Raw genomic sequence first — 55607 nt, forward strand, 5'->3', positions numbered from 1 at the left:
CCCGCGCGGGGCCCTGCGCCCCCCCCCGCCCCCCCCCCGCGCTGTTCCGCGGGGGGGGCCCGTGGAACACCCACCAGCCTTTCCCGGTGGGCGCGGCCCCCCCGGGGGGGGCCCCGGCCCGGTTCTCCTGGGGGTGGCTCGATGCCGAACGCTGAGCTGCTCACCCCGGTCGAGGTGGACTTCCTGTGGGAGTCCGCCGGGCTGGGCGAGCTGCCGTACCCGTTCAAGATCCGGTCGCACGGCGCGACCGTCGACGAGCGGTCGCTGCTGCGCCGCCGCACGCTGGAGGGGCTCACCGCGCGCGGCCTCGCCGACGGCCGCGGCCGGCCCGAACCGCACCTCGAGGACTGGTTCGGCGTGCTGGCGACCCCCGAACTGAGCCTGGACGCCGTCCAGCTGATCGCCCCGGACGCCGAGCCGCTGCTCTCGGTCGCCGGCGTGCTGGGTGGCCAGGGCCTGCTGGCCGTCCAGGACACCCGCGGCCTGCACCTGCAGCCGTGCCCGGCCGACGGCCTCGCGAGCGCGATCGTCTCGCTGCTGCCGGGTGCCCCGCGCGGGAGCGAGAAGTCGATCACGGTGCCGCTGGAGCAGCTGACCGGCGGCGACTTCCTGCAGCGCCGCGGCAACGGCGACGAGCGCGCTTCGGCCGACGAGGACCGCAAGGCGCTGGTCCGGCTGCACGCCCAGCCCCGGCTGCGCGGCGGCCAGATCGGCGCCAACGCCCGGACCCGGATGGGCGGGCGCAGCCGGACGCCGGTGCTGAGCTGGTTCGACACCGAGACCGGCCGCTACTTCACCCAGGCCACCCGCGGCCGCGACGGCCGGGACTGGATCACGATCGCCCCGGCCGACGCCGCGACGCTGCGCCACCGCCTCGGTGAGATGCTCGCGGGAGCCGCGACGACCAGCTCGGTCTGAGTCCCCCGGATTCTCCGGACGTGCCCAGCTCGGCACCGGAACGGCCCGGTTCTGTCGGGGGTGCGGGCTACGCTGAGCAAGAGTCCGATCCGGGAGAGTCATGATGCAAGAGTTCTTCTCGCCACTGGCGTTCGACTTCCTCTGGGAGTCGGCGCAGGTCGGGGAGCTGCCGTACCCGCTCGTCGTCCGGTCGCACGGCGCAACCGAGGACGAGCGCGTCTCGCTGCGCCACCGAGCCGACGTCGAGCTGAAGGCGCGGGGCGTCCGGGACCCGCGCGGCCGGCTCGCCCCGCCGATCGAAGACGCCCTGCACCTGCTGGCCTTCGCCCCGCTGACCATCGACGCGCTGCACATCCCGCAGTTCGAGGCCCCGACCGTCGGCGTGCTCGCGGCGGCCGACGACACCAAGGGCGTGCTCGCGATCCAGGACGCCGACGGCATCTGGCTGCGGGACGTCCCGCCGGACGGCCTGGTCTCGGCCGTCGTCGGGATGCTGCCCGCCGGGCCGCGCGGCAGCGAGGCGTCGGTCACCCTCCCGCTGGACGAGGCCCTGCACACCACGCCGATCCGGGTGCCGGTGTCCCTGCCGTCCGGGGCGGAGGACGAGGGCAAACGGCGTGGCCGGGCCCGGCGGACGCCGCTCAGCGAACGCCTGGCCGTCGATCCGCGCGAGGCGTACGGCCGCATTTCGGGGCAGCCGCGGCAGCGGGGCGGTCAGCTGGCAGCGAACAGCCGGTCGGCGGTCGGGGCGCGGCAGCGGTCCCGGGTGCTGGGCTGGTTCGACACCGCGACCGGCCGTTACCTGAGCCTTTCGCGCGCCGGCACGGACGGGCGCGAGTGGGTCACGGTGGCGCCGGCGGACCCGAAGACGCTGCGTACCCGGCTCGGCGAGATGGTGAGCAGTGTGTCGGACGGCACGCGCTAGCGTGGACCGGGAACCCGGGCGCGGTATCGCCCGTTGACCTGCGAGAGGCTCACAGGGGATGAACGCGGCAGCGGGCGGTACCCTGATGGGCAGGTGTCCAGGCACCACGGGTTGTCAAGATCGTGATGGCGGGTATCACAGGAGCCGCCCAACCAGGGAGGGTCGAGGCCACCAGGGCCGAGTCGTATGAACCGGAAGAGCGTGCTCAGGAACCCACTGCTGTGGATCGTCGCGGGGTTGCTGGCGTTGTTCGCGTACAACACGATCTTCGACAGTGATCGTGGGTACACCCAGGCACCCATCTCGGTGGCGAACTCCCAGATCACCTCGAACAACGTCAAGGAAGCCAGCCTCGAGGACAAGGAGCAGCAGCTCAAGCTGCTGCTGAACAAGTCCATCGACGTGGACGGCCAGCAGGTCACCCAGATCATTTCGCAGTACCCGGCGGACGCCACCCGCCCGATCTACGACTCGTTGATCGCGGCGAAGAACGGCGGCCAGCCGATCAAGTTCACCACCAAGGTGACCCAGCAGGGCGTGCTGACGCAGATCCTCATCTTCGCCATCCCGCTCGCCCTCGTGCTGGGCCTGCTGATGTGGATGATGAACAACGCCCAGGGCGGCGGCAACCGCGTCCTCAACTTCGGCAAGTCCAAGGCCAAGCAGCTGAACAAGGACATGCCGAAGACGACGTTCGGTGACGTCGCGGGTGCGGACGAGGCCGTCGAAGAGCTGTACGAGATCAAGGACTTCCTGCAGAACCCGGCGCGCTACCAGGCGCTGGGGGCGAAGATCCCGAAGGGCGTGCTGCTCTACGGGCCGCCCGGTACCGGCAAGACGCTGCTCGCGCGAGCCGTCGCCGGCGAGGCGGGCGTGCCGTTCTACACGATCTCCGGCTCGGACTTCGTCGAGATGTTCGTCGGTGTCGGTGCCTCGCGCGTCCGTGACCTGTTCGAACAGGCCAAGCAGAACGCGCCGTGCATCATCTTCGTGGACGAGATCGACGCGGTCGGCCGCCAGCGCGGCGCCGGCCTCGGCGGCGGGCACGACGAGCGCGAGCAGACGCTGAACCAGCTGCTCGTCGAGATGGACGGCTTCGACGCCCGCGGCGGCATCATCCTGATCGCGGCCACGAACCGGCCCGACATCCTCGACCCGGCGCTGCTGCGCCCCGGCCGGTTCGACCGGCAGATCCCGGTGTCCGCGCCCGACCTGCGCGGCCGCAAGGCGATCCTCGAGGTGCACGCCAAGGGCAAGCCGATCGCCCAGGGCACGGACCTGACCAGCCTGGCCAAGCGGACCGTCGGCATGTCCGGTGCCGACCTGGCGAACGTCCTCAACGAGGCCGCGCTGCTCACCGCCCGCCAGAACGGGCACGTGATCACCGACGTCGCGCTGGAGGAGTCGGTCGACCGCGTCGTCGGCGGCCCCGCCCGCAAGAGCCGGATCATCTCCGAGAAGGAGAAGAAGATCACGGCCTACCACGAGGGCGGGCACGCGCTCGCCGCGTGGGCGATGCCGGACATCGAACCGGTCTACAAGCTGACCATCCTGCCGCGCGGCCGCACGGGCGGGCACGCGCTGCTCGTCCCGGAGGACGACAAGGACCTGATGACCCGTTCCGAGATGATCGGGCGGCTGGTCTTCGCGATGGGTGGCCGCACGGCGGAGGAGCTCGTCTTCCACGAGCCGACCACCGGCGCGTCCTCGGACATCGAGCAGGCGACGAAGATCGCCCGCGCGATGGTCACCGAGTACGGCATGAGCGCCCGGCTCGGCGCGGTCAAGTACGGCCAGGAGCAGGGTGACCCGTTCCTCGGCCGGTCGGCCGGCCGGCAGGCGGACTACTCGCTCGAGGTGGCGCACGAGATCGACGAGGAGGTGCGCAAGCTCATCGAGACCGCGCACACCGAGGCGTGGCACGTGCTCAACACCTACCGCGACGTGCTCGACGAGCTGGTCATCGAACTCCTGGAGAAGGAGACGCTGACCCGCAAGGACCTGGAGCGGATCTTCGCGACGGTCGAGAAGCGCCCGCACATCACCGTGTTCAACGAGTTCGGTGAGCGGACGCCGTCGGACAAGCCGCCGATCAAGACCCCGGGCGAGCTGGCGATGGAGCGCGGCGAGCCGTGGCCGCCGCCGGAGAAGGAGAAGCCGGTCCTGAAGCCGGAGCCGACCCCGGTCGGCACCGCCCAGGGCGCGGGTGACCTGCCCGGTGGCCCGCCGTACCCGTCCCCGGTCGACCCGAACGCGAACCCGTACGCCCCGCCGGGCGCCTACCCGAACGGCGGCCGTCCCTACGGCGGCCCGAACGGCGGTCCCAACGGAACGGCGCACTGGCCGCAGACGTACGGCGGTGGCCAGCAGCCGGGCGGCAACTACCCCGGCAGCGCGGCCGGCCAGAGTGGCCCGCCGAACTACGGTGCCCCTCCGGGCTGGACGCCCGCGACCTCGCCGGGCGGTCAGCCGGGCCAGTCGTGGCGGCCCGGTGGTGAAGAACGCCCTCGTGAGCACGGCTGGTTCGCCGACCAAGCCGGCAACCAGCAGAGCGAGGGGGAGCAGCGTCGTGACGTGGATGGACCCGAAAAGTCCCAGTGACGCCGACCGCCCGGTCTTCGACCACGACCGGGCGGAAAAGGCGATCCGCGAGCTCCTCCTGGCGTGCGGTGAAGACCCGGAGCGGGACGGTCTGAAGGACACCCCCGCCCGGGTCGCCCGTGCGTACCGCGAGATGTTCGCGGGCCTGTACACCGAGCCGGACTCGGTGCTGGACAAGACGTTCGACGAGTCCCACGAAGAGCTGGTGCTGGTCACGGACATCCCGATGTTCAGCCAGTGCGAACACCACCTGGTGCCCTTCCATGGCGTCGCGCACGTCGGGTACATCCCGAACGCCGCCGGGAAGGTCACCGGGCTGTCCAAACTGGCCCGGCTCGTCGACCTCTACGCCAAGCGCCCGCAGGTCCAGGAGCGCCTGACCTCGCAGGTCGCCGACGCGCTGGTGCGGAAGCTCGAACCGCGGGGCGTGATCGTCGTGATCGAGGCCGAGCACCTGTGCATGGCCATGCGCGGGATCCGCAAGCCCGGCGCCCGCACCACCACCTCCGCCGTGCGGGGGCAGCTGAAGAACTCGCCGTCGTCGCGGGCGGAGGCGCTCGACCTCATCAAGGCGCGCCGGTGAGCGTGGGGCTCCCCGCTCCCGGCCGGTGCGTCGTGATGGGCGTGCTGAACGTGACGCCGGATTCCTTTTCGGACGGTGGCCGGTACCTCGGGCTCGACCAGGCGCTGGCGCACGCCCGCGAAATGTGGGCGCGCGGGGCCGACCTGATCGACGTCGGCGGCGAGTCGACGCGGCCGGGGGCGGCCCGGGTGGACGCCGAAACCGAGCTGGACCGCATCCTGCCGGTGATCCGGACGCTCGCCGGGGAAGGCGTGGCGCTGTCGGTCGACACCACGCGCGCGGCCGTCGCCGCCGCCGCGATCGACGCCGGCGCGCACGTGATCAACGACGTCTCCGGCGGGCTGGCCGACCCCGATATGGCGCGCGTCGCGGCCGAGACCGGCGTGCCGTGGGTACTGATGCACTGGCGCGGGCACAGCAAGGACATGCAGGCGCTCGCGAAGTACGAAGACGTGGTGGCGGACGTCCGCGCCGAGCTGTTGTCCAGAGTGGACGAAGCGTTGGCGGCGGGGGTCGCCGAGAGCGCGATCGTGCTCGACCCCGGGCTCGGCTTCGCGAAGAACGCCGAGCACGACTGGGCGTTGCTGCGCGGCCTCGATTCGCTGCTTTCGCTCGGTTTCCCGGTGCTCGTCGGGGCCTCCCGAAAACGGTTCCTCGGCCGCCTGCTGTCCGAAAAGGACGGTACACCGCGCCCGCCGGACGGCCGCGAGGACGCCACGGCCGCGATCTCCGCGCTCGCCGCGGCGGCCGGCGCCTGGGGCGTCCGGGTGCACGAGGTCGGGGCGTCGCTCGACGCGGTCACGGTGGCCGCCGCCTGGTGGAAGGGTTCGCCGGATGTCTGACCGGATCACGCTGACCGGCCTGCGCGTGTTCGGGCGCCACGGGGTGTTCGAGCACGAGAAGCGCGACGGCCAGGAGTTCGTCGTCGACATCACGGTGTGGCTCGACCTCGGCCCGGCCGCGGCCTCGGACGACCTGACGAAGACGCTGCACTACGGCGAGCTGGCCGAGCTGGCGGCGGGCGTCGTCGCGGGCGAGCCGTACGACCTCATCGAGAGCGTCGCGGGCAGGATCGCCGACGAGGTCATGCGCGACGAGCGCCTGGGCGGGGTGGAGGTGACGGTCCACAAGCCGTCGGCCCCGATCCCGCTGACGTTCGACGACGTGGCCGTCACGGTCCGGCGCGACCGGTGAGCCGGGCGGTCCTCTCGCTCGGGTCGAACCTCGGTGACCGCCTGGGCCACCTGAAGCTCGCCCTGGACGCGGTGCGGCCGGCGCTGGTCGCGGTGTCGGCCGTCTACGAGACGAAGGCGTGGGGCGTCGAGGACCAGCCGGACTTCCTCAACGCGGTGTGCGTCGTCGAAGACCCGGCGCGCGACCACTGGGCCTGGCTGCGCACGGGCCAGGCGGCCGAGCAGGCGGCGGGCCGCGTCCGCGAGCTGCGCTGGGGCCCCCGCACCCTGGACGTCGACGTGGTGACGGTGGACGGCGTGACGTCCGACGACCCCGAGCTGCTGCTCCCGCACCCGGGCACGCCGGACCGCGCGAGCGTGCTGGTGCCGTGGGCGGAGATCGAACCGGACGCGATCCTGCCGGGCCACGGCCCGATCGCCGACCTGCTGAAGGCGCGTCCGGCGGATGAGGTGGCGACGGTCCGCCGGACGGAGCTCACGCTGCGTTGAGGCGGAAAGGTGACTCATCGGTGAACCGGGGGTGACCGTTACCGATCACCCCCGGTCCGTCGCCGAGCTGTCGGCTCCGTGCGCTCAGCCGCGCAAGGCGTCGATCATGAACCGGACCGCCGGTTGCGCCGTCGGCACCGGGGGCCAGTCGTTGATCGTCGCCAGCAGCTGCCAGTAGCGCTCGGCCCGCGGGTCGCCGCTCATCTCGAACCGGTCGGCCAGCTCCGTGCGGAACTCCGGCGCGGCCGGATCCTGGTCGTCTCGGGCGCAGGCAGCCGCCAGGTCGTTCGCAAGCGTTTGCCCCCGCTCCGACGTCGGAGATTCGCCCGCCGCCACCGCCGCTTCCGCGCGGGACACCCAGGCCGGCCAGTTCTGCTGCCAGGCCTCCGCCGGCGGGTGGAACTCGCCGGCGTCGATCTGCTGGGCCTGCGTCTCGCTCATGCGGCGGATCAGGGCCCGGAACTCCGGATCCTGGACGAGCTCGGCGAACTCGATCCAGGCCTCGAGCTGCTCGGGCGACGGGTCGTCCGGCAGCTCCGGCTTGCCCGAGCGCATCCGGCGGTAGAACTCCTGGTCGATGTCGAGCCCGGCGACCATCTCGTCCCAGAACTCGTCGACTAGCCGCTTGCGCTCCTCGTCGGACATCGACGCCAGTCGGTTCATCAGGTTCACTTCCTCCAGCTCCGAGTTGCGTTTGGCCACCGCACGCAGCACCGCCCGGCGCAGCCGCAGCCGCCGGATCTGCTCGTCGAGGGCTTCGACGTGCCGGGTCGCCAGCTCGCCGACCGTCGCCGACCGGGTCAGGGCGGCAGAGACGTCGGCGAGGCCGAGGCCCAGCTCGCGCAGGGTGCGGACCAGTTCCAGGCGGGCCATCGCCGCCGCGTCGTAGAGCCGGTAGCCGGCGTCCGTCCGGTCGGTCGGGGGCAGCAGGCCCTCGTCCGAGTAGAACCGGATGGTCTTGACCGGCAGGCCGGTCCGGCGGGCCAGCTCGCCGATGGTGAAGGTTGCGGTGGTGCCCACAAGACGCATGGTGAACTCTCCAGTCGGGGGAGAGTCAACTCTTCCACGGTACGGTTGCGGTATGCACTTCACCCGGCCCCGTGACCTGGTGGTGGCCGGTCTGCTCGGCCTGGGCCTCGGCTACCTGCTCTTCCAGGTCGCCTACGGCTCGCTGCCGCAGCTGCCGCTGCTCGCCGGCATCACCTTCGCCGTGCTGGCCGTGATCGAGCTCGTGCTGGCGTTCTCGATCCGGTCGCGGATCAAGAGCGGCCGGGTCGTTGCCGCCATCGGGGTCGCCCGATCGGTGGCGCTCGCCAAGGCTTCGTCACTCGCCGGAGCGTTCATGACGGGCGCCTGGCTGGCCGCGCTCGCCTATCTTTTTCCGCGACGTGACGAACTCGTCGCGGCGGTGCTCGACACCCGCGCCGCGGTGGTCGGCGTCGGGTCCGCCGCAGCCCTGGTAGCAGCGGCTTTGTGGCTCGAACACTGCTGCCGGACCCCGCGCGACCACGATCGTGAGCCCTCCCGCGGGACGACCGGTTAGCGCTGGAATCGCACCGCTCGCTGGACCGAGTAGGTCTCGTTCGGATTACGAGCAGGTACGGTGTCAGTCATGACCGGCGTGGGTGACGACTCGCGCGGCCGCCTCTTGGGCAGGCCGTGGCTTGTTGTCGGCTTTGTCCTCGCCATCGGAGCCACCCTCGCACTGGTGCTCAGCGACGACCTCCGCTATCTCCGGCTGGGGATCGTCGCGGCCCTCTGGGCCGCCCTGATCGGCGCTTTCCTCGCCGTGAAGTACCGCAAGAGCGCGGCACAGAGCGAGGACGCGGTCGCCGAGGCGCAGGCTGTGTACGAACTGGAGCTGGAACGCGAGATCGCGGCCCGGCGCGAATTCGAGCTGGAGGTGGAGGCCGAGAAGAGCTCGGTCGCCGACTCCAAGGGCCGCGAGGAGCTGGAGGCGCTGCGCGCCGAGGTGTCCGCGCTGCGCGACAGCCTTCAGTCGCTGTTCGGCGGCGAGGTGCTGCTCGAACGCGTCGCGCTGACCGCGCAGGCGACCCGGATGCGCAAGCTGTCCGACGAGAACCGCATGATCCCCGACAGCGCGCCGAAGAAGAAGCCGGCCCAGCTGATGGCCGGCAAGAAGCCGATGGCCGAGGGCGGCGAGCGGCCGACCGAGCTGATCGACCGCGTCCTCGACGAGCGCCGTCGCAAGGCGTCGGGTGCGAAGCCCGCGAACGGCAAGGGCCTCGGCAAGGGCAAGGGCTTCGGCGGCAAGCCGGTCCCGAAGACGCCGGCGAACGTGTCCGTGCAGAGCACCCAGCAGATGGCCCGGCCGAAGCCGCTGAGCGAGCGCCGTCCGCCGGTGCCGGCGGTCGACCCGGCGCTGAACGCCGCCCAGCGCGAGCTGAAGGCCGCGGAGCTGCGCGCCGAGGCGGCGCGCCGCCAGGCCGAGTCGCAGCCGATGCGGCTGCCGAAGCCGGACGAAGTGGCGAAGCAGCCTGAGCGCCGTCCGGAGGCCCCGGCCGATCCGATGCGCCGGGACGTGCCGCGGCCCGCCGAGCCCAAGACCGAGATCCGGCGCCCGCCGGAGCCGAAGACGGAAATCCGGCGCCCGCCGGAGCCGAAGACCGAGATCCGCCGTCCCGAGCCGCCGCCCGCGCGCCGGGCGGAGATGTCGCGGTCGGACCTCCGGCCCGCCGAGGTGTCGCGGCCGGACATTCCGCGGGTGGAGATGTCGCGCCCGGACATCCCCCGGGTCGAGATGTCGCGCCCGGACCTTCCGCGCGTCGAGGCGCCGCGGCCGAACGTTCCGCGCGGTGAAGCGTCGCGTTCGGACATTCCGCGGGTGGAGATGTCCCGTCCGGACATTCCCCGGGTGGAGATGTCGCGGCCGGACATTCCGCGGGTCGAGATGTCCCGGCCGGACCTGCCGCGCGTCGGCGGGCAGCCGAACGGCGTGCGTCCGGAGCCGCGCAAGGCGCCCGAGCCGCCGCGGGCTCCGGGGCGTCCGGGGGCGACCGTGCCGCCGCCGAAGCCGTCCGAGATGTCGCGGTCGGACATCCGGCCGGTCAAGGACCTGAGCGCGGCGTTCCAGAACCGCGACGACTTCGCCGAGCGTCAGCGCCCGAACCGGCCCAAGCCGCCCGAGCCGAAGCCGCCGATGCCGCGGGACGCCGCGGCGTCCCGCACGGACCTGCCGCCGGTCGTCCCGCCGACGACGCCGGTGCCGAGCAACAGCCCGGCGCCGCGGCAGCCGTCGCGCACGGACCTGCCCCCGGTGGTGCCCCCGACGACGCCGGTCCCGGCTTCGGACGGCCGCCGCCCGTCGCGGCTGGAGCAGTTCTCGCGGGCGGACATGTCGCCCATCCTGGACGAGCCGCCGTCCCGGCACGGTGGTTCCCACCGCGCGCCCGGGGAGGCCGCCGCCCAGGCCGAGGCGCCGATGGCGAACCCGACGCTGCCGGAGTCGGTCCGCAACTTCCAGGGCCGCTCGGGCGGCCGCCGCCGCAAGCCGGAGGACTCGCAGCAGCTGCCGGCGGTCCCGGCAACGCCGGAGCCACCGGCGGGCGGCCGCCGCCGTCGCCCGGACGGCGAGCCACCGGCCTGGGAGGGCATGGTCGCCGAGCGCGCTTCGATGTCCCGCCGCGGAATGACCCCGGTCGACCCGGCCGACGTGGAGCAGAACGGCCACAACGGCGCCCGCAACGGCCGCCGGGCTGCCCCGGAGCCACCCCCGGGCAGCGGATCGCATGCGGCGGGCCGGTCGGTGAGCGAACTGCTGGCCGCAAACGGCGGCACGGGTTCGACACCACGCCGCCGCCGGCGCGCGGAGGACTGAGCCTGGCCGGAACCGCCTGACGGCGGCCTTCGGCTCGGCCTGCTGCGCGGGCCCCTACGCGGGACCGCCGACCACCGGGGTTGTGGACAACTCGCCTCCGCAGCCCCGGAATTGTCGGTGCCCGCCGATAGAATGGATACCGGGGGCCGAGGGCCGCCTACCTCCCCGTGCGCCACCCGCCGAGCGGATCCCGGCGCGCCCGCCGAGCGACGTGCACCTGCCGCGCGTGGCCAGGCGCCGCCAAGCGCGAGTCCGCCGAGCGCCCGCGAGGCTCCCGCGAATCCCCGCCAGCCATCCGCACCCTGCCGCGCGGCCGCACACCGTGCGCAACCGGGCACGCCCTCCTACAGCCCTCGGAGCCTCCCCGTCCGCAACCCTCAAGACCCGCAAGACCGAGGTGGCGTTTCTCTTCCTCTCCGCTCTGCGTAGGGTGACCGGCTGTGAGCGGAACCCTCTCGCCCGCGACGGGACTTGATCGCGGACGGCGGCCTCGCCGGGTCACCGTGCTGCTGCCGGTGCTCGGGCTGATCGTGGTGGCCCTGTGCGGCCTGTTCCTGTTCGGGCTCGCCACCGCGCGGGTCGGGCCCCTCGCCGTCACCATCGGTGTTCTCGCCGCGCTCGTGCCCGTTGCCGGCGTTGTCGCCGGGTTCCTGTGGGTCGATCGGTGGGAACCCGAGCCCGCCAAGTTCCTGCTGCTCGCCTTCGCCTGGGGCGCCTGCATCGCGACCATCACCGCGCTGCTCATCAACACCACCGCCGAGGCCGTCGGGGACGAGCTGCTCGGCCAGGGCAGCGGCAACACCGTGGCCGCGCTCGTGTCCGCTCCCGTGGTCGAGGAGGCCGCGAAAGCCCTCTTCGTCGTGCTCATCCTCTGGCGGCGGTCCAGCGAGTTCGACGGCGTCGTGGACGGGGTCGTCTACGCCGGGTTCAGCGCCGCCGGGTTCGCCTTCACCGAGAACATCTACTACTTCGGGCGGGCCTTCTACGACTACGGCTTCGGGGACGGGCACAGCCAGGGCGTCATCACCGCCTTCTTCCTGCGTGGCGTGCTCGCGCCCTTCACGCACCCGCTGTTCGCCGTGCTCACCGGCATCGGGATCGGGATCGCCGCGCGGACCACCACCAAGGCGCTGAAGATCGTCGCGCCGATCGCCGGGTACCTGGCCGCCGTCTGTCTGCACGCCCTTTGGAACAGCGCCGCGTTGCTCGGCGGGTCGAAGTTCCTCACCGTCTACTTCCTGATCATGCTGCCGCTGTTCCTCGGCGTGGTCTACCTGGTCGTCCTGCAGCGACGGCGGGAGCAGCGGATCATCGCCGCTGCCCTGCCGCACATGGCCGCCGCGCGGTGGATCGCGCCGTCCGAGGTCGAGCTGCTGGCCAGCCTGCCCGGCCGGCGGGCCTGGCGCCGGCAGGCGAAACGGCAGTCGGGCAAGCAGGCCGCGAAGGCCGTCGCCGTGTACCAGGCCAGCGTGACCGAGCTCGCGTTCCTCGACCGCCACCAGCTCACCAGCGACGCCGACCGGCAGCGCCAGCAGGAGCTCCTGCACACCCTGAAGGCCGCCCGGGCCGAGGCGACGCGCCTCGCCGACGAGGCCGCCCGCGGGTGACCCGGTCCGGGTGAAGCTGGTCACCCGGGCTCAACGGCGCGCGCTCGCCCGAGTTAGTCTCGCGCCGTCGTCCGGTACCCGCGAAGGGACTGGAACGGGAGCAGAGGGAGTCTGCCAGCCATGAGCGTCCACAGGCGCACGCCATGATGCGGCCCGCCCGCCTCGCGGTCGGCGTCGTTTCCGCCGGCCGGGTGGGCAGCGTGCTCGGTGCCGCGCTGGCCCGGGCGGGGCACACCGTGGTCGCCGCGTCCGGTTTGTCCGCTTCGTCGCTGGCGCGTGCCGAACGCCTCCTCCCCGACGTGCCGCTCCTGCCGCCCGACGAGACCGTCCGCCGGGCGGACCTGGTGCTGCTCGCCCTCCCCGACGACGCGCTGGCCGGGATGGTCCGCGGGCTCGTCGCCACCGAGTCGCTGCGGCCCGGGCAGATCGTCGTGCACACCTCCGGGGCGCACGGAATCGACGTCTTGGCGCCCGCGGCCGAGGCCGGCGCCCTGCCGCTCGCGCTGCACCCGGTGATGACGTTCACCGGCCGCGAGGAGGACCTCGAGCGGCTGGCCGCGTGCAGCATCGGCGTCACGGCGGCCGAGGACGACGAAGCGGCGTGGAACGTCGGCGAAGCGCTGGCCGTCGAGATGGGCGCCGAACCGGTGCGCATCCCCGACTCCGCGCGAGCGCTTTACCACGCTGCGTTGGCGCACGGCGCGAACCACCTGATGACGCTGGTGGCCGACTGCGCGGACCTGTTGCGCCAGGCCGGAATCGGGCAGTCCGAGCGCCTGGTCGCACCACTGCTTTCGGCGGCGTTGGATAATGTGCTGCGACACGGCGACCGCGCCCTCACCGGCCCGGTCGCGCGTGGCGACGCCGGCACCGTCCGCAAGCACCTCGCGGTGCTGGCGGACCGGGCGCCGGACGTGGCGCCGGCCTACCGCGCGCTGGCCAAGCGCACGGTGGCGCGTTCGACGGCTGCCGGGCTGCTGGACACCGCGGCCGCCAAAGACCTCACCGAACTCCTCGACGATCCCGCCGAAGGGCCCCCAGACCAGTGACCACACCGAAATTCAGCCGCGGCACCCTGAACACGTTCGCGTCGCCCGAGCACGTGAGCCAGGTCAGCCGGGCACTGCACGGCGTCGGCCGCAAGCTGGCGCTCGTGCCGACCATGGGCGCGCTGCACGCCGGGCACCGCGAGCTGATCCGCCGCGCTAAGCGGCTGCCGAACACCGTCGTGGCCACCTCGATCTTCGTCAACCCGCTGCAGTTCGGCGCGGGCGAGGACTTCGAGGCGTACCCGCGGCCGCTGGAGGCCGACCTCGCGATCCTGGGCGAGGACGGCATCGAAATCGCGTTCACGCCCAGCGCGGACGCGCTCTACGCCGAAGGTGCCGTGGTGACCGTCCACCCGGGACCGCTCGGCGAAGAACTCGAAGGGGCCGTCCGGCCCGGCCACTTCGCCGGCGTGCTCACCGTCGTGGCGAAGCTGTTCAACCTGCTCCGTCCGGACTACGCCTTCTTCGGCGAAAAGGACTACCAGCAGCTGGTGCTGATCAAGCGGATGGTGCGCGACCTGAACATCGGCACGCGCGTCATCGGCGTGCCGACCGTGCGCGAGCGGGACGGGCTCGCGTTGTCCTCGCGCAACGTCTACCTGACGCCTGAGCAGCGCGAAGACGCCATCGTCCTGTCGGCCGCCCTCACCGCGGGGGCGTTCGTCGGCCGGGACGGGGCCGGCGCGGTCCTCGAGACCGCGTGGAAGACCCTCGCCGCGCGGCCCGCGGTCGAGGTGGATTACCTGGAACTGCGGGGAACCGATCTGGGCCCCGCGCCCGTCGATGGGGAAGCACGACTGTTGATCGCGGCCCGGGTGGGGAGTACCCGGCTGATCGACAACGTTCCGGTGTTGCTCGGCGCGTCGGTGGACCACCCGGCGCACCCGGAGCGGGACGCAGGGGAATAGGAGTCCACGATGTACCGCACGATGCTCAAGTCGAAGATCCACCGGGTCACCGTGACCCAGGCCGACCTGCACTACGTCGGTTCGGTGACGGTCGACGAGGACCTGATGGAGGCCGCGGACCTGCTGCCGGGCGAGCAGGTGTCCATTGTGGACGTCACCAACGGGGCGCGGCTGGAGACCTACGTCATCAGGGGGGAACGCGGCAGCGGGGTGCTCGGCATCAACGGTGCCGCGGCGCACCTGGTGCACCCGGGCGACCTGGTCATCCTCATCTCGTACGGCCAGATGGACGACGCCGAGGCGGCGGCGTACCAGCCGCGCGTGGTGTTCGTCGACGAGGACAACCGGATCGTCCACCGGCACAGCGACCCGGGGCACGCGCCGGAGGGATCGGGCCTGCTGTCCGGCACGGTGACGCTGCCGCCGGACGAGGAGACGGCGATCTTCCCGGTGGCCGAGACGGCGGACGCCCGCCGCCTCGACGCGCTGCTGCACGCGGAAAGCTGACCCGCTTGCTGCTCACCGTCGACGTCGGCAACACGAACATCGTCCTGGGGCTGTGGTCCGGCGACGTGCTGGCCGGCGACTGGCGGATGCGCACGGACGCGCGCATCACGGCCGACGAGCTGGCGTTGACGGTCCGCGGCCTGCTCGGCCCGCACGCGGACGCGGTGACCGGGATCAGCGCGTTGTCGACGGTGCCGGCGGTGCTGCGCGAACTGCGCGTGATGCTGGCCCGGTACTACGCGGACGTGCCGAAGATCGTGGTGGAGCCGGGCGTGCGCACGGGGGTGGCGCTGCTGGTGGACAACCCGCGGGAGGTGGGCGCGGACCGGCTGGTGAACACGCTGGCCGCGCACCACCTCCACAGCACGGCGTGCGTGGTGGTCGACTTCGGCACGTCGACGAACGTGGACGCGATCTCCGCCCGCGGCGAGTTCCTGGGCGGCGCGTTCGCCCCGGGCATCGAGATTTCGGTGGACGCGCTGGCGTTGCGCGCGGCGGCGCTGCGGAAGGTCGAGCTGGTCCCGCCGCGGTCGGTGATCGGCAAGAACACGGTGGAGTGCCTGCAGTCCGGGATTCTGTACGGTTTCGCGGGCCAGGTGGACGGGCTGGTCCGCCGGATCGTCCGCGAGCTGGCGCCGGGCGGGACGGAACCGGTGGCGGTGCTGGCCACCGGCGGCCTGGCCCCGCTGGTGATCAGCGAGTCGGAGACGATCACCGACCACGTGCCGGAGCTGACGTTGCTCGGGCTGCGGCTGGTGTACGAGCGCAACATCCGGTCCTGAGGGGAACGCTCAGCGGCGCCGCGCGCGCAACGCCGTCGTCACCAGCGGCAGGTCGAACTCGCCGTTCGCCGTCGCCGGATTCGCGGCCAGGAACCGCCGGAGCCGGGCCAGCAGCGCCGCCGACTCCGCCGGCGCCGAGACGATCACCACCGAATACGTCGCGATCGTTTCCAGCAGGCTCTCCGCCGTGCGCCGTTGCGTGTGGCGAAACCGTTCGGATTCGAAAGACTCGAACGCCGGGTGCGTCACGTGGCGCAAATCTTCGACGCTCGCCGGGCGGCGGGCGCCGTCGCGGCCGAGTTCGGTGAACTCGGCGACCCACGGCACCGATTCGTCCTCGTAGTTCCACACCGGCACGCACACGCCGCCCGGGCGCAGCACGCGGGCGATCTCCGTCAGCGCTTCCGGCACGTCGAACCAGTGGAACGCCTGGCCGATGAACACCGCGTCGAGGCCGCCGTCCGGCAGCGGGATCCGTTCCGCCCGGCCCGCCAGCGACGTCGCCGACGGCACCGCCCGCTCCAGTTCCGCGCGCATTTCCGGGTCCGGTTCGACCGCGGTGACGTCGAGGCCCAGTTCGGCGAGGCCGAGGGTCAGTTTGCCGGTTCCGGCGCCGAGGTCGAGCACCCGGCGCGCGGTGCCTGCCACCCCGGAAAGGCCCCACTCGATCGCTTCGCGGGGGTAGCCGGGCCGGTGCTGCGCGTATTCGGCCGCGCGGGCGCCGAACGAGGCGGCCCGCCGGGCACGGTGCTCGGGTGTGGGATCACTCACGAACCCCAGGTTAATCGACGGAAAGGAAAGGTAATCCGGTTGGCGTAGCGCGCGCCCGGGTTCGTACCCTATGGGCCATGACCGAAAACCCCGCTTCCACCAGCGAGCCCGCCGAAGACGAACTGCCCGAGCAGATGCGGGTGCGCCGGGAGAAGCGCGACCGGATCCTCGCCGAGGGGATCGATCCCTACCCGGTCGAGGTACCCCGTACGCACACGCTCGCCGAGGTGCGCGCGGCGCACGCCGGGCTGCCCACCGACACCGCCACCGGCGAGGTCGTCGGCGTCACCGGCCGGGTCATGTTCCTGCGCAACACGGGCAAGCTGTGCTTCGCGAGCCTCCGCGAGGGCGACGGCACGGAGCTGCAGGCGATGATCAGCCTGGCGAAGGTCGGCGAAGACGCGCTGGCGGCCTGGAAGTCCGACGTCGACCTCGGCGACCACGTGTTCGTGCAGGGCGAGGTCATCACGTCCAAGCGCGGCGAGCTTTCGGTCATGGCCGACGCCTGGCGCATCACGTCGAAGGCGCTGCGCCCGCTGCCGACCGCGCACAAGGAGCTGGCCGAGGAAACGCGGATCCGCCAGCGCTACGTCGACCTCATCATGCGCCCGCGCGCGCGGGACGTCGTGCGCACGCGCGCCGGCGTGGTGCGGTCGCTGCGGGAGTCGTTCCACCGCCGCGGGTTCACCGAGGTCGAGACGCCGATGCTGCAGACGCTGCACGGCGGCGCCGCGGCCCGCCCGTTCGTCACGCATTCCAACGCGTTCGACCTGGAGCTGTTCCTGCGGATCGCGCCGGAGCTCTACCTCAAGCGCTGCGTCGTCGGCGGCATCGAGAAGGTCTTCGAGATCAACCGCAACTTCCGCAACGAGGGCAGCGACTCGTCGCATTCGCCCGAGTTCGCGATGCTCGAGTACTACGAGGCCTACGCGACCTACGACACGAACGCGGTGATGACGCGGGAGCTGATCCAGGAGGCCGCGCAGGCGGTGCTGGACACCCAGGTCGTCACCCTGCCCGACGGTTCGGAGTACGACCTCTCCGGCGAATGGACCACACTCGGAATGTACGAGTCGTTGTCCGATTCCCTCGGCGAAGAGGTGACGCCGGAGACGCCGGCCGCCAAACTGCTCGGATTCGCGCAGGCCAGGGGCCTGGAAGTGGATCCGAAGCTGGGCCACGGCAAGCTCGTCGAGGAACTGTGGGAACACCTCGTCGGAGATCACCTGCACGCCCCGACGTTTGTCCGTGATTTTCCGCTGGAGACGTCCCCATTGACCCGGCAGCACCGCTCCCGGGCCGGCGTGGCGGAGAAGTGGGACCTCTACGTGCGCGGTTTCGAACTCGCCACCGGATACTCGGAGCTGGTCGATCCGGTCGTCGAACGGGAACGCCTCACCGAACAGTCCCGGCTGGCCGCGGCCGGCGATAGCGAAGCCATGCGGCTCGACGAGGATTTCCTCCGCGCCCTCGAGTACGGAATGCCGCCGAGCGGTGGTGTCGGAATGGGTATCGACCGGCTGCTCATGGCGCTGACCGGTCTCGGTATCCGGGAGACGATCCTCTTCCCGCTGGTGCGTCCCGAATAACCCGGCCGTGTGCATAGCGGCCGGGTTATGGATATGAGATTTGCGCTGCACTGCGGAAGCGGGTACTAATGTTCTGGACAAAGTCTTCTGTCCCGGGGCTTGCCCCGTAACCCAGATCATTGAGTAAGCCCCGCAGGAGGAAACGGATGGCACAGAAGGTGCTCGTCTCGCTGGTCGACGACCTCGACGGCAGTGAGGCGGAAGAGACCGTCGAGTTCGGTTTGGACGGCGTCAGCTACCAGATCGATCTCTCCTCGGAAAACGCCGAGGAGCTGCGGGACGCCCTCGCCCAGTATGTCGAGCACGCGCGTCGCGCGGGTGGTCGCAAGCGTGCTTCGGTGCGCCCGGTCGCGGGTAAGGGTTCGGCCCGTCCCGCGGCGGTCGACCGCGAGCAGAACCAGGCCATCCGCTCGTGGGCGCGCAAGAACGGATACGCGGTTTCCGATCGCGGCCGCATCCCCTCCGAGGTCGTCGAGGCTTACCACCAGAAGAACTGAAGACCGGGCACGCCGCTCCGCACGGGTTGACGGCAGGTCGCTGACCAGCCGTTTCCCGCGCCCGGGCGTGGTGAATTCTGGGGACGCGGGGGTTTCCAGTGGTGGCCGCCGGGTGAATTCGCACCCGGCGGCTTTGTCATGTCCGATCGCTGTCCGGTTCCCGGCCGGTGTCCTCGCGGGCCGTTCGGACGTACTCGGCCGGCGACTGCCCGGTCACGGTCCGGAAATCGCGGATGAAGTGTGATTGGTCGCTATAGCCCAGTCGAACCGCCAGACCGGCGTAATCGGGTTGTCCTTCCGTGACGATCCGCTGCGCTGCGTCATTGAGGCGGTATATCCGGATCGCCCACTTGGGCGGGCAGCCGACGTGTTCGGCGAACATACGCTGGACAGCGCGGGTGGTTAGTCCAGTATCCGCGCAGAGTTGCGCCACCCGGGTAATTCCCGGATCGCGCGCGATTTGTTCCACCGCCTCCGCCGCCTCCCGCGCGGCGGGGGAGAGCCGCACGGGATTTGCGATCAGCAAGTTGTCGACCGCAGTGGTCATTTCCACGTCGTCGCGCGCCGACCGCACCGATTCCGCGGCCCGTACCGCCGCCGGTCCGAAAACATCGGCGAGCGGGACAGCGCGGTCGGCGATGTCACGCACCGGGCCGCCGAGGAACGCGCGGAAGCAACCCGGGCGGAATCGCACACCCAGGCCCTGGACGCGGCCGGCCAGCCGGTGCGAAAAGACGTCACGGGCGGGGCCGTGGACGCCGGAGGCGCCGGGGAAGAACGTCGCGTGGACCGCGAGGTTCGGCAGCACGCGTTGTTCGTACGGCGGTTTGCCGGTGCGGTCCCAGCGCAGGATCCAGTGGTAGTCGACGAATTCGGCCAGTTCGGGCGCGGGCGGGTGCCGGGTCAGGGTGAACATCGTGCGCGCGGTGGCCTCGGCCACGATGCCGCGCGGGATCCGGTGTCCGCCCACGCGCCCACGGTAGCTGTCGCGTTCCTTCAAGACGCCCGCGGCGCCCGGGGGTTGGATCACCGGCATGACTGCTTCGCTGGTGCGCCCGGCCGCGGCCGGATTCCTCCGGATCGCGTGCGCGGTGCCCGACCTGACCGCCCCGACGCCGTGCGCCGGCTACGACGTGCGCGGGCTGCTCAACCACCTCTTGTACTGGGGCCCGTGGCTCGTCGCGGCGGGACGGCGCGAGGACCCGCCGTCGCCGGCCGCCGGCGAGGCCGAGGCGGCCCTGGTGACCGGCGACTGGCGCGCGGCCCTGGAGAAGCAGACGGAGACGCTGGTGGACGTCTTCGGGACGCCGTCGGCCTGGACGGGCACCACCGCGCTGGGCACGGCGCCGCTGCCGGCGGCGGTGGTGGGCGCCATGGTCCTGGGCGAGTTCGTCCTGCACGGCTGGGACCTGGCCCGCGCGAGCGGCCGGGAGTTCGAATGCGACCCGGCGGCGGCGACGGCGGTGTACGAGTCGGCGGTGGCGATGGGCGAGCAGGCCCGGTCGATGGGGGTGTACGGGCCGGCGGTGGCGGTGGCGGGGGATGCGCCGCCGCTGGCGCGGGCGCTGGGTGCCGCTGGGCGGGATCCGGGGTGGACGCCCTAAGCGCGCGGGCAGGTGCGCGGGCAGCCGTCGCACTCGTCGGACGACGGCAGCAGGTACGAAAAGCAGCAGCTCTCGCGCCGTCTCGTCCACGTCCGGTGCCCGTCCGGTCCTTCCGCCAGCCGCAGCGTCGACGCCGACGTCAGCGGTGGGTAGCGCTCGTCCAGCACCAGGGCCGCGTCCGCCACGCCTGCGCCCTCCGCCTCGGCCGTGCCGCCCTGCAGGCCGGCCCACCACAGCGAGTTCTCCAGTGCGTCCGTCGCCGCCGCCCACAGCGTCCGGCGGCCGAGTCTGCTCAGGGGTGCGTACGCCCGTACGAACTGCGCCGCGTGCGCCAGGTAGCGGGCTCGGAGCACCGCCGCCAGCGCTCGTTCGTCGCGGACCACCGTGGCCTCCGGGCGGGCCGAGCCCGGGTCCGTCGGGAGACAGTGGAACGCGTCACCCAGTACCGCCATGCCGTCCGGGTGGGGGCGGTCGTCCGCGAGGCGGAACGCCAGCTCCGAGGGCTTGAGCGACGGCACCCGGCGCTCGTGGTGCAGCAGCAGCGCGCCGACGTACGCCGGTACGTGCAGGTACCACGTCATCACCCAGCTGGCCGTCGTGCGGTCCGGTGCCGACGAGTGCTCGCGCAGGAGCCAGTCGCCCAGCAGGCCGCGCCACTCGTCGAAGTACGACGGCGTCTCCAGCAGCTCCGAACAGCGGATCCAGCCCGCCGGGACGTCGCGGCGCAGCTCACTGCGGCCCTGACGGCCCGAAACCCGCCGCAACGACGACGCGAGGCCGTCGCCGACCTCGCGTGCGTCACGGAAGGACCGCTGCTGGTTCAACCGCGGCCCTCCTCGTAAGCGCCGTAGTGGATTAGGCGTGCCTAACCTTACAGGCTTCGAGGAGCTGCGCCAATCGGGTGGGGCACTCCCAGCTTGCGGACTGTTCGCGGTGAGCGGACACCGCGCGGATGGCGGAATCCGGATGGCGCTCCGCACGTTGGGCTTGACGTAAAGGTGCAGGGCAACCTGATGATGGAACAACCCGGGAGATGCCACGTCCGGGTGCGGAAACGACCGCCGGGAGCCGTAGTGGTACGCCAGCGCGACGACTTGGCTACTAGAGTGGTCTCACGGTGCTGAATCCATCGCGGTGAAAGCACGATGGAAACGGGCCGCCGGCGCAGCAGTCGAGGGAGTGCACATGTTTGAGAGGTTCACCGACCGCGCGAGGCGGGTGGTCGTCCTGGCTCAAGAAGAGGCCAGGATGCTCAACCACAACTACATCGGCACCGAGCACATCCTCCTGGGTCTGATCCACGAGGGTGAGGGTGTCGCCGCCAAGGCGCTGGAGTCGCTGGGCATCGCCCTGGAGGGCGTGCGCCAGCAGGTCGAAGAGATCATCGGCCAGGGCCAGCAGGCGCCGAGCGGGCACATCCCGTTCACGCCGCGCGCCAAGAAGGTGCTGGAGCTGTCGCTGCGCGAAGCGCTGCAGCTCGGCCACAACTACATCGGCACCGAGCACATCCTGCTCGGCCTGATCCGCGAGGGCGAGGGCGTCGCCGCGCAGGTCCTGGTCAAGCTGGGAGCGGACCTCAACCGGGTCCGCCAGCAGGTGCTGCAGCTGCTCTCGGGCTACCAGGGCGGCAAGGAGTCCACCGAAACCGGTTCCGGCCGCGGTGAGGGCACCCCGTCGTCGTCCCTGGTCCTGGACCAGTTCGGCCGCAACATGACCGTGCTCGCCCGCGAGGGCAAGCTCGACCCGGTCATCGGGCGCGGCAAGGAGATCGAGCGGGTCATGCAGGTGCTGTCCCGCCGGACCAAGAACAACCCGGTGCTCATCGGCGAGCCCGGCGTCGGCAAGACCGCCGTCGTCGAGGGCCTTGCGCAGAGCATCGTCAAGGGCGAGGTGCCCGAGACGCTCAAGGACAAGCAGCTCTACACGCTGGACCTGGGCTCCCTGGTCGCCGGCTCCCGCTACCGCGGTGACTTCGAAGAGCGCCTGAAGAAGGTGCTCAAGGAGATCAAGACCCGCGGCGACATCATCCTGTTCATCGACGAGCTGCACACGCTGGTCGGGGCGGGTGCCGCCGAGGGTGCGATCGACGCGGCTTCGATCCTGAAGCCGATGCTCGCCCGCGGTGAGCTGCAGACGATCGGCGCGACCACCCTCGAGGAGTACCGCAAGTACATCGAGAAGGACGCCGCCCTCGAGCGCCGGTTCCAGCCGATCCAGGTCGGCGAGCCGTCGCTGGAGCACACCATCGAGATCCTCAAGGGCCTGCGCGACCGGTACGAGGCGCACCACCGCGTCTCGATCACCGACTCGGCGCTGGTCGCCGCCGCGACCCTGGCGGACCGGTACATCAACGACCGGTTCCTCCCGGACAAGGCGATCGACCTGATCGACGAGGCCGGCGCCCGGATGCGCATCCGCCGGATGACCGCCCCGCCGGACCTGCGCGAGTTCGACGAGAAGATCGCGAACGTCCGCCGCGACAAGGAGTCCGCGATCGACGCGCAGGACTTCGAGCGGGCCGCCCGCCTGCGTGACGAGGAGAAGACCCTCCTCGGCCAGAAGGGCGAGCGGGAGAAGCAGTGGAAGGACGGCGACCTCGACGTCGTCGCCGAGGTCGACGACGAGCAGATCGCGGAGGTGCTGGCCAACTGGACCGGCATCCCGGTGTTCAAGCTGACCGAGGAGGAGACCACCCGGCTGCTGCGCATGGAGGAAGAGCTCCACAAGCGCATCATCGGCCAGGAGGACGCGGTCAAGGCCGTCTCGCAGGCGATCCGCCGTACGCGTGCCGGTCTGAAGGACCCGAAGCGCCCGTCGGGCTCGTTCATCTTCGCCGGCCCGTCCGGTGTGGGTAAGACGGAGCTGTCGAAGGCACTGGCGGCGTTCCTGTTCGGCGAGGACGACGCGCTCATCCAGATCGACATGGGCGAGTTCCACGACCGCTACACCGCTTCGCGGCTCTTCGGTGCCCCTCCGGGCTACGTGGGCTACGAAGAGGGCGGCCAGCTGACGGAGAAGGTGCGTCGCAAGCCGTTCTCGGTGGTCCTGTTCGACGAGATCGAGAAGGCGCACCAGGAGATCTACAACACGCTCCTGCAGGTGCTGGAGGACGGCCGCCTGACCGACGGTCAGGGTCGCACGGTCGACTTCAAGAACACGGTCCTCATCTTCACGTCCAACCTGGGCACGTCGGACATCTCGAAGTCCGTCTCGCTCGGGTTCGCCGGGTCCAACGACACCGGCACCCGGTACGAGAAGATGAAGCAGAAGGTCAACGAGGAAATGAAGAAGCATTTCCGCCCGGAGTTCCTGAACCGGATCGATGACATCATCGTGTTCCACCAGCTGACGCAGGAACAGATCATCATGATGGTCGACCTGATGATCGGCCGGGTCGAGACCCAGCTCAAGGCCAAGGACATGGAGCTGGAGCTCACGGCGAAGGCGAAGTCGCTGCTGGCCAAGCGCGGCTTCGACCCGGTGCTGGGCGCGCGGCCGCTGCGCCGCACGATCCAGCGCGAGATCGAGGACCAGCTGTCGGAGAAGATCCTGTTCGGCGAGGTCGAGCCGGGCCAGATCATCCTGGTCGACGTCGAAGGCTGGAGCGGCAACCCGGAGGACAAGGACGACCAGGCGCGGTTCACGTTCCGCGGCGAGCGCCGTCCGTCGTCCATCCCGGACGCCCCGCCGGTCAGCATCGGCGCGGGTCACGAGGAGCAGGGCGAAGCCGAAGGCGAGTGATCGTCACGTAGGTGCGGCAGGAGGGCGGTTCCCCGGGTGGGGAGCCGCCCTTCGGCTTTCCGGGCGCATGAGACGATGCCCGCGGACCTTGGGAGGGGAATCCGCGTGGACGTGCTGGCGATCGACTTCGGGACTTCCGGCACGGTCGGCGTCCTCGCCGCCGCCGGGCGCGGGCCGCGGGCCGTCGAGGTGGACGGGTCCGCCACCATGCCCTCCGCCGTGTTCGCCGACGACGACGGCCTGCTCGTCGCCGGGCAGGACGCCGAACGGCGGGCGCGGCTCGATCCCAGCCGGTTCGAACCCAACCCCAAGCGGCGCATCGACGAGGGCACCCTCGACCTCGGCGGCACGAAGGTCGGGATCGCCGACGCCTTCGCCGCCGTGCTGCGCCGGATCGGGGAGGAGGCCGGACGGCAGCTCGGTCACCCGCCCGCGCAGACCCGGATCTCGCACCCCGCCGGCTGGGGGGCCGACCGGCAGGACGTCCTCCGGGACGCCGCCGCGAAGGCCGGGCTGGCCGACGTCCGGCTGATCCCCGAGCCGGTGGCCGCCGCCGCGCACTACGCCAGCCTCGGGAGCCGGACCGGGGGCCCCATCGGCGTCTACGACCTCGGGGCCGGCACCTTCGACTGCGCCGTCGTCGGCGTCACGCAGCAGGGTTTCACCGTGCTCGCCGAGGACGGGCTGCCGGACCTCGGCAGCCTCGACATCGACCAGGCGCTGCTCGTCCACATCGGCCGGTCGGTGTCGCACGCCGATCCGGCGCAGTGGCAACGCCTGCTGCGGCCGCAGACCACCGCCGACCGGCGGACGCGCCGGGCGTTGCTGCAGGACGTCCGCGACGCCAAGGAAAGCCTCTCCCGGCACGCGCAGACCCACGTGCCGATGCCCGAGCCGTTCGGGGACGTCCTCGTCACCCGGGACGAGCTCGAAGCGCTCGTGCGGCCCAGCCTGCTGCGCAGCGCCGAACTGCTCGCCGCGACGATCCGCCGCGCCGGCCGCACGCCCGCGCAGCTCGGCGGCGTCTACCTTGTCGGCGGGCCGAGCCGGATGCCGTTGCTGGCCACCCTGCTCGAACGGCAGCTCGGCGTCACGCCGACCACGCAGGACCAGCCCGAGACGGCCGTCGCGTTCGGCCTCCACCACGTGCCGCTGGGCGACACCGACCTCACCGTGCCCGCCTTCGCGCCGGTCCGCCCGCCCGCCGTGCCGCCGCGGCCGCAGCCGTGGCAGCAGGTCCCGCCGCACCAGCAGCCGGCGCCCGTCCGCCGCTCGCGCAAGCCGTGGCTCATCGGCTTGGCGGTGCTCGTGGTCGTCGCGGTCGCGCTGACGGTCGTCCTCGTGGCGACCGGGAGCGACTCCGCGCAGTCCACAGTGGACTGCACGACGACGGGGCAGCGCGACCAGGCCGGGTTCACGCCCTGCCTGCGCGCTCTGGCCGGCGCCGTCCCGGACCGGGGGACCTGCCACGCCACCGACGCCATCGGCAAGCTGATGGACGCCCAGGTGGCGGTCACGTGCTCGGTCACCGGCGGTGCGGTCAGCTACTACCAGGGCGTGACCACCGACGAAATAGAGGCGAAGGTGAAGCTGCAGGCGGACACCAAGGGCCTCGCGCGCGGCAGCTGGGACGGGGGCGGGCTGCACGGCCGGTACCTGGCCGGGATGGGCACGGTCGCCGGGATCGTGCTGTTCGGCGCGGACGACCGCCGGGCGGCCGGGCTCTACGTCTCGCAGGACGCCGAGCGCGTCGAGGACCTCCTCGCCGTCTTCACCGGGCAGCTCAAGCCGGCCTGACCCACCAGGCCCGGCTCACCAAGCTTTGTCGAACCGCATCCCGCCGGCGTACCAGTCGTCGTCCGCCACCGGGCCGGACGGCGGCTCGGCGGCCGGCGCGTCCGAAGACCGGTCCTTGAGCACCTTGCCGTCCGGCTCGGCCGGCGCGGCGGCCGGCACCGCGGGCGCGGCGGCCGGCACCGGTTCCGGCTCGAACCGCACCCGCCAGTGCAGCCGGTCCATCAGGTAGCCGCCGCTGCCCAGCGGCGCCAGCAGCTGCCCGGTCCGCTTCGCCGATTCCCGCTGGGCCTCGACGTACGTGCGCAGGACGGCGTCCGCGATCTCCGACGGCGACATCCCCGAGACGGCGTCGGTGAGCCGCAGCCGGGTCAGCACGCCGTCGGTGTTGACCGACAGCGAAACCGCGCCGTCGGCGGACGTCGCCGTCGCCGACAACGCGTCGAGCTCGGCCAGCAGGGCTTCGCGGTCCGGTTTGGCCGGACGGTCAGCCATCCAGCCGCCCCAGGTGGCCGCTGTCCTGCGAAACCCGGCCGTCGGGAGCGATGTCGACGTTCCGGTCGCGGACGTTCTGCTCGGTCCGGCGCGAGGTGTGGTCGGTCTCGAAGTTCGACGGGTCGAAGCTCGAACCGGGGCTGACGTCCGGCGAGTCGGGGATCTTCGGCAGGTCGGCGGCCTCGTCGTCGATGCGGTTCGCCAGCGTCTGGGCCGCGTCGGCGGCGGCGTCGCGGATCTTGCCCGCGCTGTCGACGAAGCTCTGGTAGAGGTCGAACGCGTTGTCGCCGGTGATCTCCGCCTGGTTCGCCACCGCCGCGCTGATCGCTCCGCCGGCGGCGTTCCCAGCGACCAACGCCCCGTTGGCCGCGGTGAAGATCGCCGCGCCCGCCGGGGCCGCGACGCCGGCGCTGGCCACCGCGAGCAGCCCGGCGACCGCGCCGGCGAACGTCGCCGCCAGCACCTTCGACAACGCCGCTTCGCGCTTGCGGGACTGTTCCTTCTGGTAGTCCTGCGCGGTCTGCAGGAACGTGGTGCCGAGGTTGCTCAGGTCCTGCCGGGCGGACGCGATGGCCTCGCGCGCGGCGACCAGGTCGCTCTCCAGCACGGTGATCTTGGATTCGACCTGGGTGAAGGCGTCCGCGAGCTCGTTGAGGTAGGCCTTGACCGCGTTCGCGGCCGAGCCCCGCCACTCGGTGAGGAACTGCCGGGTGTCGTCGAGCTTCGGCTTCGAGTCCCGCTGCAGCGCCTTCCAGGTGGCGTCGTGCCGCATGATCAGGTGCTGCAGGCCGTCGGCCGACTCGTGGGCGATGTCGGCGTCGGAGAACTCGCGGTAGATGCCGGCGATCTCGTCCTGCATCTTCCGGACGTTCTCGTTGGAGTCGTCGAAGCCGAACAGGATGAAGTCGGTCGTCCGGAGGACGTCGATGGCGTCCAGCGCGTCGTTCGCGCCGTCCTTCAGGTCGTCGGAGACGCCTTCGAGGAGTTCGGCGCGGCGGTCGTCGCCGCTGGACACGGGCTGGGCGTCGAGGCCGGTGTCGAAGTAGCCGTCCACGTCCTCAGTTCCCTTCCAGGCCCGCGGCCGCGCGGTTGACGTGCCGCTTCGAGTCCTCGTCGGCCTGCTCGTACAGTTCCGCGACGCGCATCAGCGCGTGGCTCGTGTCGGCGGTCGTCTGGTGCAGCTGCGCGACGAGCTTCTGGATCTTCGCCAGGTGGTTGTCGTAGGCGGCGGCGACGGCCGGCATGCCCAGCGAGCGGCCGAACGCGTTGGCCGCGGGGAACATCCCGGCGAGGCCGCCGAAGAGGCCGCCGCCGGCGGCGACGGGGACGTCGGTACCGCGCAGGCCGTTCGACGCGGTCCCCGCGGCGTCGGCCGCGTCCTGGAGGGCTCCGGCCGAGTCCCGCAGGTCCTGCAGGTCGGTCTCGAATCCGATCATCACTCACCTCTTCTTGGCTGCGCGTTCCGGCCATGTAAACACCGTTCGATCGCCCGCCAGGGGGATTTGCGGGTGGTGTGCCACAGATCACGAGCGGCCCGCTGTACCGCCGAACGGGCGAATGTCGTCCGTGGCGGTGGGGTCCGGCGCTCCTACCTGCATGAGCACACTCACCAAGCCGCGCGCGCCGACCGTCCGGCGCCGGTTGCGCGAGGCGGAACGCTTCTCCTGGACGGGTTTCGCGGTCACCGTCGGGGCGTCGCTGCTCGGCACGCTCGTGCCGGCCGCGATCGGGGCCGGACCGAGCGCGACGCTGATTTCGACGCTGGTGGTGACGGTGCTGGCGGCCGGCGGGTTCACGGCCAAGGACGGCAGCGCCCGCGGGATCAAGGCGATCGCGATCGTGCTGCTGGCGGCGGGCGCGCTGGTGCTGACGGTGACCGGTGTGACGGTGCTCGACCTCGTCCGCGGCCGCCCGGCGACGTTCCCCGGCGTACCGGCGGCGGCCCCCGAAGCCCGGGTCATCGTCCCGGAGTCGGTCACCTGCGGCACGACCCCGGTGCACACGACGGCGACCTGCGCGGTGGCGGTCCGCAGCGTGGGGGCGAGCGCGCTGCGGGTCAGCGGCATCGAGGTGGACAGCACGGACTTCGCGGTGGACGCGAGCGGCTGCGTCGGCCACGACGTCGAGCCGGGCCGCCGGTGCACGCTGCTGGTGAGCTTCACCCCGGCCTGGAGCGGCGACCGGGTGGCGGATCTGACGGTGCACCACAACGTCCCGGGCCCGGCGGCGTTCGTCGAGCTCACCGGCCGCGGCGGTTAGGTCCGGGTCAGCCGCGCCCCGCCGGCGAAGGCGATCCACGCCTGCACGGCCCCGAACGCGAGCGCGGTGACCAGGACCGGCGGCGCGTGGACCGACGCGACGGCGCCGTACGGCTCGACGAGGACGGCCGGCAGCAGGAACGCGCCGGTGAGCACCCGGCGCCGCGGCCCGATGCTGGCCACGGCCAGCACCGGCCAGGTCAGGAGGCCGGCGAACAGCGACGACCCCACGACGAGCGCCGGAACCCAGAAGACGGTCCCCAGCCGGCACATGCTTTCGGCGTTGACCGCCTCGTCGGCCGCGCAGACCTGGTTCATGTGCGTGGTGACCGCGTGCGCGACCGCGCCGATGACCGCGCCGGTCGCCAGCGCCGTGACACCGGCGGTCAGGATCGCCGCGGGTCTCGCCCAGCGGTCCCTGCTCAATGCTCCACACCCGCGCTGACCGCCAGGTCCGTGGTCACCCGCAACGCCGTGTCCGCCAGCACTTCCAGCGCGTCCGCGATCCGGTCCACGCCCAGTGACGGCGCCGCCTTGCCCGACGCCGCGACCTGCTCCGGGCTGAACGGGACGTGCACGAACCCGCCGCGCACGCCCGGGAACTCCGTGGCCAGCAGGTGCATCAGGCCGTAGAACACCTGGTTGCAGACGTACGTCCCGGCCGTGTGGGACACCGACGCCGGCACGCCCGCCGCGCGGATCGCCGCCACGCACGCCTTCACCGGCAGCGTCGTGAAGTAGGCCGCCGGGCCGTCCGGGACCACCGGGGCGTCCACCGGCTGCGCGCCCGCGTTGTCCGGGATGCGGGCGTCGACGAGGTTGATCGCGACCCGCTCCGGCGTCACGTCGGCGCGTCCGCCCGCCTGGCCCGCGCAGACCACCAGCGAGGGCCGGTGGTCCGAAAGCGCCCGCCGCAGCGCCGGCAGCGACGCCCCGAACTCGCAGGGCAGCTCCACCGCCGCGACGTCGTCCCGGCGCGCGGCCACCCGCGAAACCGCCTGCCACGACGGGTTCACCGGCTCGCCGCCGAACGGCGCGAACCCCGTCATCAGCACCCTGGTCATGCACCCTCCCGAGGCGAAAGCGTCGAGGCCACCCTACGTCCGCGCAGGGTGGCCTCGACGACGAGCGCGATCAGGCGGCCGGCTTGAGACCGCCCGGGAACAGGTACTGGTCGGCGGGCTTGCCGGTGCCGTACACCCACGCGTCGAAGAAGCCCTTGAGGCTCCGGTGCGCGACGAACTCGGTGTACCGCTGGAACTCCTGCATGCTCGCGTTCCCGCCGCGGTGCAGCGACGGCCACGTCTTGAGCACGAAGTCGAACGCCGGCTGCCCGACGTAGTTGCGCAGCGCGTGCAGCATCAGCGGGCCCTTCGAGTACACGTACGTGAACTCGTTGCCCTGGCCCATGTCGTAGAGCTTGCCGTCCCAGAACCGCGTGGACGCCTTCTTGACGTCGTCGGCGTACTGCTTGTTCAGGTCGACGCCCTCCTTCGCCTCGTCCCACAGCCACTCGGCGTAGGAGGCGAAGCACTCGTTGAGGCAGACGTCGCGCCAGTGCGCGACCGCCACCGAGTCGCCGTACCACTGGTGGGCGTTCTCGTGCACGATCGTCGGGACCGTGCCGGCCCAGCCCGCGGAGTAGATCGGGCGGCTCATCGTCTCCAGCGAGAAGCCGATCTCCTCGTTGAGGAAGATGCCGCCGGCCGCGTCGATCGGGTACCTGCCGAACTTCGACTCGAGGAAGTCGAGGATCTCCGGCAGCCGCCCCTCGGCCTGCTTGGCCGAATCCGCGGTGCCCGGGGCGAACGCGCTGACGATCGGGGTGCCGTCCTTGCGCTGCTGCCGGTCGAAGGTCCACTTGTCGATCGCGACCGTCGTCATGTACGGCACGATCGGCGTTTCCTCGGCCCACACGTGCGTGGTGCCGCCCGGCGCCTTGAACGAGCCGCGCTCGCGGCCGTTGGCGATCACGCCCCACTCGTCGGGCACGGTGATCGCCAGGTGGAAGGTGGCCTTGTCGAGCGGGGTGTCGTTGACCGGGTACCAGGTGGTGGCCGACCTCGGCTCGCCGGCGACGAACGCGCCACCCGCCTTGGCGTACTGCCAGCCGTTGTTGCCCAGCGACGGATCGCTGATCGGCGCGGGCACGCCGTGGTAGGCGATCCTGACCCTGAAGTCCTGGCCCCGCCACAGCGCGCGCGACGGCGTGATGACCAGCTCGTGGTCGCCGGTGCGGGCGAACTTCGCGTCCCGGCCGTCGACCTTCACCGAGTCGACGGTCAGGCCGCGCAGGTCCAGGTCGAAGGAGCTGAGCGACTGCGTCGCCCGCGCGGTGATGTCCTGGGTGCCGGTGAGCTGGTGCGACGCCGGGTCGTAGCCCACCTTGAGGTTGTAGTCGGCGACGTCGTAGCCGCCGTTGCCGTCCTGCGGGTAGTAGCTGTCGCCCGCGCCGTCGCTGCCCGGCTTCGGTGCGCCCCAGCCGTCGCCCGCCGCGGCGACGCCGGCGCCGAGGCAGAGACTGGCGACCACGGCGGCCGCCACCACGACCGGTTTCTGTCCCCTCATGAACGCTCCTGTCCGTGTCGGTGGACCTCGCCCGCAACGTATCGCCACCCACGGGTGACACGGCCGATCACGTCGCATTTGTCCGGATAATCAGCACTTCCGTCGGCCCGCCCCAGCGCCGGGCCGACGTCTGGAAAGCTGGACACATGCGCGTTGCGCTGCTGGGCCCGCTGCGGGCGGCGGAAGACGACGGCACGCCGATCGACATCGGCGGCGCCCGCCTCCGCATGCTCCTGGCCAGGCTCGCCCTGGACGCCGGGCGCGCGGTCCCGGCCGACGCGCTGGTCGACGGGCTCTGGGGGGCCGAACCGCCGGCCGACGCGGCCAACGCCCTGCAGTCGCTGGTGTCCCGGCTGCGCAAAGCCCTGCCGGTGGCGGTCGAATCCGGGCCGGGCGGCTACCGGCTCGCGGTGGCGGCCGGTGACGTCGACGCCGAGCGGTTCGAACGCCTGGCCGCCGACGGCCGCCGCGAGCTGGCCGCCGGCCGTGACGCCCACGCCGCCGACCTGCTCACCGAGGCCCTGTCGCTGTGGCAGGGCGCCGCGCTCGCCGACGTCCTCGACGCGCCCTTCGCGCCGGCGCCGGCCCGGCGGCTGACCGAGTTGCGGGCCGAGGCGGCGGAGGACCGGTTCGAGGCCCTGATCCGGCTGGGCGACCACGCCGCCGTCCTGGCCGACCTGGCCACGGCGGCCGAGGCCGACCCGCTGCGCGAACGGCTCGCCGGCCTGCGGATCCGCGCGCTGTGCGTCGCCGGGCGGCAGTCGGAAGCCCTGGGTGTCTACGCCGGGATCCGCCGCACGCTGGCCGACCAGCTCGGCGTCGACCCTTCGGCCGAGCTACAGGAGATCCACGTCGCCGCGCTGCGCGGCGAGTTCGCGCCGCCGTCGCCGGTGACCGATCGGCTGCCGACCCGGCTGACCACGTTCATCGGCCGCGACGACGAGCTCAAGCTGCTGGCCGAGCTGCTCGGTTCGGCCCGGCTGGTCACCCTGGCCGGGCCCGGCGGGGCGGGCAAGACGCGCCTGGCCACCGAAGCGGCGTCACGGCACCCGGCGCACCAGCAGGGCCGCGTCTGGTTCGCCGCGCTGGCCGGCGTCCGCGACCCCGACGACGTCCCCGCCGCGCTGCTGGGCGCGCTCGAGGTGCGGGAGATCCGCGCCGAGACCGAGATCAACCGCCGCCAGCCGGAACCGGTGGAACAGGCCGTCGAGGTGCTCGGCGGCGCGGAAGCGCTGCTGGTACTGGACAACTGCGAGCACGTCGTCGACGCCGCCGCCCGGCTGGCCGACGAACTGCTGCAGCGGGCGCCGAAGCTGCGGATCCTGGCGACCAGCCGTGAGCCGCTGGCGATCACCGGGGAGGCGTTGTGCCCGCTCGGCCCGCTGCCGGTGCCCGCGGAACGCGCCGCGCCCGCGGAGGCCGCCGAGCTCGACTCGACGCGGCTGTTCCTCGACCGGGCGGCCGCCGTCCGGCCGGACTTCGTGCTGGATGAGTCCACTGTGGACCAGGTCGGCGAAATCTGCCGGCGGCTCGACGGGATGCCGCTGGCGCTGGAGCTGGCCGCGGCGCGGTTGCGGTCGATGACGGTGGCCCAGATCGCCGCCCGGCTCGGCGACCGCTTCCGGCTGCTCACCTCGGGCAGCCGCACGGCGCTGCCGCGGCAGCGGACGCTGCGTGCGGTCGTCGAGTGGAGCTGGGACCTGCTGGCCGAGGCCGAGCTGGTGCTGGCCCGGCGGCTCGCGGTGTTCACCGGCGGCGCCGAGGCGGCCGCGATCGAAGCCGTCTGCGCGGACGACCTGCTGCCCGCCGCCGACGTGCCCTACGTGCTCGGCAGCCTGGTCGAGAAGTCCATAGTGGACACGATCGACGGCGGCCACGGCGAGCCGCGGTACCGGATGCTCGAAACGCTGCGCGCGTACGCCACCGAGCGGCTGGTGGAATCGGGCGAGCACGACCGGACGCGCCGGGTGATGGCGGCCTACTACGCCGAGTTCGCCCAGCGGCTGGAGCCGACGCTGCGCACCGCCGCGCAGCTGGCGGCGATCGACATGTTCGAGGCCGAGAGCGCGAACATGATCGCCGCGCTGCGCGGCGCGATCGAGATGTCCGATGTGGACAACGCGGTCGCGCTGCTGGACGGGATGTTCTGGTACCTCACGATCCTCGGCCAGGGCGGCCGGGTGGGCAGCCTGATCCGGGACACCCTCGCGTTCGGCGACCGGCTGCCCGCCCAGGTCAACGCCGCCTACCGGGCGCTGATCTACCTGATGGACGCGATCCCGGTGCGGTCGGACCAGGCCGAGATCCTGCGGCTGGTCGACGACTGCGTGCGCACCGGCGCGGTGGACCGCTACCCCGGGCTCGCGGTGGCGCTGCCGATGCTGGCGTTCCTCGGCGGCGATCGCGACGTCGCCGTCCGCGAGGTGAGCCGGGCCGAGCAGCACCCGGACCCGTGGACCCGGGCCGGCGCGTACTGGGTGGACAGCTTCCTGCTCGACGACGCCGGTGACGTCGAGGGCGCGGACCGGGCCCGCGACCTGGCCCACGCCGGGTTCGAGGCGGTCGGCGACCGCTGGGGCATCGCGATGACGCTGAGCTTCAAGGCGTACGCGCTGTCCCAAGACGGCCACAGCGCGAAGGCCATCGAGACCTACCAGCGCGGCCTGGCCCTATCGATGGAGCTGCGGTCGCACGAGGACGCCGTGCAGCACTGGTGGCGGCTGGCCGTCGAGCGCGCGCGAACCGGCGACTTCGAGGCGGCCTGGCGCGACCAGGAGGCGGCGGAGCGCTACGGCCGGGACATCTCGAACCCGCAGCAGCGCGCCATCCTGATGTTCGGCCGGCTGGAGCTGCTGCTGCGCACGGGCCGCCTGGCCGAGGCGCGCGAACTGCTCGACCGCGTCGCCGCGATGGGCGGCGACGAGTGGTTCCCCGGCGGCATCGGCGACGAGTGGATCCACTCGTTCGAGGCGCGCCTCCTGCTGGCCAACGGCCGCGTCGACGAGGCGGAACCGCACGCGGCGGTCGCGATCCGGGCCACGAACCAGCGCGGCGACATGCCGGACATGGCGGGCTCGGTGGAACTGCTGGCGATGATCCGCGCGCGGCAGGGCCGTCCCGAGACGGCGGCCCGGGTGCTCGCGGCGTCCGCCGTCATCCGCGGCCGCCTCGACCTCGGCAGTCCCGAGGTCCAGGCCCTCATCGAGGACCTCCGCGCGGCCCTCCCGGACTACGACGCCCGCTACGACGCCGGCCGCGCGATGTCCAAAAAGGACACAATCACCTGGCTCCTGGCCGAGCTCGGCTAAGGTCGTGAGTGGTAAGGCGGGTTCTAACCCGCCTTACCACTCACGACCTCCCCTGGCGCTACTCACCCCCGTGGGTGCGCCTTCTCAGACCCGCCGGCGGTAGGCCCAGGTGGCCAGCGGGAAGAACACGATCACCGCGCCGGCCATCCAGGCCAGCGCGCCGGCCAGCGGGCCGGCCACCGGGCCGCCGTTCATCAGGCCGCGCAGCGCGTTCGCCATCAGGCTGACCGGGCTGATGTCCGCCCACGCCCGCAGCCAGCCGGGCATGGTCGACGTCTGCACGAACACGTTGCTGCCGAACGTCAGCGGCATGATGAAGACGAACATCAGCGCCTGCGCCGCGCCCGGCGACTTCATCACCATGCCGACGAAGACCGAGCCCCAGCAGAAGCAGAGCCCGAACGCCAGCGCGAGCAGGATCGCCACCACGAACTCGCCGGGGCTGGTCGCGATCCGGTAGCCCATGATCGTCGCGACGACCATCAGCACCGTCAGGCACACGACGTACCGCACGACGTCGGCGAGCACCGCCCCGATCAGCGGGGCCGAGCGGGCGATCGGCATGCTGCGGAACCGGTCGAACACGCCCTTGGTGACGTCGGTGTTGAGGTTCGTGCCCACGGTGAGGCACGCCTGCAGGATGTTCATCACGATGATGCCGGGCACGACCATCTGCAGGTAGGCGTCGGTCGAGCCGGACAGCGCGCCGCCGAAGAGGTACACGAACATCACCAGGAAGATGATCGGCATCAGGGTGACGTCGGCGAGCTGCTCGGGGTTCTTGCGGATCTTCAGGATGCCGCGCCACGCCAGCGAAAGCGCGTGCTGGAAGCCCTTTCCGGGGCTGATGTGCCGCGGCGGGGCCGGGCGGTCGAGGGCCAGCGTCGTCATGCCAGGCTCCCTTCGAGGGTCTTGTCCTCCACGGACGGTTGGGCGGTGTGCCCGGTCAGGGCGAGGAACACCTCGTCGAGGCTGGGCAGCCGCAGCGCCAGCTCGTCCGCGGTGATCCCGGCTTCGTCGAGCTTGCGGACCAAAGTGGACAGCAGCACCGGGTCGTTGACCGGGGCGGTGAGCAGGCCGGTCGCGTCGTCGCGGGTCGGCCGGACGCCGGTGAGGTCACCGAGGATCCGGTTGACGGCGTCCATGTCGGACAGCTGGGTCGGCCGGACCTGCAACGTCTGCCCGCCGACGCGGCGCTTGAGCTCGTCGGCCCGGCCGTCGGCGACGACCCGGCCGTGGTCGAACACGGTGATCTTGTCGGCGAGCTGGTCGGCCTCCTCCAGGTACTGCGTGGTCAGCAGCACCGTGGCGCCCTCGGCGACCAGGCCGCGGACGACGTCCCAGACCTCGTTGCGGGCGTGCGGGTCGAGGCCGGTGGTCGGCTCGTCGAGGTAGAGCACCTCGGGCCGGCCGACGAGGCTGGCGGCCAGGTCGAGCCGCCGCCGCATGCCGCCGGAGTACGTCCGGATCGGCCGCTTGGCCGCGCCGGTCAGCTCGAACCGCTCGATCAGCTCGGTGGCCCGGAGCTTCGACTGGGCGCGCGAGTAGCCGTACAGCCGTCCGATCAGGACGAGGTTCTCGATCCCGTTCAGGTCTTCGTCGACCGAGGCGTACTGCCCGGTCAGCCCGATCAGGCTGCGGACCCGGACCGGGTCGGCGACCACGTCGTAGCCCCCGACCGTGGCTCTTCCGGCGTCCGGTTTCATCAGGGTCGCCAGGATCCGGACGGCGGTCGTCTTGCCCGCGCCGTTCGGCCCGAGCACCCCCACGACCTGCCCGAACGGGACCTCGAGGTCCACCCCGTCGAGCGCCTTCGTCTCCCCGAACGTCTTGACCAGGCCCTCGGCCTGGATTGCGTGCGACATGGGCGTCCTCCTTCGCTTGTCGCTTCTGAGCGTCACTGTGGACGGCTGCGCTGGCAGGCCGCGCACAGCTCGCTGGCAGGCGCTGGCAGGCGCTGGTGAAGATCTTGTGGAGGAGTTGTCGCCGCCCGGGCCGCGCGCCGCCGGTCTCGGCATACTCGGCAGCATGGTGGTTGCGGAAGAGACGCGGTCCCGGCGGAAGAACCCGCTGGTCACGGCCCTGCTGGTGGCGCCGGTGGTGCCGTTGGCGGTGCTGGCGGCGCTGCGCCTGATCGGCTACGACGGCGACTGGTACACCCTCGTCGCGCTGTCGTTGACGCCGTACGCGGCGGCCGCGGGCCTGCTCCTCGGCGGGCTCGCGCTGGCGTTGCGGCGGTGGTGGACCGGCGGGGTCGCGCTCGTGCTGGCGGTCGCGCTGGCCGTCCTGGTGCTCCCGCGGCTGTCGGCGAGCGACCAGCGCGACCTGCACGGCAAGACGCTACGGGTCCTCTCCTCGAACCTGCTCTACGGCCAGGCGGACCCGAAGGCCGTCGTCGACCTGGTGCGCTCGCAGCGGATCGACGTGCTGAACCTGGTCGAGATGACCCCGCGGGTGGTCGACGGGCTGACCGCGGCCGGGCTGTTCGAGACGCTGCCGTACCGGGTGCTGCACCCGGCGCCGGGCGCGTTCGGCTCGGGGATCGTGTCGCGCTTCCCGCTGAAGGAGGTCAACCTGTCCGGCGACTCGGCGGCCAAGCAGCCGGGCGCCGAGGCCGACCTGGGCGACGGCGTGGTGGTGGAGATCGTCGCGGTCCACCCGATCTCCCCGGACGTCGACACCCCGCAGTGGGAGCGCGAGATCAAGGACCTGTCCCGCCCGGCGGGCGAGCACGGCCTGCGGATCCTGGCCGGCGACTTCAACGCGACGCTGGACCACGTGGCGTACCGGACGGTCCTGTCCCGCGGCTACCGCGACGCGGCGGAGGAGCGCGGGGAGGGGCTGGCGCCGACGTGGCCGTCGTCGTTCCCGGTGGTGACGATCGACCACGTGGCGGTGGACAACCGCGCGGCGGTGCAGGACTACCGCGTGTTCGACGTGCCGGGCAGCGACCACCGAGCCGTGTTCGCCGAAGTCCGCCTGCCCTGACCCTCGTGAGTGATAAGGAGGGTTCTAACTCGCTTTACCACTCACGAGGGCCTGGATGGTCTCAAGGGCGCCGGCCGCGATCGACACGCCGCGGTCGTGGCGGATCCCGGGTTCGCGCGGGTTGATGCGGATCAGGGCGCCCGTCGCCGCGCTGGCCAGCTCGGCGTAGCGGCGGACCGTCGGGACCGCCTGACCCGCGCCCAGCTCGACCACCACGAGGTCACGCGCGGTGCGTCGCCACGCCGTCAGCTCGTCCAGCTGGGCCTGGCTGCGGTCCGGGACCCACGAGACGTCGCCGAACATCAGGATGTTGGGCCGGGCGAGGCCGCCGCAGCGGGGGCACGCCGGCAGGGGCGGTATCGCGCGCATGGTCTCTTCGTCGATCACCACGTCCACGCCGGCCGGCCAGATCTCGTCCGTGCACCCGGCCAGGCACTGCAGGTGGTGGATCGAGCCGTGCGCCTCGGCGACGTGCCCGAAGCCCGCCGCCTGGAACTGGCCGTCCACATTGGACGTGAACACCCGGACGCCGCCGGGCAGGCGCGAGCCGTACTCCAGGAGCAGCCGGAAGCCGTCGTGCGGCACGGTTTTGCGGTACAACGCCAGCCGGTGCCCGTAGAAACCCCAGGCCAGCCCGGGGTCGTCGGCGAACTGCCGCGGGTCGGCGAGCTCCTCGAACCGCAGGCCGAGCCGGGCGTACGGCGGGTAGGCGCGCCAGAACCCCTCACCGCCGCGGAAGTCCGGGAGGCCCGAATCGACGCCCATGCCGGCGCCGGCGCAGATCAGGAGCGCGCCGGCGCCGTCCAGGAGCTTTGCGGCTTGCTCACTCACCCGGCTGAGAACCGAGGACGACCTCGAACTCCAGCAGGTTCGCCCCCGTGGACACCGGCTTGGCGCGCTCGCCCGAGTGCGCCGCCGCGGCCGGGCCGCCCTTCGCCCACGCCTGGTAGTGCTCCTCCGTCTCCCACTTCGTGTACACGAAGTAGCGCGTCTCGCCGGAAACCGGCCGCAGCAGCTCGAAGCCGAGGAAGCCCGGCTGCTGGTCGACGGAGTGCATGCGCGCGGCGAAGCGCTTCTCCAGCTCGGGGCCGGCGCCCTCGGGCACCTCGATCGCGTTGATCTTCACGACACTCATGGCTCCACACTAGTTGGCTCCCGCGTGTGACCCGTGCCACTGTGGAAGCCATGGGGAGCACCGAGCGCGACCTCGCCGCCGACCTCGCCCGGATCGTCCGCGCCACCGCGGACACCGTCACCGGAGGCGGCAACGAACTCATCGAGCGCGTGACCGGCCACCTGGGGGCGCCGCTGCCGGAGGTCGTGGTCGTCACGCGCAACTGGCCGATGTGGGAGCACGCCAACATCCAGCGCGGGGTCGACGCCTACCTGGCCGGGCACGGCACGGCCGTGGGCTGGTTCGGCATCGCGGGCGGCCAGCGCACGCACGAGGACCTGATCGGGATGCTCGCCACCGCACGTCGGCAGGGGATGTACGACCTCGGTTCGGTGGACTACACGACCACGGCGACCGGCCCGGACGACGCCACCGAGGCGGTCCAGCTCGGGCTGGTCGGCACGCACGCGCCCGGCGGCGAGCCGGTGCTGCTCGCCATCCGCGGCGCCAACCCGCAGTGGGGGCTGGAGCAGTGCCGGCTGGAGGTGCTGGCGACGTCGCGGGCCGTCGCCACCGGCGTCCGGGACCGCGTCGAGCGCCTGATGACCGAGCACGACGTCCTGCGCGGCCAGGTGCTGGCCTTCGGCACCAGCGAAAACCGCGGCAACGAGCTGCTCACGTTCCTCCCGCGGCCCACGCTGACCGGTGACGAGGTCGTGCTGCCGGACGGCGTGCTCGAGGCGATCGAGCGACACACGATCGGCATCGCCGAGCACGGCGAGCGCCTGCTGGCGGCCGGCCAGCACCTCAAGCGCGGCCTGCTGCTGCACGGCGCGCCCGGCACCGGCAAGACGCACACGGTCCGCTACCTGATGGGCCGCCTGCCGGAGACGACGGTGGTCATCCTGACCGGCACGGCGATGCGGTTCGTGGCCAAGGCGGCCGAGCTGGCGCGGCGGCTGCAGCCGAGCGTGGTCGTGCTCGAAGACGTCGACCTGATCGCCCAGGACCGCAGCTACGGCCCGATGGTCCAGCCCCTGCTGTTCACCCTCCTCGACGCGATGGACGGCGTGGGCGGCGACGCCGACGTGACGTTCCTGCTCACCACCAACCGCGCGAGCGAGCTGGAGAAGGCGCTGGCGGACCGGCCGGGCCGGGTCGACCTGGCGGTGGAGATCCCGCTGCCGGACGCGGCCGGGCGCGAAGCGCTGCTGCGCCTGTACGCGCGGGGGCTGAAGCTGACGGCGGACCTGGGCCCGGTCATCGAGGCGACCGAGGGGGTGACGGCGTCGTTCGCGAAGGAACTGCTGCGGCGGGCGTCACTGCGGGCGCTGGCCGTGCGCCCGGACGAGGACGTCGTCGTCGGTGACGCGGAGCTGGGGACGGCGCTGCGGGAGATGCAGGACGCGCGCAGTGCGCTGACGCGGTCCTTGCTGGGGTCAGCTGCGCAGTGAGCCCGGGTAGAGGTCGGCGTCCGCGGGGAGCTTCGTGCCGCGGAACCACGTGTCGAAGAACTCCCGGAGGTTCTTGCCGCTGACCTGCGTCGCCAGCGTCTCGAAGTCGGTCCAGGTCGCGTTGCCGTGGCGGAAGCGGGCCGGCCACGTGTGCAGGAGGCGGTCGAACGCCGGGTCGCCGATCTGGCGGCGCAGCGCGTGCAGGGCCAGGATGCCCTTGTTGTAGACGCCTTCGAACTCGTGGCCCTGGCCCATCCCGACCAGCTTCTGGCCCCAGAAGTCCGTGCTGCCGCGGGTGATCTCGATGGCCGCGCGGTAGCGGTCGTCCAGGTTCTGGCCCTCGCGCTCGGCCCACAGCCACTGCGAGTACGACGCGAAGCACTCGTTCAGGCAGATGTCGGACCAGTTGCGCAGGGACACCGAGTCGCCGAACCACTGGTGGGCGTTCTCGTGCACCAGCGTCGGCAGGTCGACCCACTTCGCGTACGTCGGCCGGGTCTGCGTCTCGAGCGAGAAGGGCACGTTCTCGTTCAGGAAGATCCCGCCCGCGGCCGACTGCGGGTACGGGCCGAACTTGCTGCTCAGGAAGCCGAGGACCTCCGGCAGGCGGCCGCCGATCGCGCGGCGGGCCTCGGTGCCGGGGGCGTACGCCGAGACGACCGGGGTTCCGTCCGGCAGTGTCGACCTGTCGACACTGAACTTGCCGATGGCGATGGTCGTCAGGTAGCTCGCCACCGGGTCGGGTTCGGTCCACGTGCCGGGCGGCCCTTCGCGGCCGTTCGAAACCACCGTCCAGCCCGGCGGGACGTGCGCGGTGAGCGTGAAGGCCGCCTTGTCGCGCGGGGTTTCGTTCACCGGGTACCAGAACGCGGCCGAATGCGGCTCGCCGACCATGAACGCGCCGCCGTCGGCCGAGTGCTGCCAGCCGTTCTCGCTGCCGCCCTCGTGCGGGGTCTTCGCCGGGTCGCCGCCGTAACGGACCCGCGTGCGGAACGTCGTCCCGGCGCGGATCGGCCCCGGCGGCGTGACGACGAGCTCGAACGCCTTCTCGCGGCTGAACCGAGCCGGCTTGCCGTCGACCTCGACACTGTGCACGTCCAGCCCTCGCAGGTCGAGGTCGAACCGGCTCAGGTCCTCGGTCGCCTTCGCCGTCACCGTCGTGTCGCCGTCGAGGTGCCCGCTCGGCGGGTCGTACTTGACGTCGACCTGGTAAGCGAGGGCGTCGTAACCGCCGTTGCCGTCGTCGGGGTAGTACGGATCGCCGGCGCCGGCCGCGCCCGGCACCGGGTGCACGGGCGGCGGCGGGAGGGGCGCGGTGACGGCGTCGCCGCCGCACGCCGCGGCGAGGACCACGGCGGCGCAGACAGCCAGGGCGGTGAGTCGGCGGCGCATACGACCACCATAGGTGATGGACTGCGACCGTTCGGTCACGTTCCGCACCAGGGGTTTTGTGGTTAGGTGGCCGCGTGCTCTGTTTCGGCGGCAGCGGCGTGCCGATCGTTCTGCTCCACGGCCTGATGGGCCGGGCGCGGACGTGGTGGCGGGTCGCGGAGTGGCTCCGGCCCTACGGCGCGGTGTACGGACTGGACGCGCGCGGCCACGGCAGCGCGCCGCGCGTCGGGCCGTGGACGACCGAGCGGTTCGCCGACGACGTCGCCGAAGCGCTGCGGACGCTCGACGCCGGCCCGGCGGTCCTGATCGGGCACTCGATGGGTGGCCTGCACGCGTGGGCGACCGCCGCGCGGTACCCGGAGCTGGTGCGCGCGGTCGTCTCCGAGGACTTCGCGCCGGACCAGCGCGGCCGGACCGTCGAGACCTGGCGCGGGTACTTCGAGAGCTGGCCGGTGCCGTTCTCCTCGCTCGACCACGTCCGCGAGTTCTTCGGCGACGCGGGCGCGTACTTCGCCGACTGCGTCGAGGAGCGTTCCGACGGGTTTCACCTGGTCGCGGACCTCGAAGACCTGTACGTCATCGCCGCCGAGTGGGGCCGGCGGGACTTCTGGGACGTCGTCGAGGCGATCCGCTGCCCGCTGCTGCTGGTCGAGGGCGAGCACACGGCGATGCCGCGCGGTCAGCAGGCCGAAGCCGCTTCGCGGGTGCCCGACGCGAAACACCTCGTGGTCCCGGGCTCGGCCCACCTGCCCCACGACGAGGCCCCGGAGATCTACCGCGGCGCCGTCGAGGCTTTCCTCTCCCAGGTGCTCAACCGCTGAAACCGCACGTGAACGGAAGGACGGCACACCGAGCGCGTCGTTGAGCCCGGCGCACCGACCTCCCGCTCACGTGCGGGCGAGATCCGCTCGCCAGGCCGCCGTCGAGCGGTCGGCCGGGACGATCAGCGGCCAGACGTCCGCGCCCAGGAAGCCGGTCTCGTCGGTCACCCTGGTCGCGGTGCACGTGTGGCGCGGCAAACCGGCCTGAGCAGACAAAGCGGCCACTGCGTCCTTTGTGGACTTTCCGAACACTCCGTCCGTCGGTACGCCGAAGCCGGACGCGCGCAGGAACTGCTGCGCCAGCTGCACGGTGCGACCCGTGTCGCCCGGTTTCACCAGCGGCCACTCGGCTTCGGAACGCGTCACCGCGACACCCAGGACGCGGCCGACGGCCGTCCGCAGTTCCGGCAGCCGGTTGTAGAGCACCTGGCCGGGGCACTCGGTCGAGTTGAAGTCGCGGTGCCCCTTGATGAACTCCGGCGCGATGCCGTACTGGTGCGCGATGTAGGCGACCAGCGAGACCAGCGAGTTCCACAGCGCCGCCGGCACGTCCACCGTGCTGTACAGGCCCTCGTTCTCGATGCCGATGACCTCGCTGTTGTGGTTGCCGACGTTCGCGCCCTGGACGTGCTGGGTGCCGCCGCGCAGGATTTCCAGGCTGCGGTGCCTGCCCTCGGTGACGAAGCCGCCGCGGCTGTTCGTGAACTGCTGGCCGCTGTCGATCCAGCCGTTCTTGTCCATGTGCAGGTCCTGGATGAACCGCGAGACGTAGAACGCGCGCGCCAGCGAGAAGTCGTTGTTCATCGGCGGGTCGACCGCGTGGTGCACGACGATGTAGGTCGGCTTGTGGTTCTCCACCACGATCGGCCCGGCGGCGGGCCGGGCGCCCCACTCGGCGCAGCCGTGGATCGTCGGTGCCGGCACGGCCGCGCCGGCCGTCCCCGTGGTCGTCATCCCCAGTGCGCCGGCCGCGGTCGCGGTCACCCCCGCTTTGAAGAGGGTCCGGCGGTCAACAGTGACCATGGGTGAAACGGTAACTCCGGAACGCGCCGATGACAACTATTGACCAACTTTGGTCGCAGTGCGTCAGTGCTCCCCCGGTAGGGCGAACAGGCCGTCGCCGGTCTGCTCCAGCAGGCCGTCGACCAGCAGGGAGTCCAGGCAGCGGTCGCGCTGGCCGCCGTCGTGCCACACCTGGTCGAGGCGGGCCTTCTCGACCGGGCCTTCGCTGCCGCGCAGCACGTCGAGCAGCCGCCCGCGGACCTGCCGGTCGGTGCCGGCGAACTTCTGGACCGGCTTGGCCGGCCCGGTGTACTCGGGCCGCCCGGCGAGCTGCCACGCGCATTCGCCGTAGATCGGGCAGTCCGCGCACCTGGGTGCGCGTGCGGTGCAGATCAGGGCGCCGAGCTCCATGATCGCCGCGGAAAACTTCGCCGCGGGCGCGTCTTCGGCCGGCAACAGCGCTTCGACGTCGTTCATGTCCCGGGTGTTCGACGCGGGCCCGGCGTCCCCGGCCCCGTGCACCGCCCGCGCGACGACCCGCCGCACGTTCGTGTCGACCACCGGCGCCCGCCGCCCGTAGGCGAACGCGGCGACGGCCCGAGCGGTGTAGGCGCCGATCCCGGGCAGCGCGAGCAGCGTGTCCACATCGGACGGAACGACGTCCCCGTGTTCCTTCGCGATCACCCCAGCGGCCTCGTGCAGCCGCAGCGCCCGGCGGGGGTAGCCGAGCTTCCCCCACGCCCGCACGACCTCGCCCTGCGCCGACGCGGCGAGCGCCGACGGCACGGGCCAGCGCGCCATCCACTCGTGCCAGATCGGCTGCACGCGGGCGACCGGCGTCTGCTGCAGCATGATTTCGCTGACCAGGACGCCCCAGGCCGAGCAGGTGGGCTCGCGCCACGGAAGATCCCGGCCGTGCGCGGAGAACCAGTCGATCAGTACGTCAGCGTCCACAGCCACGCGGGGAGGCTACTTCGCGTACTTCGCCAGGTCGCGAGCGACCTCGTCCGGCGACGGCATGGCGGCGATTTCCGCGGCGATCGCGCGGGCCGCCTCACGGCAGGCGAACGCCTTCCTGGCCTGTTCGGCGACGGCGTCGGCGCTCAGTTCGCCGGGCAGGAGGCGCACCGCGGCTCCCGCGGCGAGCAGGGCCTCGGCGTTGGCGAACTGGTCGGCGCCCTGCGGCAGGACGAGCTGCGGGACGCCGGCGGCGAGCGCGCCCAGCGTGGTGCCGCTGCCGCCGTGGTGGACGACCAGGTCCGCCCGCGCGATCGCCGCTGCCTGCGGTACCCAGGCGTGGGCCGTCACGTGGGCCGGCTGCGGCCCGAGCGACACCCCGCCGGTGGCCACCACGACGGGCGTGCCGAGCGTGGCCAAGCCCTCGATCGCCGTTTCGAGCACCTCCGCGGTGCCGAAGGCGGTGCCGAGCGTCAGGTAGATCAGCGGCCCCCGGAAGCCGCCCGGCTCGGCGAAGGGCACCGGACGCAGGGCGACGCGCTCGGCGGTCGCGAGGAAGCCCGCGTCCTGCAGCGACGGCGGGCAGATGTCGAGGTGCACGCCACTGGCGGGACGGTCGAACCCGATGCCGTCGGGGATCATCCGGCCGAAGCCGTGCCAGAGGGCCGGGATCCCGGCGCGCCGGGCGGCCACGGCCACCTCGGGGACGCCCCACCCGTGCACGACCAGGTCCGGCCGCAGCCGCTCCAGGTCCGGTTCGAGGTCCTCGGCGTAGATCTCGTAGAACGAGTCCGCGGGCCGGAACGGGTTCAACCCCCGCAGCGACTCGTGGACGTGCTCACCGGCGGCGAAGTGCACGTCGTGCCCGACGTCCCGCGCCGCGACCGCGAGCGGGACCATCGGGTACGTGTGGCCGGCCGACGCCAGCGCGGCGAAGAGGACCCGCAAGACCTACTCGACCTCGGTGAGCTTCCCGGTCTTCACGTCGTAGACGAACCCGCGCACGTTCTCCGTGTGCGGCAGGTACGCGCTGCGCCGCACCCGCTCCACCGACGTGCGGACGCTGTTCTCGACGTTGCGGAACGCCTCGACCGACCACGTCGGCCGCAGGCCCGTTTCGCTCTCGAGCTCGTCCTTGAAGTCGTCCTCGGTCACCATCGACAGGCCGCACTCGGTGTGCTGGACGATCAGCACTTCGCGGGTGCCGAGCTTGCGCTGCGACAGCGCCAGGGAGCGGATCATGTCGTCGGTGACGACGCCGCCGGCGTTGCGGAGGACGTGCGACTCGCCCTGCAGCAGGCCGAACAGCTCGAACACCCGGATCCGGGCGTCCATGCAGGTCAGGATGGCCACCTGCAGCGACGGCTTGGGGGACGACCGGTCACCCGGCGTCACCTCGCCGAGCTCCTGGTTGCGCTTGAGCAGTACGTCGATCGAGGTCATCGGTCACCTTCCGGCCAGTGGCCCCGCGGCGCGGGATAACCACTCCATTTGACCGGGTGACTACCCCGCTGAGCAATGCGCTAAGAGCAATGTCACGGGGTTACCCGCCGAACCACGGCTCCTCGACCGTCCGCGGCGGCGCCGACGTCCGGCCCACGCGCAGCTCGGTCGGCAGGGTGATCACCTTCGGCGCGCTCCGCTCGCCCGAGCTGAGCAGCAGCCGTCCGGCCGTCTTGCCCTTCTCCAGCACCGGCTGGTGGACCGTGGTGAGCCCGATCCGCTCGGCTTCGGCGATGCCGTCGAAGCCGGTGACCGTCAGGTCCTGCGGCACCCGCAGCCCGCGCCGCTCGGCCTCGGCCATCGCGCCCAGCGCGAGGATGTCGGAGGTGCAGATCACCGCCGTGATCTGCGGGTACGCGTCCAGCAGCTGCCGCGCCGCCGAAGCGCCGTCGTCCACCGTGTGGTCGAACCGCTCGACCACCGGGACACCCGCCCAGTCGACGCCCGCCGCCGAGAACGCGACGGCGAGTGCTTCCAGCCGGGTGCGCTGGACGTGGAAGTGCGCGCCGCTCTGCCGCGTCGCCGAGACGAAGTCGTCGTTGCGCTCGCGGGCCAGCCGCATGCAGATCACGCCGACCTGCCGGTGGCCGAGCGACACGAGGTGTTCGGCGATCTTGCCGACGGCGGCGGCGTCATCCGGGCCGACGCGGTCGATGCCCTCGAGGCTCGGCTGGTCGATGATCACCGTCGGCACCGGCCGCTCCAGCACGGCGGCCAGGTGCGGGTCGTCGTCGGGCACCGAATAGACGACGAAGCCGTCGACGCCCGCGCGGTGCACCGCGGCGACGTCTTCGCGGCCCGGGCTGGCCGGCACCAGGTGCAGGCCGACGCCGGCGTCTTCGCAGGCCAGCGCCAGTCCTTCGAGCACGCCGACGGCGGCGGGGTCGCGGAAGGCGTAGGAGAGGTTCTCGGTGAGCAGCAGCCCGACCGCGCCCGCCTTGCGCGTGCGCAGCGAGCGGGCGACCGGGTCGGGGCCGGGGTAGCCGAGCCGCCGCGCGGTCTCGAGGACGCGGCGGCGCAGTTCCGGGGACAGCTGGTCCGGCCGGTTGTAGGCGTTGGACACCGTGGTCCTGGACACACCGAGCTCCGCCGCGAGCGACGCCAGCGTCGCTTGCCTCCGGGTGCGAATAGGACGGCCCATCAGCAAACCGTAACGGTTCAGATCGAATTCATGAAGAGACACCCCGCGTGGTCGATGTCTCGATCCGCATGCACGAAGACGCATACACCAAAGCGGGATCGGATGGCCAGGAAGTCATCCGGATGGGGTAAGGTGAATCTGACAACGGTTTCCATTAGCGTCTCGAGTGTCACCCAGGAGAGTTGCCCGATGAGTTCCCGCCGCACCACGAGCGTGCTCGCCGCCGCTTCGGCCCTGTCCGTCTTCGCCTTGGCCGCGTGCTCCGGTGGCACTTCCGACGGCGGCGGTGCGCAGGCCGGCGGCGACGGCAAGATCAAGGTCGTCGCCTCGACGGACGTCTGGGGCAGCGTGGCCGGCGCCGTCGGCGGGGACAAGGTCGAGGTCAAGTCGGTCATCCACGACCCGTCGGCCGACCCGCACTCGTACGAGACGACGGCGGACGACGCGCTCGCCGCGAAGGGCGCGCAGCTGCTGCTGTCCAACGGCGGCGGCTACGACGAGTTCTTCGGCAAGCTCAGCGACCAGGCCGGGGACGCGAAGAAGCTCGTCGCCTACGACATCGCCGCGACCGGCGACGAGAACGAGCACGTCTGGTACGACCTGCCGGGTGTCGACAAGGTCGCCGACCAGCTCGCGGTGCAGCTCGGCGAGCTGCAGCCGGCGTCGAAGCAGCTCTTCGCCGACAACGCGAAGGCGTTCAAGGCCAAGGTCGACGCGCTCGAGAAGCGGCTCGGCGAGCTCGGCGCCACCCACCCGGGTACGAAGGTCGTCGTCACCGAGCCGGTCGCGCACTACCTGCTCCGGAGCGCGAAGCTGACGGACGCGACGCCCAAGGCGTTCTCCGACGCCGTCGAGAACGACACCGACGTCCCGGCCGGTGCGGTCAACGAGTACCAGCAGCTCATCGCCACGAAACAGGTCAAGGCGCTGATCAACAACGCTCAGACGGTGACCCCGCTGACCCAGGGCGTCGTCGCGCAGGCGAAGGCCGCCGGGATCGGCGTGGTCGACGTGACCGAAACGCTGCCCGCGGGTGTGACGGACTACATTGGCTGGATGACCGGGGAAGTCGACGAGCTGGCTGGGGCGTTGAAGTAGCCATGGCACTCGTATCCGACGACGTCCGCCCCGCGGTCCGGGTCCGCGGCGCGGGCCTGGCGTTCGGCCCCCGCACCCTCTGGTCCGGGCTGGACCTCGTGGTCGAGCCGGGGGAGTTCCTCGCCGTGCTCGGCCCGAACGGCTCCGGCAAGAGCAGCTTCCTCAAGGCGCTGCTCGGCATGCAGGAGCTCTCGGCGGGCTCGGTGGAGATCGCCGGCGGCCGCCCGGGCGGCGCGAACCGCAAGGTCGGCTACATCCCGCAGCAGCGCGCGATCGACGAGTCGCTGACGCTGCGCGGCGTCGACCTCGTCGGCCTCGGCCTCGACGGCCACCGCTGGGGACCGGGCCTGTTCGGCATGGCGGCCCGGCGCTGGCGCGTCACCGAAGCGATCGAAGCCGTGGGGGCCACGCGGTACGCGAAGCAGCCCGTCGGCCGGCTGTCCGGCGGTGAACAGCAGCGGCTGCGGGTGGCGCAGGCCCTGGTCGGCGACCCCGAGGTGCTGCTGTGCGACGAGCCGCTGCTCTCGCTCGACCTCGCCCACCAGCGCGCGATCAGCGAGCTGATCGACGCCCGCCGCCGCGACGCCGGGACGGCCGTGCTCTTCGTGACGCACGAGATCAACCCCGTGCTGCCGTTCGTCGACCGGGTGTTGTACCTGGTCAACGGCCAGTTCCGGGTCGGCAAGCCGGACGAGGTGATGACGACGGAGACGTTGTCGCAGCTGTACGGCACCCGGGTCGAGGTGCTCGAGGTCGGCGGCCAGATCCACATCGCGGGCGCGCAGAGCGCGTTGTGCGAGGAGGAGCCGCACCACCACGAACACGACGTCGAAGAGCAAGTGGGCTGAGCCGTGGAGCTGTTCGACTTCGGCAAGACCTGGGAGCTGATCACCCAGCTCGAGGGCGTCCAGACGGCGTTGCTGGCGGCCGCGATCCTCGGCCTGGTGGCCGGCGTGATGGGCCCGCTGATCGTGATGCGGCGGATGTCGTTCGCGGTGCACGGCACGTCGGAGCTGGCGTTCACCGGCGGCGCGGCGGCCCTGCTGCTCGGCATCGGCGTCGAGTACGGCGCCCTGATCGGCGCGGTCGTGGCGGCGCTGCTGCTCGGCATCCTGGGCGCGCGCGACGCCGACCGCGACTCCGTGATCGGCGTGATCCTCTCGTTCGGCCTCGGCATGGGCGTGCTGTTCCTGTCCTTCTACAAAGGACGGTCCGGGAACAAGTTCGGCATCCTGACCGGCCAGATCATCACGATCGACTCGACGAACCTGACGTTGTTCGTGGTGTCGTCGGCGGTGGTGCTGGCGGTGCTGGCGCTGGTCTACCGGCCGCTGCTGTTCGCGTCGGTGGACCGGAACGTGGCCGTGGCGCGCGGGGTCCCGGTGAAGACCCTGACGGTGGTGTTCGCGCTGCTGGTGGGGGTCTCGACGGCGCTGAGCGTCAAGGTGGTCGGCTCGCTGCTGGTGGTGGCGCTGATGGTGACGCCGGCGGCCGCGGCGGCCCGCGTGACGGCGTCCCCGTGGAAGGCCACCGTGCTGTCGATCGTGTTCGCCGAGGTGTCGGCCATCGGCGGCATCCTGCTGTCGCTGGCCCCCGGCCTGCCGGTGAGCGCGTTCGTGACGGCGATTTCGTTCCTGATCTACGTGGTCTGCCGCGTCCTGGCCTGGCAGCGCGACCGCCGGACGCGCGTGCGCCCGGTGGAACCGGCCCTCGTCGCGGCGGCCTAACCCAGCATCAGCAGGACCTGCAGCTCGCCGACGAGCCCGCCGATCACCGCGCCGACGGCGATCAGCTTCCACTCGTCCTGGCGGAACGCCGGGCGCAGCAGGCCTTCGAACTCCAGCGGCGTGAGAGCCAGCATCCGCTGCTCGATCACCTTCGCGACGTCCATCGCCTCGGTCAGGTACCCCTCGGCGTGGCGCGCGGTGTCCGGAAGCTGCTCCAGGGCCTTGCGGGCCGCCGCGTGCTTCATCTCCTTCAGCCGGGTGCCGCCGACGGTCCAGGCCAGCGGCACCTGCGCGTCGACCGCTTCCGACACCAGGTGCTCGACGCGGGCGGCCAGGCGGTCCGCGCGGGGGCCGCGCAGGATCGCGTCCAGCAGGTTCCGGACGGTCAGGACCTCGGTCGCGATCAGCTCGCCGTACTGCCGCGCCACCTCGGCCCGCCGCCGCTGGAACTTGCCCTGGAAGATCACCCGGCCGACGCGCACCGGCTCGCGCGGGACGAAGATCAGCTTGATCGCCAGCCAGTCGGTGCACAGCCCGATGACGCCGCCGAAGGCCGGCAGCACCCACGGCTCGCGGGTGAACGCCCACACGATCGTCTGGACGAGCCCCAGCCCGAAGCCGAAGTAGATGCCCATCCGGGCGATGAACGCCATCTCGGGCCGGGACGTCTCCCGGATCAGCCGGACCAGCAGCTTCTTGTCGCGCGTCAGCCGCTGGACGGTCATGTGCTGGACGTCGAGGACCTCGTCGAGGTTCTCGCGGACGTCGTCGAGGAACTCCCGGACCAGCCGCGGCGCCGAGGCCTGGACCTGCTTGATCAGCAGCTCCTGGGCCAGCGCCGGCATGACCTCCCACAGCCGCGGGTGGTACTCGGCCAGCACCTCGCGGGCGGTTTGGTCGACCGCGCGCAGCAGCGGCTGCTCCAGCTCGCTGGTGATGATGACCGGGTCGATCCGCTCGAGGACCTCGCGGAGGTCGAGCAGGTTGGCCGTCAGCAGCTCGGTGGCGACCGCGGCCATCCGCCCGCCGTGCTTCGGCACGACGCCCTGCCAGCCGAGCAGCGGCGGGATGCCGACGAATTCGAGGGGCCGGAACATCATCTCGATGGCCACGCGCTTGGTGACGTACCCGATCAGCGCCGCGATGAACGGCATCGCCGCGTAGAGCGGCCAGTGCAGCGCGAGGTCGTGCAGGACCGCGTCCAAGCCGACCTCCTCACGCCGAGATCGAAACCGTACCGGCTACCCGAGCAGGGCGAGCACCTGCAGTTCCCCGACGAGCCCGCCGATCACCGCGCCGACGGCGATCAGCTTCCACTCGTCCTGCCGGAAGGCCGGCCGCAGCAGCTGCTCGAACTCCAGCGCGCTCAGCTTCCGCATCCGCTCGACGATCGTGTTGCGCACGTCGAGGGCGTTGACCGCGTAGTTCTCGGCGTGCCGGATGGTCTCCGGGACGCGCTCCGCGGCCTTCGCGGCGGCCGTCTGCTTCATCTCCTGGAACTTCTTCGTGCCGACGGCCATGGCCACGAACGGCTTGACGACGCTCGCCTGCGCGTCGATCGTCTTCTGCACCTCGCGGGTGATCAGCGCGAACAGCCGGTCGGACTTCGGGCCCCGCAGCACGGCTTCGAGGAGGTTCGGGATGGTGATGATTTCGCGCGCGATCATGTCGCCGTAGTCGGCGGCGACCTGGTCGCGGCGCTTCTGGAAGACGCCCTGCCAGGTGTAGAGGCCGAAGAACCGGCGCGGCTCGCGCGGCAGGAAGATCATCTTCAGGGCCAGCCAGTCGGTGAGCCAGCCGATGCCGAGGCCGAACAGCGGCAGCACGATCGGCGACTTCGTCAGCGCCCAGACGACCAGCTGCACGCAGCCCAGGACGAACCCGAAGCCGATGCCGGAGCGGGCGATGAACCGCATTTCGGGCCGGGAGATATCCCGGATCAGGCGGTTGAGCAGGGCCTTGTCGCGGACGAGGTTGGTCACGACCATGTGCTTGAGGTCGAGGACGTCCTCGATGTTGTCCGCGATCTCCCGCATGATCTTGGTGATCGCCTTCGGCGCCTCGGCCTGGACGCGCCTGAGCAGCAGCTGCTGGGCGCTGTTCGGCAGCACCTCCCACAGCCGCGGCTGGTAGGTCTCCATCACCTCGCGGGTGACGTCCTCGACCACCCGCAGCAGCGGCTCTTCGATCTCCTTCGCCACCTGCGCCGGGTCGAGCCGGGCGAAGATCTCCTTCGGGTCGACGAGGTTGGTGGTCAGCATCTCGGTGGCGGTGGCCGCCATCCGCTCGGCGTTCGCCGGCAGCACGCCCTGCCAGCCGAACGGTTTGACGCCGGCGAACTCCAGGGGCCGGAACATCATCTCGATGGCGACGCGCTTGGTGACGTAGCCGATCAGGGCCGCGATGAACGGCATGGTGACGTACACCTGCCAGTGCGTGCCGAAGTCCACGCGGCGCACGTTAGCGGCTCGGGCCCGACCAGCGCGGAATGCCATGCGTCACGAGGGGTTACCGAAATCGTGATGCATCCTTTTGGCGGTACGTCTTCACGGGCTCTTGCTCATTAAGGTGGCCCGATGGTCGCGCCTGAGAAGCCCCAGTCCGCCCCGAAGACCGCCCAGTTCGCCGTGGGTGTCCGCGGCTACAACCAGCGTCAGGTCGACGAACGCCTCGCCGAGCTGAACAAGGACCTGCGCGAGACGTCCCGCAGCCGCGACGAAGCCGTCGCGACGTCCGCGGACCTCACCAAGGCCCTCGCGTACGCGCAGAAGGAGCTGGCCGAGACGAAGGCCGCCCTGGCGAGGATGAGCTCGAGCCCGTCGGGCGCGGGTGCGATGGCCGAGCGCGTCCGGATGATGATGCAGCTCGCCGAGGAGGAGATCGCGGACCTGCGGTCGGCGGCGGAGGCGGACGCGGCCTCGACCCGGGACCAGGCGGACAAGTACGCGCACGAGACCCGCCGCACGGCCGACAAGCTGGCGAAGGACGCGGAGGAGGAGCGGGCGCGGCTGCGGTCGGAGGCGAAGAACGAGATCGAGAAGCTGAACGCGGCGGCGGGGGCGAAGCGGGTCGAGCAGGCGGCGGCGGCCGAGCGGGCGCGCAAGGAAGCGGACGCGAAGGCGGAGGCCGCGGCGGCTTCGGTGCGGGAGGAAGCGGACCGGAAGGCCGCGGAGGAGCTGGGGCGGCGGAAGAAGGAGTTCGAGGCGGAGTTCGCCCGGAAGAAGGCTGAGACGGAGTCGGCGTTGGAGTCGGCTCGGTCGCAGCAGGGTGAGGCGGACAAGGCCCGGAAGCTGGCGTTCGATCTGCGGGCGAAGGTGGCTGAGCGGATTGCGGCCACGGACGAGGCTGTCAAGGAGGCCATGAAGCTGCTGGCGCCGGTGGAATCGGACTCTCCTTCGCCTTCGCCTTCGCCTTCGCCTTCGCCGGAGAAGGTCGGCGGTCCGGTGAGCGGGGATCGCAAGCCGACTCCCGCTCCCGCTCCTGCTTCGGCGAAGGGGTAGTCATCCCCCGGGTGGGGAGGTAGCCCGGCACTCGGGGTGGCTGGCAGTCTTCAGGTGCCTGATCACCCACGAGACGGGACCTGCGCATGATCCTCGAGACCGAGCGGGCCGCCGTCTGTGCCTATGCGCGGCGGATGGTGGGGGATGGCCTCGTCGTCGGGACCTCCGGGAACGTCTCCGTGCGGGGTGGGGACCTCGTTGCCGTCACGCCGACCGGGGTGGCCTACTCCAGTCTCACGCCGGCCGACATTCCCGTTGTCGATCTCGGGGGTGCCGTGGTCGATGGGGTGCTCAAGCCGACCAGTGAACTGCCCATGCACCTGTCCGTGTACTGGGACGTGCGTGACCCGGACGGGGAACCCGTGACCGCCGTCGTGCACACGCACGCGCCGCACGCCACCGCCGTGTCCACCCTCGTTCGTGAGGTTCCGCCGATCCACTACGTCCTGGCCACCATCGGGCCCTCGGTGCGGGTCGCGCGGTACGCCACCTACGGCACCCCTGAGCTCGCCGCCGCCGTGCTCGAGGCGCTCGACGGGCGCCGGGGCTGTCTCATGGCCAACCACGGCACCCTCACCTACGGCGACGGCCTCGAGGCCGCCTACCACCGGGCCCAGCAGCTCGAGTGGGCCTGCCGGGTGTGGCTGCTCGCGCAGGGGGCCGGGCGGCCCAGCCTGCTGCCGCCGCCCGAGGTGGCCAATGTCGTCGATCGGCTGCGGGGGTACGGGCAGGGCTGAACCGGCCCGGGCCCGGTCAGGACGCCAGCGCGTCGACGGCGTGCACCGCGTCCAGCAGCTCGGCGACCGTCGGGTCGTCGACCGCCTCCTTGATGCACCGCCACAGCTGGAGGTTCGCCGTCGCCCAGCGTGAATACGTCGCCGCCGCCTCCGGGTTGTAGAAGTAGAACCCTTCGTCGTGGACGTCGCACTGCTCGCCGACGATCTTGTGGGCCAGCTCGCGCAGGCTCAGCCCGTTCTCGCGCAGGTACTTGTGGGCCAGCACCACCGGTGTCACCGGCAGCGCCTTGAACAACGTGTCCGCGTCGCTCAAGGCTTGCGCCTCCAGCGAAATGTCGCGGCCGCGCGTGGCCATTTCCGCTTCGTCGACGATCTCGTCGATCCACCGCGCGATCCGCGGTGGGACGCCGCATTCGGCGAGGATTTCCAGCCGCAGGCTCCGGCCCGCGGCGGCGGGCGAGTTCCGGAGCACCAGGTAGTTGACGTCGTGCACCAGCGCGGCGATCTCCACCACCGCGGCGTCCGCGCCGTTGTGCCGGGCGAAACCGGCCGCCTTCGCACGGACGAAACTGACGTGGTGCCAGCCGTGGAACGGCAGCCGCTCGGCGTACTGCCGGCAGAGCCGGTGGACCCGTTCCGCAACGGCACCGACGATCACGTGGTCGATCGTGCTTTCCTGCGTGCGCATACACCTCTCCCATCCCGGCCGTGGTGTTCAGACGGGTGGAGTAATGGTAAGCGCCTTTGACGCCGGTGTGTAGCTAGATGCGGTCGGCCAGTTCCCCCAATCGGACCTCGACCGGAACGTGACGATGGCCGATTCCGCCGGCCGGGTCGAAAGACAGGCTGAAACTGCTCACCGGCCGTGATTTCACGAGGAAAGTCATCGTTCCGGTGGCGGCTTCGGGGATCCGGTGGAATTCGTGGGCCAGCATGGTGGCGCGGGCCCCGGCCTCGCACAACGTCCGGCGCCGCAGCCGCGCCGACGTGATCAGCCCGGTGCCGGCGTCGATCGTCGTTTCGTATCGTTCGTGGAGGTAGTTGCCGCGGAGGATCGTGGTGCAGAAGTGGTACCTGTGGTTGTGCACGGAATCCGCGTACCCTTCCCGCCAGTCCGGCTGCGCCTTGTATTCGTGCAGCCAAAAGGAAAACGGGTCGGCCGGCGAATCGAGCAGGCACCAGGCGAAATGGGTGGTCGTTTCCCGGGACGAGCGCAGCACCTTGGTGGCCTGCGCACCGGACAGCGCGCGCAGCTGCGTGCGCAGCTCCTCCCGCAGCCCGGCCTGGGCGGCCCACGGCCGGAACCAGCCGTCGACCGCGCGCCAGTCCGCGGCGAGCGGGAACCCGGCCGTGCGCAGGCGCGTGGCCAGTTCGGAAAGGGGGGACAGACGGGTGAGCAAGGTCAGCTCCCTAGCTCGGCGACTGCGGAGAACTCCGCGCGGAAGGCGTGGAACTTGCCCTCCAGCTCGCGGAACTGCTCCTCGGACAACGGGGATCCGGTGATCTTCTCGAACAGCGCCAGGAAATCCGTCCGCGTCGTCGCGGACGTGATGCGGAAGTGGCGGCCGGTCCGGGACTGCGAGACGCGCAGGAACTCGGCGCGTTCCATGTTGTAGAGGAAGGAACCTTCGGTGAACCGCAGGGACCGCGGGTACAGCTTGGTGGCGCCGCGGACGTCGCTGTAGAGCGACACCCACACGCTGTCGTCGAACATCTCGAGCCGGTCCAGCGGCGGGTCGGCGACCACGGTGATGTCGACCTGCGCGCAGTGGCTGCGCGCCAGGAAGAGGCCGACGAGGCCGATCCGGATCTCTTCGTCGAGCCGGCTCTGGATCTGTTCGGAGTCGACGTCGCCGGCTTCGCGGCGCAGCAGGTAGCGGGCGCGCCCGCTGATCGCGCTGGCGTCGCGCGGATCCGCGATGACGGCCCGCAGTTCCCGTTCGGTGCGGGAAAGCAACAGGCGGGCGGCCGCGTGCCGCCCGGAGAAGCCGCGGAAGAAGTACTGCCGCGTCGCGTCGAGGTCGGCCATCAGCGCGCGGTTGAACGCCGGATCGGGATCGGTCGTCGCCTCGAACACGTCGGTGGGGAAGAACTCCTTGTTCAGCGCCCGGTATTCGGCGCTGAGGTCTTCGAGGGCGCGCCTGCTCT

Annotated in this window: 55 protein-coding genes (1 of these 55 running past the window's edge); 30 read left to right on the forward strand and 25 right to left on the reverse strand. The window is 71.7% G+C overall.

Annotation, left to right across the window (positions count from 1 at the left end):
* The first annotated feature begins 141 nt into the window (after positions 1–141).
* The 7 genes from ABZW17_RS05395 to folK all read left to right on the forward strand — a co-directional run bounded on the left by ABZW17_RS05395 (position 142) and on the right by folK (position 6709).
* Positions 142–918 (forward strand): ESX secretion-associated protein EspG, encoded by a 777-nt coding sequence (locus ABZW17_RS05395; RefSeq protein ID WP_354809914.1) that lies wholly within the window; start codon positions 142–144, stop codon positions 916–918.
* A 100-nt stretch (positions 919–1018) separates the two neighbouring features.
* Positions 1019–1843 carry an ESX secretion-associated protein EspG gene (locus tag ABZW17_RS05400; protein ID WP_354809916.1) on the forward strand — a complete coding sequence of 275 codons (825 nt, stop codon included), beginning with the start codon at positions 1019–1021 and terminating at the stop codon, positions 1841–1843.
* Positions 1844–2029: 186 nt separating this feature from the next.
* On the forward strand, positions 2030–4444 hold the full coding sequence (gene ftsH / locus ABZW17_RS05405) for an ATP-dependent zinc metalloprotease FtsH (protein WP_354809918.1): 2415 nt from the start codon (positions 2030–2032) through the stop codon (positions 4442–4444).
* Complete coding sequence (folE, locus tag ABZW17_RS05410; protein ID WP_354809920.1) at positions 4422–5027, forward strand: GTP cyclohydrolase I FolE; 606 nt, start codon at positions 4422–4424, stop codon at positions 5025–5027. Before ftsH ends, folE begins: the two co-directional genes overlap by 23 nt.
* A 35-nt stretch (positions 5028–5062) precedes the next feature.
* Positions 5063–5869 (forward strand): dihydropteroate synthase, encoded by an 807-nt coding sequence (gene folP, locus ABZW17_RS05415; protein WP_354810527.1) that lies wholly within the window; start codon positions 5063–5065, stop codon positions 5867–5869.
* Positions 5862–6221, forward strand: a complete 360-nt coding sequence (gene folB / locus ABZW17_RS05420; protein ID WP_354809922.1) for a dihydroneopterin aldolase — start codon at positions 5862–5864, stop codon at positions 6219–6221. The genes folP and folB overlap by 8 nt, the downstream gene beginning before the upstream one ends.
* Positions 6218–6709, forward strand: a complete 492-nt coding sequence (gene folK / locus ABZW17_RS05425; RefSeq protein WP_354809924.1) for a 2-amino-4-hydroxy-6-hydroxymethyldihydropteridine diphosphokinase — start codon at positions 6218–6220, stop codon at positions 6707–6709. Before folB ends, folK begins: the two co-directional genes overlap by 4 nt.
* 84 nt (positions 6710–6793) lie before the next feature.
* Here folK and ABZW17_RS05430 read toward each other — a convergent pair whose 3' ends face one another.
* Entirely contained in the window at positions 6794–7729 is a 936-nt protein-coding gene (locus ABZW17_RS05430) for a MerR family transcriptional regulator (RefSeq protein ID WP_354809926.1), read from the reverse strand.
* A 61-nt stretch (positions 7730–7790) separates the two neighbouring features.
* On the opposite strand from ABZW17_RS05430, the gene ABZW17_RS05435 reads away from it, so the two are divergent.
* From ABZW17_RS05435 to ABZW17_RS05470, 8 genes are all read left to right on the forward strand, one after another.
* Positions 7791–8252, forward strand: a complete 462-nt coding sequence (locus ABZW17_RS05435) for a DUF3180 domain-containing protein (protein ID WP_354809928.1) — start codon at positions 7791–7793, stop codon at positions 8250–8252.
* A complete protein-coding gene (locus ABZW17_RS05440) occupies positions 8224–8325 on the forward strand; it encodes a hypothetical protein (RefSeq protein WP_354809930.1) in 102 nt (33 codons plus the stop codon). Before ABZW17_RS05435 ends, ABZW17_RS05440 begins: the two co-directional genes overlap by 29 nt.
* Positions 8322–10547, forward strand: a complete 2226-nt coding sequence (locus tag ABZW17_RS05445; protein WP_354809932.1) for a DUF6779 domain-containing protein — start codon at positions 8322–8324, stop codon at positions 10545–10547. Before ABZW17_RS05440 ends, ABZW17_RS05445 begins: the two co-directional genes overlap by 4 nt.
* Positions 10548–11050: 503 nt before the next feature.
* The gene (locus ABZW17_RS05450) at positions 11051–12154 is read left to right on the forward strand and encodes a PrsW family intramembrane metalloprotease (RefSeq protein WP_354810529.1); all 1104 of its coding nucleotides are present in this window, start codon (positions 11051–11053) and stop codon (positions 12152–12154) included.
* A gap of 143 nt (positions 12155–12297) precedes the next feature.
* Positions 12298–13203: a DUF2520 domain-containing protein gene (locus ABZW17_RS05455; RefSeq protein WP_354809934.1), complete on the forward strand. Its 906-nt coding sequence runs from the start codon at positions 12298–12300 to the stop codon at positions 13201–13203.
* Entirely contained in the window at positions 13200–14111 is a 912-nt protein-coding gene (gene panC, locus ABZW17_RS05460; protein ID WP_354809936.1) for a pantoate--beta-alanine ligase, read from the forward strand. Before ABZW17_RS05455 ends, panC begins: the two co-directional genes overlap by 4 nt.
* A gap of 9 nt (positions 14112–14120) precedes the next feature.
* Positions 14121–14618 (forward strand): aspartate 1-decarboxylase, encoded by a 498-nt coding sequence (gene panD / locus ABZW17_RS05465; protein ID WP_354809938.1) that lies wholly within the window; start codon positions 14121–14123, stop codon positions 14616–14618.
* 5 nt (positions 14619–14623) lie between these two features.
* Positions 14624–15400, forward strand: coding sequence for a type III pantothenate kinase (locus ABZW17_RS05470; protein ID WP_354809941.1), 777 nt, complete (start codon positions 14624–14626; stop codon positions 15398–15400).
* Between the two features lie 9 nt (positions 15401–15409).
* Here ABZW17_RS05470 and ABZW17_RS05475 read toward each other — a convergent pair whose 3' ends face one another.
* Positions 15410–16171 (reverse strand): class I SAM-dependent methyltransferase, encoded by a 762-nt coding sequence (locus ABZW17_RS05475; RefSeq protein WP_354809943.1) that lies wholly within the window; start codon positions 16169–16171, stop codon positions 15410–15412.
* A 77-nt stretch (positions 16172–16248) separates the two neighbouring features.
* On the opposite strand from ABZW17_RS05475, the gene lysS reads away from it, so the two are divergent.
* On the forward strand, positions 16249–17760 hold the full coding sequence (lysS, locus tag ABZW17_RS05480; protein ID WP_354809945.1) for a lysine--tRNA ligase: 1512 nt from the start codon (positions 16249–16251) through the stop codon (positions 17758–17760).
* Positions 17761–17906: 146 nt separating this feature from the next.
* A complete protein-coding gene (locus ABZW17_RS05485; protein WP_354809947.1) occupies positions 17907–18257 on the forward strand; it encodes an Lsr2 family protein in 351 nt (116 codons plus the stop codon).
* Between the two features lie 136 nt (positions 18258–18393).
* Here the strand turns inward: ABZW17_RS05485 and ABZW17_RS05490 are convergent, their stop codons facing one another.
* Positions 18394–19257 carry a helix-turn-helix domain-containing protein gene (locus tag ABZW17_RS05490; protein ID WP_354810531.1) on the reverse strand — a complete coding sequence of 288 codons (864 nt, stop codon included), beginning with the start codon at positions 19255–19257 and terminating at the stop codon, positions 18394–18396.
* Positions 19258–19291: 34 nt separating this feature from the next.
* Between ABZW17_RS05490 and ABZW17_RS05495 the strand changes: the two genes are divergently transcribed.
* On the forward strand, positions 19292–19861 hold the full coding sequence (locus tag ABZW17_RS05495) for a TIGR03086 family metal-binding protein (protein ID WP_354809949.1): 570 nt from the start codon (positions 19292–19294) through the stop codon (positions 19859–19861).
* Here the strand turns inward: ABZW17_RS05495 and ABZW17_RS05500 are convergent.
* Positions 19858–20685, reverse strand: a complete 828-nt coding sequence (locus ABZW17_RS05500) for a (2Fe-2S)-binding protein (RefSeq protein WP_354809951.1) — start codon at positions 20683–20685, stop codon at positions 19858–19860. The two genes, ABZW17_RS05495 and ABZW17_RS05500, sit on opposite strands and share 4 nt — an antisense overlap.
* 361 nt (positions 20686–21046) lie before the next feature.
* Here ABZW17_RS05500 and ABZW17_RS05505 point away from each other — a divergent pair, with 361 nt between their 5' ends.
* A complete protein-coding gene (locus tag ABZW17_RS05505) occupies positions 21047–23602 on the forward strand; it encodes an ATP-dependent Clp protease ATP-binding subunit (protein ID WP_354809953.1) in 2556 nt (851 codons plus the stop codon).
* Between the two features lie 105 nt (positions 23603–23707).
* Positions 23708–25399 carry an Hsp70 family protein gene (locus tag ABZW17_RS05510; RefSeq protein WP_354809955.1) on the forward strand — a complete coding sequence of 564 codons (1692 nt, stop codon included), beginning with the start codon at positions 23708–23710 and terminating at the stop codon, positions 25397–25399.
* A 15-nt stretch (positions 25400–25414) separates the two neighbouring features.
* On the opposite strand, the gene ABZW17_RS05515 is transcribed toward ABZW17_RS05510, so the two are convergent.
* From ABZW17_RS05515 to ABZW17_RS05525, 3 genes are read right to left on the reverse strand one after another with little or no spacing between them, the layout of a single operon-like run.
* The gene (locus ABZW17_RS05515) at positions 25415–25891 is read right to left on the reverse strand and encodes a YbaB/EbfC family nucleoid-associated protein (RefSeq protein ID WP_354809957.1); all 477 of its coding nucleotides are present in this window, start codon (positions 25889–25891) and stop codon (positions 25415–25417) included.
* Positions 25884–26945, reverse strand: coding sequence for a hypothetical protein (locus ABZW17_RS05520; protein ID WP_354809959.1), 1062 nt, complete (start codon positions 26943–26945; stop codon positions 25884–25886). Before ABZW17_RS05520 ends, ABZW17_RS05515 begins: the two co-directional genes overlap by 8 nt.
* Before the next feature lie 4 nt (positions 26946–26949).
* Positions 26950–27327 carry a hypothetical protein gene (locus tag ABZW17_RS05525; RefSeq protein ID WP_354809961.1) on the reverse strand — a complete coding sequence of 126 codons (378 nt, stop codon included), beginning with the start codon at positions 27325–27327 and terminating at the stop codon, positions 26950–26952.
* A 160-nt stretch (positions 27328–27487) separates the two neighbouring features.
* Between ABZW17_RS05525 and ABZW17_RS05530 the strand changes: the two genes are divergently transcribed.
* A complete protein-coding gene (locus tag ABZW17_RS05530; protein ID WP_354809963.1) occupies positions 27488–28150 on the forward strand; it encodes a hypothetical protein in 663 nt (220 codons plus the stop codon).
* On the opposite strand, the gene ABZW17_RS05535 is transcribed toward ABZW17_RS05530, so the two are convergent.
* From ABZW17_RS05535 to ABZW17_RS05545, 3 genes are all read right to left on the reverse strand, one after another.
* Positions 28147–28575 (reverse strand): hypothetical protein, encoded by a 429-nt coding sequence (locus tag ABZW17_RS05535; RefSeq protein ID WP_354809965.1) that lies wholly within the window; start codon positions 28573–28575, stop codon positions 28147–28149. The genes ABZW17_RS05530 and ABZW17_RS05535 overlap by 4 nt on opposite strands.
* Positions 28572–29213: a pyroglutamyl-peptidase I gene (gene pcp / locus ABZW17_RS05540; RefSeq protein WP_354809967.1), complete on the reverse strand. Its 642-nt coding sequence runs from the start codon at positions 29211–29213 to the stop codon at positions 28572–28574. The genes ABZW17_RS05535 and pcp overlap by 4 nt, the downstream gene beginning before the upstream one ends.
* 70 nt (positions 29214–29283) lie before the next feature.
* Positions 29284–30717, reverse strand: a complete 1434-nt coding sequence (locus ABZW17_RS05545) for a M1 family metallopeptidase (protein ID WP_354809969.1) — start codon at positions 30715–30717, stop codon at positions 29284–29286.
* A gap of 146 nt (positions 30718–30863) precedes the next feature.
* Here ABZW17_RS05545 and ABZW17_RS05550 point away from each other — a divergent pair, with 146 nt between their 5' ends.
* Entirely contained in the window at positions 30864–34025 is a 3162-nt protein-coding gene (locus tag ABZW17_RS05550; RefSeq protein ID WP_354809971.1) for a BTAD domain-containing putative transcriptional regulator, read from the forward strand.
* Positions 34026–34109: 84 nt separating this feature from the next.
* On the opposite strand, the gene ABZW17_RS05555 is transcribed toward ABZW17_RS05550, so the two are convergent.
* Both ABZW17_RS05555 and ABZW17_RS05560 read right to left on the reverse strand, forming a co-directional pair.
* Positions 34110–34916, reverse strand: coding sequence for an ABC transporter permease (locus ABZW17_RS05555; RefSeq protein ID WP_003096159.1), 807 nt, complete (start codon positions 34914–34916; stop codon positions 34110–34112).
* Positions 34913–35890: an ATP-binding cassette domain-containing protein gene (locus ABZW17_RS05560; RefSeq protein WP_354809973.1), complete on the reverse strand. Its 978-nt coding sequence runs from the start codon at positions 35888–35890 to the stop codon at positions 34913–34915. Before ABZW17_RS05560 ends, ABZW17_RS05555 begins: the two co-directional genes overlap by 4 nt.
* Positions 35891–35996: 106 nt before the next feature.
* Here ABZW17_RS05560 and ABZW17_RS05565 point away from each other — a divergent pair, with 106 nt between their 5' ends.
* On the forward strand, positions 35997–37013 hold the full coding sequence (locus ABZW17_RS05565) for an endonuclease/exonuclease/phosphatase family protein (protein ID WP_354809975.1): 1017 nt from the start codon (positions 35997–35999) through the stop codon (positions 37011–37013).
* A 24-nt stretch (positions 37014–37037) separates the two neighbouring features.
* Here the strand turns inward: ABZW17_RS05565 and ABZW17_RS05570 are convergent, their stop codons facing one another.
* Together ABZW17_RS05570 and ABZW17_RS05575 are read right to left on the reverse strand one after the other, a co-directional pair.
* Positions 37038–37844 carry a Sir2 family NAD-dependent protein deacetylase gene (locus ABZW17_RS05570; RefSeq protein ID WP_354809977.1) on the reverse strand — a complete coding sequence of 269 codons (807 nt, stop codon included), beginning with the start codon at positions 37842–37844 and terminating at the stop codon, positions 37038–37040.
* Positions 37837–38148, reverse strand: a complete 312-nt coding sequence (locus ABZW17_RS05575; RefSeq protein WP_257918130.1) for an antibiotic biosynthesis monooxygenase — start codon at positions 38146–38148, stop codon at positions 37837–37839. Before ABZW17_RS05575 ends, ABZW17_RS05570 begins: the two co-directional genes overlap by 8 nt.
* Before the next feature lie 50 nt (positions 38149–38198).
* On the opposite strand from ABZW17_RS05575, the gene ABZW17_RS05580 reads away from it, so the two are divergent.
* Complete coding sequence (locus ABZW17_RS05580) at positions 38199–39581, forward strand: ATP-binding protein (RefSeq protein WP_354809979.1); 1383 nt, start codon at positions 38199–38201, stop codon at positions 39579–39581.
* Here ABZW17_RS05580 and ABZW17_RS05585 read toward each other — a convergent pair.
* Positions 39567–40973: a M1 family metallopeptidase gene (locus tag ABZW17_RS05585; protein WP_354809981.1), complete on the reverse strand. Its 1407-nt coding sequence runs from the start codon at positions 40971–40973 to the stop codon at positions 39567–39569. The genes ABZW17_RS05580 and ABZW17_RS05585 overlap by 15 nt on opposite strands.
* Positions 40974–41047: 74 nt before the next feature.
* Between ABZW17_RS05585 and ABZW17_RS05590 the strand changes: the two genes are divergently transcribed.
* Positions 41048–41794: an alpha/beta hydrolase gene (locus tag ABZW17_RS05590; RefSeq protein WP_354809983.1), complete on the forward strand. Its 747-nt coding sequence runs from the start codon at positions 41048–41050 to the stop codon at positions 41792–41794.
* Positions 41795–41860: 66 nt separating this feature from the next.
* On the opposite strand, the gene ABZW17_RS05595 is transcribed toward ABZW17_RS05590, so the two are convergent.
* The 5 genes from ABZW17_RS05595 to ABZW17_RS05615 all read right to left on the reverse strand — a co-directional run bounded on the left by ABZW17_RS05595 (position 41861) and on the right by ABZW17_RS05615 (position 46397).
* The gene (locus ABZW17_RS05595; RefSeq protein WP_354809985.1) at positions 41861–42817 is read right to left on the reverse strand and encodes an N-acetylmuramoyl-L-alanine amidase; all 957 of its coding nucleotides are present in this window, start codon (positions 42815–42817) and stop codon (positions 41861–41863) included.
* Positions 42818–42880: 63 nt separating this feature from the next.
* Complete coding sequence (locus ABZW17_RS05600; RefSeq protein WP_354809987.1) at positions 42881–43756, reverse strand: A/G-specific adenine glycosylase; 876 nt, start codon at positions 43754–43756, stop codon at positions 42881–42883.
* A 9-nt stretch (positions 43757–43765) separates the two neighbouring features.
* Complete coding sequence (locus tag ABZW17_RS05605; protein WP_354809989.1) at positions 43766–44701, reverse strand: nucleotide disphospho-sugar-binding domain-containing protein; 936 nt, start codon at positions 44699–44701, stop codon at positions 43766–43768.
* Between the two features lie 3 nt (positions 44702–44704).
* Positions 44705–45196 (reverse strand): carbonic anhydrase, encoded by a 492-nt coding sequence (locus ABZW17_RS05610; protein WP_354809991.1) that lies wholly within the window; start codon positions 45194–45196, stop codon positions 44705–44707.
* A 100-nt stretch (positions 45197–45296) separates the two neighbouring features.
* Positions 45297–46397, reverse strand: coding sequence for a LacI family DNA-binding transcriptional regulator (locus tag ABZW17_RS05615; RefSeq protein WP_033261626.1), 1101 nt, complete (start codon positions 46395–46397; stop codon positions 45297–45299).
* Positions 46398–46586: 189 nt separating this feature from the next.
* Between ABZW17_RS05615 and ABZW17_RS05620 the strand changes: the two genes are divergently transcribed.
* Genes ABZW17_RS05620 through ABZW17_RS05630 form a run of 3 tightly spaced genes read left to right on the forward strand, consistent with a single transcriptional unit; the run spans position 46587 to position 49222 of the window.
* Positions 46587–47495, forward strand: coding sequence for a zinc ABC transporter substrate-binding protein (locus ABZW17_RS05620; RefSeq protein WP_354809994.1), 909 nt, complete (start codon positions 46587–46589; stop codon positions 47493–47495).
* A 2-nt stretch (positions 47496–47497) separates the two neighbouring features.
* Positions 47498–48343, forward strand: a complete 846-nt coding sequence (locus tag ABZW17_RS05625) for a metal ABC transporter ATP-binding protein (protein WP_354809996.1) — start codon at positions 47498–47500, stop codon at positions 48341–48343.
* Positions 48344–48346: 3 nt separating this feature from the next.
* Complete coding sequence (locus ABZW17_RS05630; RefSeq protein WP_354809998.1) at positions 48347–49222, forward strand: metal ABC transporter permease; 876 nt, start codon at positions 48347–48349, stop codon at positions 49220–49222.
* Here ABZW17_RS05630 and ABZW17_RS05635 read toward each other — a convergent pair.
* On the reverse strand, positions 49219–50427 hold the full coding sequence (locus ABZW17_RS05635; RefSeq protein WP_354810000.1) for a DUF445 domain-containing protein: 1209 nt from the start codon (positions 50425–50427) through the stop codon (positions 49219–49221). The genes ABZW17_RS05630 and ABZW17_RS05635 overlap by 4 nt on opposite strands.
* 36 nt (positions 50428–50463) lie before the next feature.
* Entirely contained in the window at positions 50464–51636 is a 1173-nt protein-coding gene (locus ABZW17_RS05640) for a DUF445 family protein (protein ID WP_354810533.1), read from the reverse strand.
* 162 nt (positions 51637–51798) lie between these two features.
* Here ABZW17_RS05640 and ABZW17_RS05645 point away from each other — a divergent pair, with 162 nt between their 5' ends.
* Both ABZW17_RS05645 and ABZW17_RS05650 read left to right on the forward strand, forming a co-directional pair.
* Positions 51799–52722 (forward strand): hypothetical protein, encoded by a 924-nt coding sequence (locus tag ABZW17_RS05645; protein ID WP_354810002.1) that lies wholly within the window; start codon positions 51799–51801, stop codon positions 52720–52722.
* An 86-nt stretch (positions 52723–52808) separates the two neighbouring features.
* Positions 52809–53459, forward strand: coding sequence for a class II aldolase/adducin family protein (locus tag ABZW17_RS05650; protein WP_354810004.1), 651 nt, complete (start codon positions 52809–52811; stop codon positions 53457–53459).
* A gap of 16 nt (positions 53460–53475) precedes the next feature.
* Here ABZW17_RS05650 and ABZW17_RS05655 read toward each other — a convergent pair whose 3' ends face one another.
* From ABZW17_RS05655 to ABZW17_RS05665, 3 genes are all read right to left on the reverse strand, one after another.
* A complete protein-coding gene (locus ABZW17_RS05655; protein ID WP_354810006.1) occupies positions 53476–54147 on the reverse strand; it encodes an HD family phosphohydrolase in 672 nt (223 codons plus the stop codon).
* Positions 54148–54220: 73 nt separating this feature from the next.
* Complete coding sequence (locus ABZW17_RS05660) at positions 54221–54859, reverse strand: hypothetical protein (RefSeq protein ID WP_354810008.1); 639 nt, start codon at positions 54857–54859, stop codon at positions 54221–54223.
* Between the two features lie 2 nt (positions 54860–54861).
* A protein-coding gene (locus ABZW17_RS05665; protein ID WP_354810010.1) for a hypothetical protein crosses the window boundary here: on the reverse strand, positions 54862–55607 show its 3' portion. The gene runs 268 nt beyond the window's last position; the window shows 746 of its 1014 coding nt (coding positions 269–1014); its start codon lies off the right edge, out of view; the stop codon is at positions 54862–54864.

Origin of the sequence: Amycolatopsis sp. NPDC004625 (genome assembly GCF_040609695.1) — a bacterium.
Lineage (GTDB): Bacteria > Actinomycetota > Actinomycetes > Mycobacteriales > Pseudonocardiaceae > Amycolatopsis.

Excerpts from the sequence above, each read along its gene's own strand:
- pcp (WP_354809967.1), bottom strand. The coding sequence starts at position 29,213 with ATGACCAGGGTGCTGATGACGGGGTTCGCGCCGTTCGGCGGCGAGCCG.
- ABZW17_RS05650 (WP_354810004.1), top strand. The coding sequence starts at position 52,809 with ATGATCCTCGAGACCGAGCGGGCCGCCGTCTGTGCCTATGCGCGGCGG.
- ABZW17_RS05400 (WP_354809916.1), top strand. The coding sequence starts at position 1,019 with ATGATGCAAGAGTTCTTCTCGCCACTGGCGTTCGACTTCCTCTGGGAG.
- ABZW17_RS05435 (WP_354809928.1), top strand. The coding sequence starts at position 7,791 with ATGCACTTCACCCGGCCCCGTGACCTGGTGGTGGCCGGTCTGCTCGGC.
- ABZW17_RS05560 (WP_354809973.1), bottom strand. The coding sequence starts at position 35,890 with ATGTCGCACGCAATCCAGGCCGAGGGCCTGGTCAAGACGTTCGGGGAG.
- ABZW17_RS05575 (WP_257918130.1), bottom strand. The coding sequence starts at position 38,148 with ATGAGTGTCGTGAAGATCAACGCGATCGAGGTGCCCGAGGGCGCCGGC.
- ABZW17_RS05555 (WP_003096159.1), bottom strand. The coding sequence starts at position 34,916 with ATGACGACGCTGGCCCTCGACCGCCCGGCCCCGCCGCGGCACATCAGC.
- ABZW17_RS05530 (WP_354809963.1), top strand. The coding sequence starts at position 27,488 with ATGAGCACACTCACCAAGCCGCGCGCGCCGACCGTCCGGCGCCGGTTG.
- ftsH (WP_354809918.1), top strand. The coding sequence starts at position 2,030 with ATGAACCGGAAGAGCGTGCTCAGGAACCCACTGCTGTGGATCGTCGCG.
- ABZW17_RS05445 (WP_354809932.1), top strand. The coding sequence starts at position 8,322 with ATGACCGGCGTGGGTGACGACTCGCGCGGCCGCCTCTTGGGCAGGCCG.
- ABZW17_RS05495 (WP_354809949.1), top strand. The coding sequence starts at position 19,292 with ATGACTGCTTCGCTGGTGCGCCCGGCCGCGGCCGGATTCCTCCGGATC.
- ABZW17_RS05515 (WP_354809957.1), bottom strand. The coding sequence starts at position 25,891 with ATGGCTGACCGTCCGGCCAAACCGGACCGCGAAGCCCTGCTGGCCGAG.
- ABZW17_RS05455 (WP_354809934.1), top strand. The coding sequence starts at position 12,298 with ATGATGCGGCCCGCCCGCCTCGCGGTCGGCGTCGTTTCCGCCGGCCGG.
- ABZW17_RS05620 (WP_354809994.1), top strand. The coding sequence starts at position 46,587 with ATGAGTTCCCGCCGCACCACGAGCGTGCTCGCCGCCGCTTCGGCCCTG.
- ABZW17_RS05505 (WP_354809953.1), top strand. The coding sequence starts at position 21,047 with ATGTTTGAGAGGTTCACCGACCGCGCGAGGCGGGTGGTCGTCCTGGCT.
- ABZW17_RS05550 (WP_354809971.1), top strand. The coding sequence starts at position 30,864 with ATGCGCGTTGCGCTGCTGGGCCCGCTGCGGGCGGCGGAAGACGACGGC.
- ABZW17_RS05645 (WP_354810002.1), top strand. The coding sequence starts at position 51,799 with ATGGTCGCGCCTGAGAAGCCCCAGTCCGCCCCGAAGACCGCCCAGTTC.
- ABZW17_RS05655 (WP_354810006.1), bottom strand. The coding sequence starts at position 54,147 with ATGCGCACGCAGGAAAGCACGATCGACCACGTGATCGTCGGTGCCGTT.
- ABZW17_RS05625 (WP_354809996.1), top strand. The coding sequence starts at position 47,498 with ATGGCACTCGTATCCGACGACGTCCGCCCCGCGGTCCGGGTCCGCGGC.
- ABZW17_RS05485 (WP_354809947.1), top strand. The coding sequence starts at position 17,907 with ATGGCACAGAAGGTGCTCGTCTCGCTGGTCGACGACCTCGACGGCAGT.
- folB (WP_354809922.1), top strand. The coding sequence starts at position 5,862 with ATGTCTGACCGGATCACGCTGACCGGCCTGCGCGTGTTCGGGCGCCAC.
- folE (WP_354809920.1), top strand. The coding sequence starts at position 4,422 with ATGGACCCGAAAAGTCCCAGTGACGCCGACCGCCCGGTCTTCGACCAC.
- ABZW17_RS05545 (WP_354809969.1), bottom strand. The coding sequence starts at position 30,717 with ATGAGGGGACAGAAACCGGTCGTGGTGGCGGCCGCCGTGGTCGCCAGT.
- ABZW17_RS05580 (WP_354809979.1), top strand. The coding sequence starts at position 38,199 with ATGGGGAGCACCGAGCGCGACCTCGCCGCCGACCTCGCCCGGATCGTC.
- lysS (WP_354809945.1), top strand. The coding sequence starts at position 16,249 with ATGACCGAAAACCCCGCTTCCACCAGCGAGCCCGCCGAAGACGAACTG.
- ABZW17_RS05595 (WP_354809985.1), bottom strand. The coding sequence starts at position 42,817 with ATGGTCACTGTTGACCGCCGGACCCTCTTCAAAGCGGGGGTGACCGCG.
- panD (WP_354809938.1), top strand. The coding sequence starts at position 14,121 with ATGTACCGCACGATGCTCAAGTCGAAGATCCACCGGGTCACCGTGACC.
- ABZW17_RS05585 (WP_354809981.1), bottom strand. The coding sequence starts at position 40,973 with ATGCGCCGCCGACTCACCGCCCTGGCTGTCTGCGCCGCCGTGGTCCTC.
- folP (WP_354810527.1), top strand. The coding sequence starts at position 5,063 with ATGGGCGTGCTGAACGTGACGCCGGATTCCTTTTCGGACGGTGGCCGG.
- ABZW17_RS05610 (WP_354809991.1), bottom strand. The coding sequence starts at position 45,196 with ATGACCTCGATCGACGTACTGCTCAAGCGCAACCAGGAGCTCGGCGAG.
- ABZW17_RS05395 (WP_354809914.1), top strand. The coding sequence starts at position 142 with ATGCCGAACGCTGAGCTGCTCACCCCGGTCGAGGTGGACTTCCTGTGG.
- ABZW17_RS05615 (WP_033261626.1), bottom strand. The coding sequence starts at position 46,397 with ATGGGCCGTCCTATTCGCACCCGGAGGCAAGCGACGCTGGCGTCGCTC.
- ABZW17_RS05640 (WP_354810533.1), bottom strand. The coding sequence starts at position 51,636 with ATGCCGTTCATCGCGGCCCTGATCGGCTACGTCACCAAGCGCGTCGCC.
- ABZW17_RS05525 (WP_354809961.1), bottom strand. The coding sequence starts at position 27,327 with ATGATCGGATTCGAGACCGACCTGCAGGACCTGCGGGACTCGGCCGGA.